Here is a 55,998-nt window from a genome sequence, read left to right on the forward strand (position 1 = left end):
CGCACCAGAAGTATTTCGCGCTGCTGGACAAGGCCGGCAAAATGGCCCCGCGCTTCGCCGTGGTCGCCAACACGCAGACGGCGGACGGCGGCAAGGCCATCGTCGCCGGCAACGAGCGCGTGCTGCGCGCCCGTCTGTCCGACGCCAAGTTCTTCTGGGACCAGGACCGCAAGACCAAGCTGGAGGACCGCGTTCCCCGGCTGGCCGCGATCACCTTCCACGCCAAGCTGGGCACGGTGGCCGAAAAGGTCACCCGCGTGCAGATCCTGGCGGCGGAGATCGCCCGCGCCATCGGCGCCGACGCCGACGCGGCGACCCGCGCGGCGCTGCTGTCCAAGGCGGACCTCGTGACCGAGGTGGTCGGCGAGTTCCCCGAGGTGCAGGGCATCATGGGCCGCTACTACGCGCTGGGCGAGGGCGAGAGCCCGGTGGTGGCCGAGGCCATCGCCGAGCACTACAAGCCGCTCGGCCCCTCCGACAGCTGCCCGAAGGCCCCCGTGTCCGTCTCCGTCGCGCTGGCCGACAAGCTGGACACGCTGGTCGGCTTCTTCGCCATCGACGAGAAGCCCACGGGCTCCAAGGACCCCTACGCGCTCCGCCGCGCTGCGCTGGGCATCATCCGCCTGATCCTGGAAAACGGCCTGCGGCTGAACCTGTCCCAGGTCTTCAAGGCCGCCCACGGCGCCTACAGCGTCGGCGGCTTCGCGGCGGCCGATGCCGTGTCGTCGGACCTCATGGCCTTCTTCGCGGATCGCCTGAAGGTCACGCTGCGCGACCAGGGCGTGCGGCATGACCTGATCGACGCGGTGTTCGCGCTGGGCGGGGAAGACGATCTCGTGCGCCTGCTGGCCCGTGTGACGGCGTTGCAGGCGTTCGTCGGCTCCGACGAGGGCGCGAACCTGCTGGCCGCCTACAAGCGCGCCAGCAACATCGTCCGCATCGAGGAGAAGAAGGACGGCAAGGCCTACGACCAGCCGGTCGATCCCGCCCTGCTGACCCTGACCGAGGAAAAGGACCTCTACGGCGCCCTGACCGACGCCGCGGAGACGGCCAAGCCGCTGCTCGCCAAGGAGGACTTCACCGGCACCATGGGCGCTCTCGCGCGCCTGCGCGGCCCGGTGGACGCCTTCTTCGACAAGGTGACGGTGAACGCCGAACAGGCCGACCTGCGCGCCAACCGCCTGCGCCTGCTCAGCCAGATCCGCAGCACCCTGAACGCGGTGGCGGACTTCTCGCGCATCGAGGGCTGATCCAGCGCCCGTGACGTCTCTCTCCCGCCGCCGGCGGGAGTACGGCAAAGAGTCTTGCTAGCGCAGTACATGGCTGATCTGGCGCTCAAAAGCCCCTCTCCCTTGAGGGGAGAGGGGGTGGGGTGAGGGTGGCGCCGGCCGAAGGGCGGCCGGAATTTCTATTCCCGCTCTTCGAGCGGTAACGACCCCTCATCCCAACCCTTCTCCCCGCTCTCGGCGGCCACAGGCCGCCTGTCACCGTCAGCGCAAACTTCGTTTGCGCGTGAGGCCAAGGGGAGAAGGGCTTTTGCATGTTCGGCCCCCTTTTTAGCACCGCAGCATGCGTTCAGGCCGTAATGGCGGAAGAGGGGAAACGGCCCCTTCGAAAAAAACATTCTTCAATCGATGCTTATTGGCGTTGCAGGGCGCGGACAAAGTCGTTATACACCCGCCCCACGGCGACGCCGGAACCGCACAGCGGTCGAGGCGACGACGACAGGACCGGAGAGTAGCTCAGCCTGGTAGAGCACTGCTTTCGGGAGGCAGGGGCCGGAGGTTCGAATCCTCTCTCTCCGACCAGTACGAAAAGGGCCGACACGGAAACGTGCCGGCCCTTTTCCTTTGCGCGCCATCTCAGGGTGTGCGCTTCCCCATAATATCAGCGCGCCGAACAATTCGTCGGCGTATGATCGGTGCCCATTGCGGGTCGCGGCCGTTCCGTGACCGTTGACCGACGATCTTTGACCGATGACCCTTCGGCATGTCCGGCCACGGCGGGCTCGCGAACCCTCGAACGAAAATTGTTCGGGAGGAACGGACATGACCATCCGGAACCCGGCGGAGTGGGGCGCCGCCAATTTCAAATTCTGGTCCCACACGGTGGCCGAGGCGAGCCACGCCGTCTCGCCCACCGCCGAGGACCGTGTCGCCCAGGAGCCGACCGTCCGCCGCATCCGCACCGCCGACCTGCGCGCGGTGCTGGCGAAGGGCCTCCAGGACTTCATGGCCTACCGCACCGACGTCTTCTTCCTGTGCCTGATCTACCCCGTCGTCGGGCTCGTCCTGGCTGAGGCGATGTTCCACGGCAGCATGCTGCACCTGCTGTTCCCGCTGGCCTCCGGCTTCGCACTGATCGGCCCCTTCGCGGCGGTCGGCCTCTACGAGATGAGCCGCCGGCGGGAGGAGGGCGAAACCGTCTCCTGGGCGGACGCCTTCGGGGTGACGCGCTCGCCGCGCTTCGGGGCGATCCTGGTGATGGGCCTGATCCTGGCCGCCATCTTCGTCGTCTGGATGCTGGTGGCCGAGGGCATCTATATGGTCACGCTGGCTCCGCAGGCGCCCGAAGGCCTCGGCGATTTCCTCCACGCCCTGTTCACCACCCGCGCCGGCTGGGCGATGATCGTGCTGGGCATCGGGGTGGGGTTCCTGTTCGCGGTGCTGGTGCTGGCGATCAGCGTCGTGTCCTTCCCGCTGCTGCTCGACCGCCCGGTCGGCGTGGCGACGGCGATCCGCACTTCCATCCGCGCGACGCTGAAGAACCCGGAGCCCATGGCGCTCTGGGGCCTGATCGTCGCCGCCGGCCTCGTGATCGGCTCGATCCCCGCCTTCGTCGGCCTCGCCATCGTCATGCCCGTGCTCGGCCACGGCACCTGGCACCTCTACCGCCGCCTCGTGCCGGATTGAGTGATTATTCCTAGGTGGCCCCCGATACCCCCGTAGGTTGGGTTAAGCGCCAGCGCAACCCAACACCGCCCGCACCGCAACCCCGTTGGGTTTCGGCTGCGCCTCAACCCAACCTACGCGTCTCCCCGCGCGAGTCCTTGCCAGTCCCGCAATCTCCGTGATAGGAAAATACACCCAAACCCTCCCGGCAAGGACCCGCCCGCATGAACAGCCCCTCCACCCCTCTCCCCGTCGAACTCGCCGAACCACCGATCCCGCCGAACGGGCAGCTCGTCCCCGGTTCACGCTATTCCGACGCCGACTGGGCGATGGCGGCGCACCGGATGGCCGCCGGCTGGCCGATGATGCAGGTGGCCCGCGCCATGGGCTGTCACCGCAACACGCTGTGGCGCGCCTACTACGTCTCGGCCGCCTTCCGCGAGCGGGTGGAGTGGGAGCGCGCCTGCCTGCGGCGCGAGGCGTCGGCCCGCGTGCGCTCCCTGTCGCACGTCGTCGCCAGCCAGATCGAGCAGGCGGTGACGCGCGGCGACATGCAGACGATCCGCTGGCTGGCCGACCGGCTGGGCCTCGCGGCGCTGCCCGCGCTCGACGGCGCCGCCCAGCCGCCCGGCCCCGACCTTGCTGACCGGGCCGAGCCGGTGCCGGAGGCGGAGCTTCCCGATTCGGTCCCCCTCGACTGGCAGGACGAGTTCGCCCCGGACCTGCCGGTCCCCCGCTGACCGCGTCCGAAAGGCCCCGCCATCACCGTCGCCCTGGGCTTCCGCCGTGGCAAACACTGCATTCCCCGCGACCGCACGCAGGGTCTGGCGGCCCTCGGCTTCCACAGTTCCGTCCTCGTCGATGCCTGGGACCGCTGCGACCCCGCAGCCCTGCGCAGCACGCTGGTCCGCTATGCGCAGGACGGCCGAGCCCCCACCGAAGGCCCCGACGCGCTGCCCGGCCCGCCGCCCCCGGAGTGCGAGGAGGGCCGCCTCGTCCCGCGATCCCCGCTGCCCGACGAGACCTGGGCCGCGCTGGCCCGTCTGATCGCCGCCGGCTACTCCCCGATCGAGGCCGGCGCGAAGCTCGGCGTCCACCGCACCACCATCTGGGGCGCCTGGCAGGAACACCGCGATTTCCGCATCCGCACCTATTGGGAATACAGCAGCCTGATCCGCGAGGCCCGCGCGAAGTTGAGGAAACTCAACGCCTTGCTCGCGCCTTCCTGGACTCTCCCGCCGGGGGACGAGGGGAGGGTGGATGGGGGAATTTTTCACAGTGTCAACGGTGGCCCCCTCCCTAACCCTCCCCCGCTCCGCGGTGGAGGGGACTTTGGCGAAGCGGCGGCAGTCCCCTCTCCCGCAAAGCGGGGGAGGGTTAGGGAGGGGGCTCCCGCCCCAACCCCTTCGCACGCAAACCCTTGTGCACCCGATGCACAACATACGCGCACCAACAAATCCACGCATCCCCCTGAAAAGGAACGCGAATCCACCCCAAACCCCCATTGTGCACCCGCACTCTCCCGCCCAATCCGCCCAACGCCGCCCAACCGATCACCGGGCGCTCCCCCCACCGGCCTGCCCCTTCCGTCAGCCCGTGACAGAAAAGGGGTCGCCACGGCCGCGTTCGAGCCCTGCGACAGATCGTCTTGTGTTCTCCTTCCGCGGGGGGCTATTACGGCGTTTATCGGAGACGGACGCTCGGTCAAAGCTTTTGACCACGACGCGGTCCGGCGCCGGACGACCATTGAAGTGAACGAGGATTTCACGATGGCCAGCCAGGGCGAGAGCAAGTGGGTCTACAGCTTCGGGGCCGGTGCCACCGAAGGCCGGGCGGATATGAAGAATCTGCTCGGCGGTAAGGGTGCCAATCTGGCCGAGATGGCCAACCTCGGACTTCCGGTTCCGCCGGGCTTTACCATCACGACCGAGCTTTGCACCTACTACTACGCCAACGGCCGCAACTATCCGGCGGAGCTGAAGGCCCAGGTGGAAACGGCCGTGAAGCGGCTGGAGCAGGCCATGGACGCCAGCTTCGGCGACCCGGCCAACCCGCTGCTGGTCTCCGTGCGCTCCGGCGCCCGCGCGTCGATGCCGGGCATGATGGACACGGTGCTGAACCTCGGCCTGAACGACGCCACGGCGGCCGGTCTCGCCAAGCGCTCGGGCGACGCCCGATTCGCCTACGACAGCTACCGCCGCTTCATCCAGATGTACTCGAACGTTGTGCTGGACGTTGACCACCACCACTTCGAGGAGATTCTGGACAACCACAAGCGCGACAAGAACCACAGCCTCGACACCGACCTGACCGCCGCCGACTGGCAGGCCGTCATCGAGGACTACAAGAAGGCCGTCGAGCATGAGCTCGGCAAGCCCTTCCCGCAGGACGTGCAGGAACAGCTGTGGGGCGCCATCGGCGCCGTGTTCGGCTCCTGGATGAACGCCCGCGCCATCACCTACCGCAAGCTGCACGACATCCCGGCCGACTGGGGCACCGCGGTCAACGTGCAGTGCATGGTGTTCGGCAACATGGGCAACGACTGCGCCACCGGCGTGGCCTTCACCCGCAACCCGTCCACCGGCGAGAACGCCTTCTACGGCGAATATCTCGTCAACGCCCAGGGCGAGGACGTGGTGGCCGGCATCCGCACGCCGCAGCACCTGACCATCGCGGGCAAGCTCGCCAACAAGTCCGACCTCCCCGCCATGGAAGAGGTCATGCCGGAGGTCTTCAACCAGCTGAACGAGGTCCGCCTCAAGCTGGAGAAGCACTACCGCGACATGCAGGACATCGAGTTCACGGTGCAGCAGAACAAGCTGTTCATGCTGCAGACCCGCAACGGCAAGCGCACCGCGCCGGCCGCGCTGAAGATCGCCGTGGATCTCGCCAACGAAGGCCTGATCGACAAGGCGGAGGCCGTGCGCCGCATCGACCCGGCCTCGCTCGACCAGCTCCTGCACCCGACGCTCGACCCGAAGGCCGACCGCAAGGTCATCGCCAAGGGCCTGCCGGCCTCCCCCGGCGCCGCTTCGGGCAAGGTCGTCTTCACCGCCGACGAGGCGGAGACCCAGGCCGGCCAGGGTGAAGCCGTCATCCTCTGCCGCGTGGAGACCTCGCCGGAGGACATCCACGGCATGCACGCCGCCCGCGGCATCCTGACCACCCGTGGCGGCATGACCAGCCACGCGGCCGTCGTGGCGCGCGGCATGGGCCGCGCCTGCGTGTCGGGGGCCGGCGACCTGCGCATCGACTACAAGACCAAGACCATGTCGGTGCGCGGCGTCACGGTGAACGAGGGCGACATCGTCACCATCGACGGTTCGACCGGCGAGGTGATGCTGGGCGCCGTCCCGACCATCCAGCCGGAGCTGTCGGGCGATTTCGCGACCCTGATGGGCTGGGCCGACTCGATCCGCCGCATGAAGATCCGCACCAACGCGGAAACCCCGCTGGACGCCCGCACCGCGCGGAAGTTCGGCGCGGAGGGCATCGGCCTGTCGCGCACCGAGCACATGTTCTTCGACCCGGACCGCATCCTGGCGGTGCGCGAGATGATCCTGGCGGAGAACGAGGCCGGCCGCCGCGCGGCGCTGGCCAAGCTGGAGCCGTACCAGAAGCAGGACTTCGTCGAGCTGTTCACGATCATGGCCGGCCTGCCGGTCACCATCCGCCTGCTCGACCCGCCGCTGCACGAGTTCCTGCCCAACACCGAGGCCGAGATGGCGGAGGTCGCCAAGGCCACCGGCACCGACCTGCTGCGGGTGAACCACCGCGTCGTGCAGCTGCACGAGGCGAACCCGATGCTTGGCCACCGTGGCTGCCGCCTCGGCATCACCTACCCGGAAATCTACGAGATGCAGGCCCGCGCCATCTTCAGCGCGGTGGCCGAGGTCTCCAAGACCACGGGCGAGACGGCGGTGCCGGAAGTGATGATCCCGCTCATCGGCACCAAGAAGGAGCTGGACATCCTCAAGGCCGTCGTCGACCGCGTCGCCAAGGAGGTCATGGAGTCCACGGGCGTCACCTTCGAATACATGGTCGGCACCATGATCGAGCTGCCGCGCGCCGCGCTGAAGGCCGGTGAGATCGCCGAGTCGGCGGAGTTCTTCTCCTACGGCACGAACGACCTGACCCAGACCACCTTCGGCCTGTCGCGCGACGACGCCGGCGCCTTCCTGCCGGAGTACCAGCGCCAGGGCATCCTGGAGCACGACCCGTTCCAGACCCTCGACCAGGACGGCGTGGGCGAGCTGATCGCCATCGCCACGGAGCGCGGCCGCAAGACCCGCCCGAACATCAAGCTCGGCATCTGCGGCGAGCATGGCGGCGACCCGGCCTCCATCTCCTTCTGCGAGAAGGTCGGTCTGGACTACGTGTCCTGCTCCCCCTACCGCGTGCCGATCGCCCGCCTGGCCGCCGCCCAGGCGGCCCTGGACGCCGACACGGTGAAGCGCGACTGATCCTGACGAAGACTGCGAAGGCCTCCCTCACGGGGGGCCTTCGTTTTTGAAAGCAAGGAGTTCCTATTCCGGCTGAAACAAATTGCATAGATAAGCCCCTCTCCCTTGAGGGGAGAGGGGTTGGGGTGAGGGTGGCAGCCGGCGAACGCCGGCCGGAAATTTTATTTTCCGCCCTGCCGGGCGTAACGACCCCTCATCCCAACCCTTCTCCCCCAAGGGGAGAAGGGCTTTTCCGTTACGGAACCTGCCATTTCTGAGGAACCACGGACCTGCCCGACGACGACCCGGCCTCCCGCATCGCCCGCCTCCTCGACGAGGGTTCCGGCCCCGCCGCCGCCCGCACCGCCGTGCTGGCCGTCTGTCTGGGCGACCGCCGCTGGACCGTCGGCCTTGCCCGCGACGGGCTGGACCCGCCGCCCGTCACCGCCCGCTTCCTGCTCTACAGCATCACCAAGACCCTGACCGCCGCCGCCCTGCTGCGGCTGGCCGGGCGGGGTGTCCTGGACCTCGACGCGCCGCTGACCCGCTGGCTGCCCGACTTCGGCCCTGCCTCCCGCATCACCCTGGCCCATCTGCTGAGCCACCGCGCCGGCCTCTACAACTACGGTGGCATGCCGAAGTACCACGCCGCCGTGCGGGCCGGCGAGGAGCCCTGGTCCGAGGACGAGTTCCTGTTCCGCTGCCGCGCCGCCGACCTCTTCGCCCCGCCGGGGTCCGAGTTCTCCTACTCCAACATCGGCTATCTGCTGGCAAAACGGGTGCTGGAACGTGCCTCCGGCCTTCCCTTCGCCGAAGCCCTGGACCGCGAGCTGTTCGGTCCCCTCGGCCTCACCGACCCGTCCGTCCCCACCACCCGCGCCGACCTCGCCGGCCTGTGGCTCGGCCCCAGCCCCTATCTGGGCGGGGAGGGCGCGCCGGTCCCCGTCGCCGGCCTCTACCACCCCGGCTGGGTCTCCCACGGCGTGGTGGCCGCGACCGCGCTGGACACCGCCCACCTGCTGCACGGCCTGTTCACCACCGACCTGCTGCCCGCCGGTCTGGCCGCCCGCATGCTGGACTCCTGGCCGGTGCCCGGCTCCATGCGCGGCCGCCCCTGGGTGGAGCCCGGCTACGGCCTCGGACTGATGGTGGAACGGGACGGGCAGTCCGGCCCCTGCTGGGGCCACACCGGCGGCGGCCCCGGCTGCACCCCGGTCGCCTATCACTTCCCCGGACAGGACCCGCTGACCATCGCCGTCATGACCGACGGCGAAGACGGCGACCAAGCCGAATGGATGGCCTGGGAGGCCGCCGATGCGCTGCGGCGATAAGTCTCTTCTGCCGACACCGCAGGTTTCTTCCGTCATCCCCGCGAAGGCGGGGATCCAGGGCATCCCGAAGCGTGCCCGAGTGGCCCTGGATCCCCGCCTTCGCGGGGATGACGATGAGTGCTCCTCACCGCCGGTCGAACAGTTCCACTTCGCCTTCCACGGGGGTGTGCTTCAGGATCTTCAGGTAATCCAGTTCCTGATAGACCGTCTCGCGCTCCGTCTCCGGCCGCAGCAGGCGGCGGAAGGCTTTGCCCGTCGTCGGGAAGAAATGGACCCGCCGCCCCACCGGGCCGCCCAGGTCCTGGCCGGCGACCGTCAACCCCTCGCGCCGCACATAGTCCAGCGCGAAGGCCGCGTTGGAGGCGCCGACGTCCATGCTGGTGTCGATGACGCGGGAGGCGCCGAACAGCTTGACCTCCATCCGCTCGCGCCGGGCGCCGCGGGCCAGCAGGTCGTTGATCAGCCGCTCCATCGCCACGCTGCCGTAACGGGTGGCGACGCCGAAGCCTTCGTGCGAGGGCGCGCCGGGCAGCAGGAAGTGGTTCATCCCGCCGACCCGCGCCACCGGGTCATGGATGCAGGCGGCCACGCAGGACCCCAGCGTCGTCACCAGCATGTCGTCGGCGCGGCTGGAGATGCGGTGATGCCCCAGCACCACCGGCACCACATAGGCCTGGAACTCCGGATCGAAATAGCTGCCGTCGGACCGCACGCCGTCCAATGCCGCGGCGCGGCGGTCGGCGCCGCCGGTCGGCTGGAAGGCGGTGATGCCGGAAAAGGGCATGGGCTGCGGCTCCGTCGGGGGCCCGTCAAGGGTGTGCGCGCTTCCGACTATACCCTAAAAAGTTTGCCGGAAATGCCCCTAAAAGTTTGTGGGCTTCAGATTAGCACGACCCAGGAGGCCTCACGCCCCTTCGGCGCCTCGCGCACCCGCATGTGCACCCGCTGGCCGGTTGTCAGTTCCAGCAGGTTGCAGCGGCGCAGCACGCTCTTGTGGACGAACACGTCCTTGGCGCCGTCGTCGGCGGTCACGAAGCCGAAGCCCTGGTCCGGCTTGAACCACTTCACGGTCCCGGTCAGCTCCGTCTCCGGCCCGCCCGGCTGGTCGTGGCGGGACGGCGCGCGCGACCCGGCGGGGGCGCCTTCGGTCAGCACCTCCAGGATCTCGGCGACCTGCGGCCCCTTGCCGCCGCCGACGATCAGGCACAGCAGCTCCGCCCCGTCGCCGACCTCGTGCAGGCCGATGCGGTTCAGCACGGAGATGTGGAGGAAGGCATCCGGCGACCCGTCCTCCGGCGCCACGAAGCCGAAGCCCTTGGAGGCGTTGAACCATTTGACCGTCGCCCGCAACCGGTTGCCCTGGGCCAGGGATGGCGCGGCAAAGGGTTGCGTGGAATGAGAATCGAAGCGGGACAAGGTTCCGTTCCCTCCAACCAAGGCGTCACGCGCGGTAATACCAGTTGGGCGCCGCCGAGCATTGCCGGCCGACTCGCCAACCAGGAGTTTAGCCACAGCAATAGTGTGGTCTCCAGTGTAATTTTTCCTTCAATCCTTGCCGCGACCCGGCCCGCCATGCTGCGCCGCAGCGCCCGAATGCCCCGGCGTCCGGCCTTGCCGTCGCGCAGGTCGCGGACCATTTCGCCAAAAAAGAGGGTACAATCGCCCCAAAACCGTCCGCTCTCGGGGGGACGGGACTCGCGCGATCCAAAGAATCGAAAGCGAAAAAATCAAGGGAGGACACCCATGGGCGAAGCGGCCCGCAGCATGCCGGACCACAGCTGGGACCGGGGCTATCCCCCCGACGTCGACTGGAACGCCTCTTTGCCCGTCCTGCCGGTGACGGCGCTGCTCGACGAATCGGCGGCGCGCTTCGCCAGGCACCCCTTCCTGGACTTCATGGGCAAGCGCACCACCTACGCCGAGGTCGCCGCCCTGGTGGACCGCGCCGCCAAGGGCTTCCAGGCGATCGGGGTGGGGAAGGGGGTGCGCGTCGGGCTGTTCCTGCCGAACACGCCCTATTACGTGGTCTGCTTCTACGCCATCCTGAAGGCCGGCGGCACGGTGGTGAACTTCAATCCGCTCTACGCGGAGCGCGAGCTGCAGCACCAGATCGCCGACAGCGGGATCGACCTGATGGTCACGCTGGACCTTGCGGTGCTGTACGACAAGATGGCCCGCATGCTGGCCGAATCGCGGCTGAAGCGGCTGGTCGTCTGCGCCATGGCCGACATCCTGCCCTTTCCGAAGAACTGGCTGTTCCCCATCGTGAAGCGGGCGGAGGTGGCGCGCGTCCCCGCCGACGACCGGCACCTGACCTTCCGCCAGCTCACCGCCAACGACGGCCGCCCGAAGCCTGTCGCCATCGACCCGAAGGAGGACGTGGCCGTCCTGCAATACACGGGCGGCACCACCGGCGTGCCCAAGGGCGCCATGCTGACCCACGCCAACCTCACCGCCAACGCGGAGCAGTGCCGGCTGTGGTTCGTCGGCGCCCGGCTGGGGGAGGAGCGGATGCTGGGCGTGCTGCCCTTCTTCCACGTCTTCGCCATGACGGTGGTGATGAACTTCAGCATCCGCATCGGGGCGGAGATCGTGATGCTGCCGCGCTTCGACCTCGACCAGGTGATGGAGACCATCCACAAGAAGCGGCCGACCCTGTTCCCGGCGGTCCCGACCATCTACACCGCCATCAACCACCACAAGCATCTGGAGCGCTTCGACCTGTCCTCCATCCGCTTCTGCATCTCCGGCGGCGCGCCCCTGCCGGTGGAGGTGAAGGAGGCGTTCGAGCGGGCGACCGGCTGCGTGCTGGTGGAGGGCTACGGCCTGTCGGAATGCTCCCCCGTCGCGACGGTCAACCCGATGACCGGGGCGAACAAGGTGGCGTCCATCGGCCTGCCGCTGCCCGGCACGGTGATCGAGATCCTCAGCCTGGAGGAGCCCCGCCGCGTCCTGCCCCCCGGCGAGAAGGGCGAGGTCTGCATCCGCGGCCCGCAGGTGATGAAGGGCTACTGGAAGAAGCCCGACGAGACCGCCATGACCCTGGTCGACGGCCGTCTGCACACCGGCGACGTGGGCCTGATGGACGAGGAGGGCTACACCTACGTCGTGGACCGCATCAAGGACATGATCCTGTGCAGCGGCTTCAACGTCTATCCCCGCAACGTGGAGGAGGCGATCTATCTGCACCCAGCCGTCGCCGAATGCGTGGTGGCCGGCGTCCCCGACGAATACCGGGGCCAGACCGTCAAGGCCTACATCCGCGTGGACGAGGGACAGACGCTGACCAGCGACGAACTGATCGACTTCCTCAAGGACAAGCTTTCCCCCATCGAAATGCCCAAGGTGATCGAATTCCGCGACACCCTGCCGAAGACCATGATCGGCAAGCTGTCCCGCAAGGCCCTGCTGGACGAGGAGGAGGCGCGCCGCAAGGGCGCGGCGGGCGCGGCGTGACCCAGCCCGACCGTTCCGCCGACACGCCCACCCCGCAGGATACCCCGGAGGATGCGGAAAAGCGCCGCCGCCTGCGGGCTTTCCTGAACCATCTGATCGCCTATTTCGCGGTCATGGTGGTGGTCGTCCCCGTCAACGCCTTGCTGGCTCCGGGCACGCCCTGGTTCCTCTTCCCCCTGGTCGCCTGGGGAGCCCCCCTGGCCGTGCACGCGGCCTATGTCATGGGGTGGTGGGGCCGCCAGACGAGCAGCAAGACAACGAACAGCAAGACGACGAACAGCGAGGCCGGGCATGGCTGAACAGGACAGGGCTGAACAGGACGGGGCTGGGCGGGACGAACGGAAGGCCGTCCTCGCCCGCATCCACGGGCGGGTGCAGGGCGTGTGGTACCGGGGCTGGACGGTGGACACGGCCACCGCCTTCGGCCTGAACGGCTGGGTGCGCAACCGCAGCGACGGCACGGTGGAGGCTTTGTTCGCCGGCCCCGCTGCCAGCGTGGACCGCATGCTGGAGGCCTGCCGCAAGGGCCCACCCGCCGCCATCGTCCGCGACATCGCCATCGAACCGGCCAAGGACCCCGGCCCCGCCCCCTTCGAACAGCGCTCCACCCAGTGACGAAGCGCCCGTTCATCCCTTCCCCGTCATCCCCGCTCTCTCCGTCATCCCCGCGAAGGCGGGGATCCAGGGCCTTTCGGAGCCTTCTCGCCATGGCCTGGATCCCTGCCTTCGCGGGGATGACGGTGGTGTTTATGGCGCATCCCACCCACGCCCAGAGCCCCCTGAACCGGACCGAGGAGCAGCACCTGTCCCCCGTGCCGCCCGGCGGCTACGACCTGCCGCTGGCGCCGCCGGTGGTGCGCTACCCGGTCCCGCCGCAGTGGGTCACCATCCGCTCCACTCAGGACTGGCGCCGCGTCGGCCGGTTCGAGAAGAAGCTCAGCGACGCCTGCGCCGAGCGGCGCTTCCGCGAACTGCTCCCCTTGCGCTACCGCGCCGTCTTCAAGGGGGAAATCCTGGGGGTGGCCTTCGGCCACGGGCTGAACCTCTACGATTCGAAGAAGCTGGCCGACCGCAAGCGGATCTACCTGTTCCGCAACGGTGACAGCACGGGCTGCACAGTCGTCTCCATCACCAACGAGGATCTCCGCGTCCTCAACGACGACCAGCAGCCCGCCCCGGCCGGAGCCAAGAAGAAATGACGGTGGGAAATGACGGTCAGTCCTCCAACTCCTTGTCCCCCATGTCTGCCGGCCCGCCGCCGAACACCTCCGCCCAGGTGGCGATCAGGGCCGAATCGACGTCCTCCATGGTGACCAGATGACCCAGCGCCACCATCGAGGTCACCCCATGCTCGCTGATCCCGCAGGGCACGATGCCGCCAAAGTGGGAGAGGTCCGGCTCCACGTTCAGGGCGATGCCGTGGAAGCTGACCCAGCGGCGCACGCGGACCCCGATGGCGGCGATCTTGTCCTCCTGGCCGGGGGCGCCGCCGTAGGGCTGCTTGTTGACCCAGATGCCGACGCGCCCCTCGCGCCGCTCTCCCCGGATGTTGAAGGCGGCCAGCGTGCGGATCAGCCATTCCTCCAAGTCGTGGACGAAGGCCCGGATGTCGGCGCCGCGCTTCTTCAGGTCCAGCATGACGTAGGCCACGCGCTGCCCCGGCCCGTGATAGGTGAACTGGCCGCCGCGCCCGGCCTTGTAGACGGGGAAGCGGTTGGGCTCCAGCAGGTCCTCCTCCCGCGCGCTGGTGCCGGCGGTGTAGAGGGGCGGGTGCTCCAGCAGCCACACCATTTCCGGCGCGGTGCCGGCGCGGATGGCCTCGACGCGCGCCTCCATCTCCGCCAGCGCCTCGGGGTAGGGAACGGGGCTGTCGCTGATCCGCCATTCGATCTCGGCGGGGCCAGGGACGGGGACGGCGGCGGGGGCTTCGTTCAGGTCGGTCATGGCAGGCTTCATGGCGGGCTGGGGCACTTTCTTACTGCGAAACGCGAGACGCCGCTTGATCGCGCGGTGGGGATCTGGTATTCCCCCGCTCCACCCGATGACAAGAGCAATCGACTCATCGGATGCTACCAGCCTCGTGCGGTCGTGGCGGAATTGGTAGACGCGCAGCGTTGAGGTCGCTGTGGCAGAGATGCCGTGGAAGTTCGAGTCTTCTCGACCGCACCACTCCCAAGCGATTGGGACTTACGAAAAGCCCGCAGGTCCCCGGACCGAGCGGGCTTTTTCGTGCCCGCGATCCGGCTTCAGCGGAACGTGACATACTGGTCCAGCGCGACGCGGCGCAGCGTCTGCACGATGTAGGGCTGCGCGTTGTGGACGACCACCTCCCGCTTGGCCTCGCGGCAGCGGTTGGCCAGGATGAACAGCATGCCGATGGCCGTGGAATCGACGAAGGTCAGGTAGCGCAGATCCAGATGCGTCTCCGGATGCGCCGCGACATCCCAGTCGGCCAGCATCTCGTGGAACTTCTGGCTGTCGTCGTAGGTGAGGCGCCCCGACATCAGGATCCCGTCCTGGCCGTTGACGTCGGTGTAGGCGTACTCCATCGATCGGTCCGCTGGTGAAGAAAGCATGGCGCCGTGCGGCCGATGGCCGCTGCGGCTATTATGGGTGCACGAACTTAAAGCGGATTTCAATCCGCTTAGGACCGCGACGGCGGTCCCGGACGCCCGTGCGTCCGAAGCCCGGCCTATCGCGGTAACTTCGTTACCGCTGGCGGCAGGCGGATGCCACAGGCATCCGCTGAGAGCCGGCAAGTGAGGCCATTTGAATCGAAAGCGAACGGAAGTTCGCTTTCGTGGCGGCGCAAGCGTTGCGCAAGCTCCGGCGCGGGGTGCCGGGCCATGCTGGACAAAGCATTCGGGCACCTATATTCGGTGGGCGCCCCGGCGGTTCGGCCGCGGGGGCTCCCCCCAACCCGCAGACGCCGGTGCGCCATGGCCGACCGATCCCTGGACCATGCCGTCACGCCGCGTCGCCATCGTTAAGGGAGGGTGTCCGCCATGCACGCCGACCCCCAGGAACCGAACCGCATCCCCGACGATGAGCCGAAGACGGCGGAACGCCCCCACCAGCTGCGGGAGGAGGGCGAGGAGGAACGCCGCTACGGCGTCGAGCCGGAGTTCGTGGAGACAATCGTCGCCCGCCTTCATGGGGACGGGCGTGAGGGGCTGCGCGCCGAGATCGAGACGCTGCACCCCGCCGATGTCGCGGACCTGATCGAACAGCTCGGCCACGACGAGCGCGAGGCGCTGATCGAGGTGCTGCGCCCCGACTTCGACGGCGAGGTGCTGAGCTACCTGAACGCCGACCTGCGCGAAGAGATCGTCGAGCTGTTCGAGCCGAAGGAACTGGCCGCCGCCGTCGCCGACCTGGACACCGACGACGCGGTCGACGTCATCGAGGATCTGGACGAGGAAACCCGGCGGGAGGTTCTGGAGAATCTGCCGGCGGAGGACCGCGCGCTCGTCCAGGAAAACCTGACCTACGACGAATACACCGCCGGCCGCCTGATGCAGCGCGACTTGGTGGCGGTGCCGCAGTTCTGGACGGTGGGCAAGACCATCGACTATGTCCGCGCCGCGTCGGAGGATCTGCCGGAGGACTTTTACGACATCTTCGTCGTCGATCCGATGCACCGGGTCGTCGGCTCGGTGCCGCTGTCCCGCCTGCTGCGGCAGAAGCGGTCCGTCCGCATCGCTGACATCGTGACGGAGGAGGTGGACACCATCCCCGCCACCATGGACCAGGAGGAGGTGGCGAACCTCTTCCGCCAGTACGCGCTGGTCTCCGCCCCCGTGGTGGACGCGGGCGGGCGGCTGATCGGCGTCATCACCGTGGACGACGTGGTCCACATCATCGACGAGGAGGCGGAGGACGACATCCGCAAGCTGGGCGGCGTCGGCGACACCGGCGTGTTCAGCGGTATCGGCGACATCGCCCGATCGCGGGTCTGGTGGCTGGCCGTCAATCTGTTCACCGCCTTCGTCGCGGCCGGCGTGATCTCCCTGTTCGAGGGTACGATCTCCCAGATCGTGGCGCTGGCCGTGCTGATGCCCATTGTCGCCTCCATGGGCGGCAACGCCGGAACGCAGACCCTGACCGTGGTGGTCCGGGCGCTGGCGACGCGCGAGCTGTCCTCCTCCAACGCGCTCCGCGTGGTGGGGAAGGAGGTGCTGGTCGGCCTCATCAACGGCATCGTCTTCGCCATGCTGGTCGGGCTGATCGCCTGGGTCTGGTACACGCCCATGATCGGGCTGGTGATCGCCTGCGCGATGATCATTAACCTGTTCGTTGCCGGCCTGTTTGGCGTGCTGATCCCGCTGGGGCTGGACAAGCTGGGGGTCGATCCGGCGGTGGCGAGCGTGGTGTTCCTGACCACCGTCACCGACGTGGTCGGCTTCTTCGCCTTTCTGGGGCTTGCGGCTGCGATGCTGCTGTAGGTTGCTTTTTGGGGTTGCCAAGAAGCGGGGCTTTGCGGATTATCCGGACATTGGCTGGGGTGCCGTGCGGGATGCGCTCGCGCGGCTGAGATCACACCCATCGAACCTGTCTGGATAATGCCAGCGAAGGGAGCCGCCGCATGGTCACTGCGCCCTCGTTCCGTCCTTCGTCTACCAATCCGTCCGTTGCCATCCTCGGCGCCGGGGTCATCGGCCTGTCCATCGCGTGGCGGCTCGCCGCCGCCGGCTGCCGGGTCGAGGTCTTCGACCGGGGCGCCGTCGGGCGCGGGGCCAGCCACGCCGCCGGCGGCATGCTCGCCGCCTGCGTGGAGACCGAACCGGGCGAGGAAAGCCTGCTGCCCCTGACCCGCGCTTCCCAGGCGCTGTGGCCCGCCTTCGCGGCGGAGCTGGAGGCCGCCTCGGGCCTTCCCGTCGACCTGCGCACCGAAGGCACCATGGTCATCGCCCTCAACGCCGATGACGCCGCCAAGGTGCGCGTCCTGCACCAGTTCCAGCATGGCCTCGGCCTGCCGGTGGAGTGGCTGACCGGGGCGGAGGTCCGCCGCCGCGAGCCCTATCTGCAGCCCGGCGTGGCCGGCGCCCTGTTCTGCGCGGGCGACCATCAGGTGGACAACCGCAAGCTCGCCAGCGCCCTGCACGCCGCCGTGCTGTGCGCGGGCGGCGTGGTGCACGAACACACCGAGGTCACCCGCATCGAGGTGCGGAATGGCCGCGTCGCCGGCCTTCGCGTCGGCGACCGGCTGGTCGAGGCCGACCGGGTCGTCCTGGCCGCCGGGGCCTGGGCCGGCGGCATCGAGGGGCTTCCCCCGGCCGCCCGACCGCCGGTCCGCCCGGTCAAGGGCCAGATGATCTGCGTCCGCATGGACGAACGCTTGCCGCTGCTGCGCCATGTGGTGTGGACGCCCGGCACCTATCTGATCCCGCGCCTGGATGGCCGCCTGCTGATCGGCGCGACGACGGAGGAACGCGGCTTCGACGACCGCCTGACGGCGGGCGGCCAGTTCGCCCTGCTGGAGGGCGCGTGGCGCGCCCTGCCGGGCATCGCCGAACTGCCCATCGAGGAAAGCTGGGCCGGCTTCCGTCCGGGCAGCCGCGACGACGCCCCGATCCTCGGCCTCTCGGCGGTCGAGGGGCTGATCCTGGCGACCGGCCACCACCGCAACGGCATTCTGCTGACCCCGGTGACCGCCGATTCGATCGCCCGCCTGATCCTGACCGGCGAAGCCGACCCGGTGATCCAGCCCTTCGCCATCGACCGCTTCCAGCCGAAGGGAGCCGCCGCATGAGCGCCTTCATCCGTGTAAACGGCCGGGACGAAGCGCTGGCCGCCGACACCGTCGCGGCTCTTATGGCGGGGCGTGGCATTGCTCCGGGCACGTCCGGCGTCGCCGTGGCCTTGAACGGCGCCGTCGTCCCCTCCCGCCGCTGGCCGGAAACCCCGCTCGCCCCCGGAGACACCGTCGAGATCATCCGCCCCGTCCAGGGCGGGTGAGCCCCATAGTCCTTCTCCCCAAGGGGGAGAGGGGACAGAGGACCCCCATGCAAGACGACACCCTGACCATTGCCGGCCGCAGCTTCCGCTCGCGGCTGTTCCTGGGCACCGCCGGCTATCCGAACCAGCAGGTCATGCTGGACGCGTTGGCCGCCAGCGGCACCGAACTCGCCACCGTCGCCATCCGGCGCATCAGCCTGGACGGCTATTCGGAAAGCCTCGTCGACGTCCTCGGCAACCGGGTCGGGCTGCTGCCCAACACGGCCGGCTGCCTGACCGCCAAGGAAGCGGTTCTGACCGCCCAACTGGCGCGCGAGGCGCTGGGTGTGGACTGGATCAAGCTGGAGGTCATCGGCGACCGCGAACTGCTCTACCCCGATGTGGAGGAACTGCTGCGCGCGACGGAGGAGCTGGTGGCCGACGGCTTCACCGTGCTGCCCTACTGCAACGACGATCCGGTCACCTGCCGCAAGCTGGCCGACCTGGGGGCGGCGGCGGTGATGCCGCTGGGGGCCTTCATCGGCTCCGGCCTCGGCATCCGCAACCCGCACGCCATCGAAACCATCTGTTCCCGCAGCCCGGTGCCGGTGGTGCTGGACGCCGGCATCGGCACGGCGTCCGACGCGGCGCTGGCGATGGAGCTGGGCTGTGCGGCCGTCCTGCTGAACACCGCCGTGTCGAAGGCGCTCGACCCGGTCCGCATGGCCTCCGCCATGCGCGACGCGGTGGCCGCCGGCCGCTCCGCCCGTCTGGCCGGGCGCATGCCGAAACGTGCTTACGCAGAGCCGTCCAGCCCACAGCTCGGCTTGATCGGAACGTAAGGCTGGCGCAGGGTAGGGTCTGCCCAAGCAGGTTTTCCGAACTCCGCCCACACATGGGCGGGCTCGGAAAACCTGTAAAACCATAGAGTCCGCAGGTTTCGCCAGGCCGGGCCTGTGGCCCGATCTGGAGAAACCTGCTTAGACGACCACAACCGGAAGGGTCCATCACCGTGACCAAGCGCTTCGAGCCCCGCGATCCCGATTGGGAGGCGCGCTGCCGCGCCAGCTTCGACCGCCAGCCGATCTGCCGCACGCTGGGGATCGAGCTGACCCGCCTGGAGCCCGGCTTCTGCGAAATGCGCTTGCCGTTCCGCCCTGAACTGACGCAGCAGCACGGCTTCTTCCACGCGGGCATGGTCTCCACGCTGGCCGACAACGCCGGGGGCTACGCCGGCTACACGCTGATGCCCGCGGGCAGCGAAGTGCTGGCCGTGGAGTTCAAGGTGAATTTCATGTCGCCCGCCAAGGGCGAGGTGATGATCGCCCGCGCCCGCGTGTTGAAGCCGGGTCGCAGCCTGAGCATCACCAGCGTCGAGATCTCCATGCTCGACGGCGGGGTGGAAAAGGACTGCGCCATCATGCAGCAGACCCTGTTCTGCCAGCCGGTCGCCTGACGATTTTCCCGTTAAGCATCAATCACGGAGGGGTTTGAATGTCGCTGTCCCGTCTTTGCGGCGTCGCACTGGTCGCCGGGCTCGCCACCGCCGCGCTGGTCTCGCCCGCCCACGCCCAGAAGAAGGAGCCGCCGTCCTGCGCCGCCATCTCCTTCCGCCCCATCGCGCCGGGCGCGCCGGACGGAGAGACGGACGCGGGTCTCTACAAGTCCCGATTCGGCAAGATCGAGATCAAGGCCGACGTGAAGGGCGGTCAGGCGACCAACTACTTCATGGTCCTGAACGGCAAGAAGATCGACGCCTCGGCCACCCCTCCCAAGGTGTCCGATTCCTGCCTGAAGTCCAAGCACGTCAAGCTGCCCTATCAGAAGCAGGCGGCGGGCGCATGCACCGGCAGCCGCTTCCGCGTGGTCATCGACCGCTCCGGCAAGCAGCCGGTGGCGCTGTTCTTCGGCCTGCAGGGTGAGGACTGGGCCTATTGCAGCGGCACCGCGGTGGACAAGGGCGCCTGATCCTCAGCCGGTTGAAGGCGGCGACGGTTGGCGTAAGCTGGGCGGGACCTTGGCAAAGGGGGATTCCGCATGACCGGCACCATCGCCCACGTCGCCGCCGCAGGGCTGTTCCTGCTGATCACCCATTTCGGCATCTCCAGCACGCCGTTGCGGGGCGCCCTGGTCGCCCGGATCGGGGAGAAGCCCTACCTCGGCCTCTACTCCCTGATCTCCGCGCTGGCCTTCTGGTGGCTGGTGGCCGCCTACAACGACGCCCCGTACGAGCCGCTGTGGCCGGCCGCCGGATGGCAGGCCTGGGTGCCGCTGCTGGTGGTGCCGGTGACCCTGGTCCTGCTCGTCGCCGGCTTCTCCACCCCCAACCCCACGGCCGTCGGGCAGGAAAAGCTGCTGACCGGGGCTGAGGAGCCGGCGCGCGGCATCCTGCGGGTGACGCGCAATCCCTTCCTGTGGGGCGTGGGCCTGTGGGCGCTGGCGCACCTCGTGCCGAATGGTGATCTCGCTGCGCTGGTCCTGTTCGGCAGCCTCGCCGTCTTGGCCCTGCTGGGCAGCCTGCTGATCGACGCGAAGATGGCGCGGCGGCTCGGCCCCGCCTGGGACCGTTTCGCCGCCCGCACCTCCAACATCCCCTTCGCCGCCATCGCCGCCGGCCGCCAGAGCTTTGTCTGGCGCGAGATCGGCTGGTGGCGGGGCGCCGTGGCCCTGGTCCTCTACGTCGGGTTCCTGCACCTGCACCGTCTGGTGTTTGGCGTGTCGCCGTTCCCGGTTTGAGGGCCGGCCGGTTTAAAAGTTGGTCAGAACCGCATCGTCCGCACCTGCTCCCGCAGCGCGGCGCGGGCGGCTTCGGCCTCCTTGCGGGCGGCGGTCAGGTCGCGGGACAGGCCGTCCAGCCGCGTTTCCTGTTCCCCCATCTTCGCGACCGTGCGCTTGTGCAGGTCGCTGTCGCGGGGCAGGGCGTTCAGGTTCTGGCGCAGCCGGTCCTGCTCCTTAGCGATGTCGGCCTGATCCCGCTCGATGTCGGCGACGCGGCGCTCCTTGTCGGCGAGCGTGGCGCGCAGCGCGGCCACCTTGCCCAGGGCCTCCCGCACCGGCGGCGGCAATTCGGCGGCGGCGGCGTAGGCCAACACCTGCTCCGGCGCCAGATCGGCGAGGCCGACCCGCTCCACCCGCGGCCGCTCCAGCACCACCGTGAGCGTCACCGTCTTCCCCGCCGGCACATCGACGGGCAAACGGTGAGCGTTCGCCGTGGTCTCCGAAGACGAGCCGGCCGGCTCCACGAGCGTCCAGCCGGAGCGGCGCGGGTGCTCGATGACCAGCTTGCGGTCCTCCCGCGCGTTGCCGGCGATGCTGTAGGTGGTGGTCTGCCGCTCCGTCACGGTCAGTTGCAGCACGCCGTCCGCCGCGCTGGCGCGGGACAGCGTGCGGCCCGGCTGTTCGGAGCGGTCGACGGTCACCCCTTGGTCCACGGCGAAGCTCAGCAGCCGGCTTTCGCCGGAGGGCAGGGGCGCCAGCCGCGCGTCCCCCACATAGGCGGGCGCGCCGCCGACCGTCTCGTAGAGCGTCAGTACGCCGGGGGGTAGGCCACCATCTCCCGCAATACCATTGCCTAGGGCGTTGGTCAGGCGCAACGCGGCCAGCGGGTGGCGGGGCTGGGTGCCGGGCTGGTACAGGTCCAGCCGCTCGGCGGGAACGGCGCGGGCGACGATGGGCATCATCAGCGTGGCGCCGTTGGCCAGCGTCACCGGCTGCGGGTAGCGGAACAGCACCTGCGCCGTCGCCTCCGCGCTTTCGGCGGCGGTCGTTTCGGCCGCGCGCTGCGGCGCCGGGGGGGCGGCCATCGGAGCGGGCATCGGCGTGGGAATCGGCGCCGGCGGGGCCGCCATGGCGACGGGCGGAGGCGCCTCGGCCGCAGCCCGCGCGCGGTTCGCGGCGCCGTCGGCTTTCGCCATGCGCTCGGCGGCGATGGCGCCCTCGTCTGGCTTGGGCAGGACGCGGCCCAGCACCTCCACCGGCACCTCCGGCCGGTTCACGAAATAGGCGGAATAGAGTGCCTGCCGGAAGGTCACCGGGTTGCCCGACGCCACGGACAGTTCCACGCCGTTCCAGTCGTCGCCGCTCAGGTTCTCCAGCACGGCCCAGCCTTGCAGGTCGCCAGTCTTCGCCCCAGTCTTCGCCCCAATCTCGGGCAGGGTCAGCCGGTAGGTGGCCTTCCACAGCGGGGCCGCGACCACGTAAGCGACGCGCACGGTCCGCTCCGCCCCGCCGCCGTCCTTCGGCGCGGTCGTGCGGATGGTCAGGCGCCGCCGCTCCTTGTCCGCCGAACCGGCCACGGCGGCCAATGCCTTGTCGAGCTGCGCCTGCACGCGCGGGTCGGCGAAGCGCAGGGCGTCGACCTCCTCCAGCACGACCTGGCGCAGTCCGTCCGCCGTCATCAGGCCGAGGCGGTGGCGGGTCGTGACACCGCCGCCGTTGGGGAGCTGCACCGTCTCCTCGGTCACGGACAGCAGGCGCCCACTGGCCTCCCGCGCGCCGGAAACCCGCAGTTCCGCCCCCTTCAGCGCGTTCAGCAGCGCGGTGGGAGAGGCGAGGTCGTCCGGCGCGAAGGGCAACTCGCGGAAGGCGGTCTCCAACGGCTCCTGCCCCGGCAGATCGACGGTGCCGACGCCGCCCCGGTCGTCGTAGACGACGATGCTCTTCAGCACGTCGTCCACCTGGTCGCGCCGCACCTCCAGCGTCAGCGTGGCGTCTCCGGTGACGCGCGCCTCGCGTTCGAAATACCCGACGCCGCCGGTGGACAGCAGCACCCGCTTCAGCGCCAGCCCGCCGGACGGTGGATCGGCGGCCAGGGCCGGGGCGGTCAGCGGCGTGACGGCGAGCGTGAAGGCGAGCGTTACGGGGGCGGCTTTCGTAATCCCGGGCATGCGGGGTCTCCCGTGAGTGGCGAGGACTCGTCGGCCCTGCTTACGCTTTCATTTGGGAGAGATTGGGGCAAAGCCGGCGCATAGCCCGAAAGCGACGGCAAAATGGGGATATTCTCCATCCCAACCTGTGTCATGCTGTGACTCCGGCAACCGAGTCGGCAACAGAGCCCTGGGGAGGAAGACACGCATGGCCCGCAAGCTGACGTCCTCCGATCCGGCCTTCACGATGGGCGGCTGCTCCCGTGCCCTGGTGAACGGCAAGTGGGTCTTCGTGCCGGGAACGACCGGTGTCGACCACGACCGCCGGACCCTGTCCTCCGACGTGGAGGAGCAGACGCGCCAGACCATGCGGAACATCCGCGCGATCCTGAGAGAGTCCGACGCCGACCTGGAGGACATCGTGCGGGTGCGCGTGTATCTGGCCGACGCCGCCGATTTCGCGCGCGTCGCGCCGATCCTCGTGGAACAGTTCCAGGACATCGGGCCGGCCAGCTCGACCATCGTGTGCCCGCTGCCCGACCCGCGCGCGAAAATCGAAATCGAGGTCACTGCTCGGCGTTGATGGGGCCGGCGTTGATGGTAGCCTGGGCCGACGGACTCACCGCGCGGGATCGCCCGGCAGCCAGCGGTTCATCATCTCGCTCCACAGGCTATGCACGGGGCTCGACGCGGCCGGGATCCGCGAACGGTCACACTCCACGAAGGCCGTCGCCCGGTGGAACTCCTCGCGCCGCGCTTGCGGGTGGGCATAGCGCTCCCGCACCGAACGGCGCGCGCCACGCGCGGGGCGGGCGGGCCGGTCGATCCGCCGATCGGCGTCGCAGGTAGGGCAGTGGGCCGTCAGCATGCGCGGGGTCGCTTTTCTTTCTCTGAAAACCGGGGAATGGCCGCTCAGGCCTCGCCGACCAGCATGCGAGCCGATTCGATGTGGCGGCGGGCTTCGCTCAGCAGGGCGCGGTGCTGGGCCAGCGCCTCGCGGATCGGCATGCGCGAGGTGTAGACGCGCATTTCGCTCAGAAGGTGATCGGCCTGATCGAGGTGGGCGATCCGTTCCAGGCACTGGTCGATCACGGACATGGTCATTTTCCCCGTTGTGTTCGCAGCGGCTGCCGCCGTCGTGACGGTGCGGAGTAAACCCTATGCATATGAACGCGTGATTTCAGGAATGAGGGTGTTTCGTTTCGGTTGTGGGGAGCGATGTTTCAACCGATTCACCCGCAGCCCGGTCGGCGGGCGCCTGTTACGGGGTTGTAACCGATTGCGCGTACCCTCTACAGTGAGCTAAGAAGAGGGCGGGAGGTAACGGGTATGCACATTCTCGCGGTCGACGATGACGAGCCGGTTCGGGAACTGCTGGCGTCGTACCTGACGTCGGAGGGCTATCGCGTCACGACCGCGCCGGACACGGCGACGGCGAAGAAGGCGCTTGAGGGCGATCCGGTCGATCTCGTCATCTGCGACCTGCGCTTGCCGGACGGCGACGGCCTTGGCCTCGTCCGCCAGATCCGCACCGAATCCCACCTGCCCGTCATCATCCTCTCGTCCAAGGACCAGGACGTGGACCGCATCGTCGGCCTGGAACTGGGCGCCGACGACTATCTGACCAAGCCGTTCAACCCGCGTGAGCTTCTGGCCCGCATGAAGGCGGTGCTGCGCCGCGTCTCCGGCGAGGGGCGTCCGCCCCGCAACCCGGACGAGCTGCGCGCCGTGGTGCAGTTCGCCAACTGGGAACTCGACCTGACCGCCCAGCGCCTGCGTGGACAGGACGGCCGCGAGGTGGAACTGACCAAGGCGGAGTTCGGCCTGCTCGCCGCCTTTGTGAAGCGGCCCCAGCGCGTGCTGACCCGCGACCAGCTTCTGGACCTCACCCGCGCCGACGGGGCGGAGGTGTTCGACCGCTCCATCGACGTGCTGATCCTGCGCCTGCGCCGCAAGATCGAGGCGAACCCCAAGGAACCCCGCATCATCAAGACCGAGCGCGGCGCCGGCTACGTCTTCGACGCGAAGGTGAAGACCGTCTAGGACCATACTCCGCAACCACCCTCTGACGACCCGCCGGGTGGACGGAACCGCCGCCGCGCGTTAGCCTTTCCGGAAAACCATATCCGGGAGGAACGGCGGATGAGCGACCCCATCGATTTCTATTTCGACTTCGCCTCGCCCTACGGCTATTTCGCGAGCCGCCGCATCGACGAGCTGGCTGCGACACACGGCCGCACCGTTACCTGGCGTCCGATCCTGCTCGGCGCCATCTTCAAGGTGACGGGAATGAAACCAAACCTGCAACAACCGTTGCGGGGCGAATATCTGGTCCATGACGTGGGCCGAATCGCGCGGTTGACCAAGGCTCCCTTCACCTATCCCGATTCGGCGCCGGTCAACGGCGTGGCGGCCTCGCGCGCCTTTTATTGGCTGACCGACCAGCATCCGGAACAGGCGAAGCTGCTGGCCCGCACCCTCTACCACGCCCATTGGGGCGAGGGCCGCGACATTGCCCCCGCCGAGACGGTGGTGGAAATCGCCGGTGGGATCGGGCTCGACCGGGCGGCGGTGGCCGCGGCGCTCCAGGACCAGGACGTGAAGGACCGCCTGCGCGCCGAGACCGAGGCGGCCATCGACCGGGGCGTTTTCGGCTCCCCCTTCGTCATCGTGGACGACGAGCCATTCTGGGGCTGGGACCGGCTGGACATGGTGGACCGGTGGCTGGCGACCGGCGGCTGGTAAAGGCCGGCGGCCACGCTTGTGATCATTGCCACCGCCGGCAGTTCGTCTGCGAAAACCCTGCCAAATCGAACCTCTGTGACGCTATAAGGAAGCAGCCACCCTCAGACGATTCGCCGTATGGACCAGATCGTACCCGACCGCCGCCCGAAGGCCGCCGGCCCGTCGCACGCACCGCGCGCCGCATCCCAACGCACGTCGTGGGTCAGCGGTGCCGTGCTCACCGCGCTGTTGCAGGGCATGATCGCTTTGTCGATTCGGTCGGTGTCGGGCGATCTGGCCTTCGTGCTGCTGGGCTCGGTCGGTCTGGTGGTCGGCGCGTTCCACTACATCTTCCCGGGCAGCCAGTTCTTCAGCCTCGCGCTGGCGAACTTCATCGGCGTGTACGCCTGCGTCTACGTCTTCTTTCTGGAAAGCAATTTCCACGACATAGGGCCGCTGATCCAGGCGGTGGCCTTCGTGATTCCGCTGGGCGCCTTCCTGGGCGGGGCGTGGTGGCGGGCGGCGGACATCCGCAGCATCGTCATGTCCAGGCGCCTGCGCGAAGGAGCTCATTTCGACCGGATCTTCCTGTGGATGGCCCCGGTCTGGGGCATTGGCGCGCTGACCTTCCTGCTTCCCGGCCGCAACATTTCGCCCGACACCCTGACGGTCATCTTCATCCTGTCGATGGCGGCCATCGGCATGATCGTCGCCTTCGTCGCCCGCGACATCGCGATTTTCCTGCTCGACGCCGGGCTTCTGTTCGAAGGCTTTTTCCAGCAGGCGGCGCGTCTGGTCCTCCCGGCCTTTGCGTTCCTGACCTTCTATTCGCTCTGCATCATCATGTTCGGCGCGCTCTACACGATCATGGACCGTTTCATGATCGAGCCGAACTTCGTGGTGGAGGGCGTGCGCCGCGACCTGACCTTCCCGGAGGGGCTGTATTTCTCGCTGGTCACCTTCGCGACCGTCGGCTACGGCGACATCCATCCGGTGACCGGGGCCGTGCGCCTGGTGTGCGGGATCGAGATCGTGACGGGCGTGCTCCTGCTGCTCTTCGGCTTCAGCGCGATCATCGGCCACGCCAACCCGCGCGACCGCCGCGACCGCAACGACCCGCTTTGAGAGGCTCAGCCTGGACGCGGATGGCCGCCCTCCGTGCGGGTCGGGGCTGAAAGGTTCTGTTAACCATAACCGCGTATCGTGCGATTCTCCGTCCTTTTCCGTACGAGAATCGACGCCATGTTGCCCAACATCCATCTGCGGGTCGATGACCTGACGCCGGACGAAGCCGCCACCGTCGCGCACGCGTATCTCGCGGCGCTGGACGAAGGCGATCACGACAGCGCCTTTGGCGTGGCACTGGACAGCCTGCGGGCTTTTCGGCCGGAACTGCCGGAGACGCTGGCGGCGGTGGAGCTGGAAGTGCTGCTGTCGGCGCTGCCGCCGTCGGCCCCATCCGCCGCCATGGCGCGGGACACCTTCGCCCTCGCGTAAAGAGCCGGGGCTGGGCTATCCCCGCCCCGGGCGCGCCGTTGCCAGGAAGCGGTCCAGGTCGGCCTGAGCGGCCGCCAGGGCTTCCGGGCTGCCGCCGACGGTGGCACCCCGACCCGTCGGACTGTTGCGGTTCAGCACGGTCCGCAAATAAGTGGCCGGACGGTCGAGATTGTCGAAGGAATGGGCGGCCTCCGGATACAGACGGAGTTCCATCGGCGCCGTCCCGCGATGCTTGGTGAGCAATTCCTCGCAGAAGCGGGCCGGGGTCCAGTCGTCCTCCGTTCCGATGCCGATGAAGACCGGTGCGCGGTATTCGGCGGTCTGGCGCGCCTTGTAAGCGCAGGCGGGGTACAAGGCCAGCGCCGCCCGGAAGCGCGGGGTGCCGTCCGGCCGGCCGTTCGGCTTGCCGTTCAGCCGGTGGGACGAGACGACGTCCAGCGCGATCCCCGCCCCGTGGGAAAAGCCCATCACCAGCACCGAGTCGGCTTGAATGAACGGCTGCTTCACCAAATGGTCGAGCGCGCCGAAGGCGTCCGCCGCGCGCATGCTCCAGGTCACCGCGCCGGCATTGCGGCAGATTTCCGCCACGCCGCGCGGGCCGAAGCTGTCGATGGCGAGGATGGCGTAGCCGCGCTCGGTGAAGAACCGACGCCAGACCGCCGTGTTGGGGCGCAGGCCTCCGCAGCCGTGCAGCAGAACCACGGCGGGAAACGGACCCGGCCCGTCCGGGCGGCTCAGATGACCCACCAGTTCCAGCCGCTCGCCGGATCCCATGTCCGACGCGCTGGCGAAGGTCACGCGCTGCATCTCCGCGAATAGGTCGGCGGCCCTGGCGGGCGAAGCGCCGACCAGCGCTCCGAGGAGCAGGGCGATGAAGAGGGCGGCGCGCCGTCGCGGCATGGGGGAATTCGCGTCCGATGGCAGGGAAGCGGCATCGTCGCATGGTCGCCGCCGGTCTCCTATGCCACCAAAGGACGCAGCCTCTCCGCCGCCCTTACAACCCCGTCTGCGGCTTGCCGGTGTCGGCCGTCTTGGTCACGCCCGGTTCGATCAGCGGCTGGAGCGCCGGGGCGATGCTCTTCAGCAGCTGGGCGGGCAGGGCGCTGGTGAAGTGGTAGTTGTCGGCCTCCGGCCCATGGACGAAGGCGGTCATGGTGCCGAAGAAGCGGTCGCCGATGAAGAAGGCGAAGGTCGCCGTCCGGTTCACCGCGCGGGATTCGATCAGGTGGCCGCCGGGTCCGTAGCGGTCCAGCCGGTGGTCGCCGGTGCCGGTCTTGCCGCCGATGGGGATGATCTGGCCGGAAGCGTCCTTGAAGGATCCCCAGACGCGCTTGGCGGTGCCGTTCTGCGCCACGTCGGTCAGCGCCTTGCGCAGGGTCGCGGCGACTTCCGGCTTCATCACGCGCTGGCCGCGCATCTCGCCCAGCCCCACCATGGCCTCGTAGGGTGTGCCGGCGGCGAAATGCAGCTTCTTCACGCGCACGGTCGGCTGGCGCACGCCGTCGTTCTGGATGATGCCCACCAGCTCGGCCAGCGCGGCCGGCCGGTCGGCGGAGCTGCCGATGGCGGTGGCGAAGGACGGGACCAGCGTTTCGAACGGGTAGCCCAGCTTGCGCCACTGCTCGGTGATGCGCTGGAAGGCTTCCTCCTCCAGCCCGATGCGGATGCGCGTGTTCTGGGCGGCCTGGCCCTTCTTGAACAGCCACTTGTAGCTTTCCTGGCGTTCCCGCGCGCTGGCCTCCAGCACCTCGTGCCGCTTGGCGTCGGGGTGCTTCTGGAGATAGGCGACCAGCCACAGCTCCAGCGGATGGACGCGCGCCAGATAGCCCAGGTCGTTCAGCGGGAACTTGTCCGGCCCGTACTTGGAATACAGCGAGGCGATGTCGCCGTCGTCCAGCTTCGCGTCGGGCAGGCGGGCGCGCAGGAAGGCGCCGAACTCCTTCACGCCGGCCTCCGGCCGCACGGTGCGGAAGATCACCGACAGGCGGTGCGGCATCGGGCGCGACCGCGCGGCCAGCATGGTCAGCGCCTCGTCCGGGCTGCGCTTGCGGTAGCTGGTGTAGAAGCGGTTCAGGAAGTCGCTGCCCTCCTTGTCCGCGAAGCGGGCGAGGTAGGCCTGCCGGGCCGGGTGGTCGGGGTTGTGCAGGATGTCGGCGGTGTCGTCGCCGCCCTCCGCCATGTAGAACTGCACGATGTCGCGCATCAGGCGGATGAAGGGCAGGTTGACGGAGTTCCGCAGCGCCTCGGTCAACGGCATGGTGCTGCCGTTGTCCTTGCTGTTGAAGTTCACGAAGGTGTGCACGCCGCCGCCGGTGAAGAAGGCCTCGCCGGGGTTGGCGGAGTAGCGGCGGTCCATGGCCGCATCCAGCATGGCGCCCAGCCCGCGGTTGTGGGTGGTGGCGAGCCAGTTCGCCGCCCAGCGCGTCAGGGTGTCGGACGCCTCCTCCTCCACGTCGGCGAGGAAGTCCTTGGGCAGGTGGCTGTAGCGGGTGTGCAACTCCGCGATGATCTCCAGATAGGTGGACAGCGTGCGCAGCTTGGCCGTCGAGCCGAGGTCGAGCTTGGCGCCCTCGTTGATGTCCATGGGCTGGTCCAGATTGTCGGCCTGGATGCGCAGGTAGTTGGCGTCCTCGCCCCGCTCGTAGATCGTGACGGAGTAGATGATCTTCGACAGGTCGCTGTTCTTGACGTCCAGCAGCCGTTCGCCGGTCAGGCCCATCTGGGCGGCGAAGGCCGGCTCGTTCAGCTTCGCCAGCACCTCCACCACGCGCTGCTGGGTGGGGGCGTCCAGGGTGGACTCCGCCGTCAGGTCGGTGCGGTCGAGCTGGTAGAGGCTGGGCACCCCCAGCATGGACAGAAGCCGCGCGCGGATGGCGTTGGTCGCCTTCTGCTCCACGAAGTTGGCGGCCTGCGGCTGCGGCGACTCGTCCCGGAACTTCAGCGTCAGGTTCAGCGCGGCGTCGCGCAGCGCCTCGTCGATCACGCCGGCCTGATGCAGCACGCGCAGGTGGCTGTTCGCCAGCCGCTCCAGCGCGCCGCGGTCCTGGATCAGGTAGAGGGAGGGGCGGCGCTGGGCCAGCAGAAGGCTCAGCACCTGCTTGTAGGCCAGCGCTTTCAATTGCAGCGCGCGGGCGTCGGCCGGCTCCTCCGACAGCACCTTCTGCGCGATGGCGAGGTCGGTGCCGTACCAGGCCCACAGCCCGTCGCCCAGCCCGTTCACCTCGCCGAAGCCGGGGCGGGCGGTCAGCGGGGTGGAGTTCAGGTAATCGACCAGGATGCGGCGGCGGTGCGCGCTGGTGTCCTCGCCGTCCAGATAGGCGCGGACACTGGCCGACGCCATCTGGCGCAGCTTCTCCGTGGCGCCGGTGGTCTGCCCGTCGGGGGAGTGGCGGTACTTCTCGATCTGCGTGGCGAGCGTGGACCCGCCCGGCGAGCGCGACCCCGGCTTCAGCCACTGCACCGGCAGCATCAGCACGGCGCCGGCGAAGCGGTCCCATTCCACCGCCGGGTTGCGGCGCGGCTCGTCGTCGTTCAGCAGTTCGCGGTTCTCGATGAACAGCAGCGTCTTGGCGACCAGCGCCGGCACGTCCTCGAAACTGGTGAACACCCGCTCCGGATAACGGGCGGAGAACATGGTCGTGCCGTTGCGGTCCAGCAGGGTCAGCCCGGCCCGCGTTTTCTCGTGGTAGATGGGAAAGCCGCCCGCCGCCATGAAGGCGCTGAGCTGCGGCGAGATCTGCGCCTGCATCTCGACCGCGTACATGTCGTCGGTCAGCGACTTCAGATAGCCCGGCAGCCCGATGTAGCCCAGCCGCTCGTTGTACGGCCCCTGGGTGGGGTAGCGCGCGGCGGTGTTCGGCCCCTCGCGCAGCGTGTAGGTCATGTCGTGGGCGTAGGTGGACAGCAGCCGGGCCTGAAGCCGGGATGTGCGCATCTCCTCCCGCGCGACGGTGCCCAGCCCGGCCACCGTCGCCGCGAAGGCGACACCCCAGATTGCACGACGCCACCACAACCGAGTCATGTCGGCTCCAGACATGTTCGCGCGATGATTCGGGAAAAGCGTCGCGCGTTGGTTAAAACGCCGGAGAAATTCGCCGGACGATCTGGCCGAAATGTAGGGGTTGGTTGGTTAACAACCGGTGTAGCGTCCTCCCGTCCGGTGGACGGAAGCCATTCCGAAATAGTCTTACCTCGATTTCGTGCGGCGCTGTGGTGTGACGGTCACGAATTCACCGAATGGCCGTGTGGTCAAAGCGCGGCGCGCCAACGGCGGCGCTTGTGAGGGGATGGAGCGTCCATTCCGGAGCCGCAAAGAATACTTTCCAAATCCTATGAAAATACCCGGAAACTGGTCTTCTTGCCGTTTGCGCGGTTGCCACGGGTTGGGTTGCGTCGGCGCGCAACCCAACCCGTGGCCTCACCGTCCTGGTGGCGCGGTTCAGACGGGCTTTTTGGGGGGGCACGCATGGCGCGCGATATCCTCCCGGTCACCATCCCCCGCTTCATCTCCGAGTTGGCCATCCTCGCCGCGATCACCGGAGCGGTGTGGGTGTGGAGTTGCCTTGCCGACGCGCGCCCCCGGACAACACGGCCTTCCGGACGCCGCGCTGCCCCAGAAGCATGCCGGACGGGGGCTCCGATCGGGTTATCAATATCAGGTAAGAAAACCTGCAACTTATTGGGACGCGATAAAACGGCTCACAATGGGAACGCACCTCCCAAGCTCCTGAAGACCGCCCTTGTACTGCATCTTGTCAGCATGAAACCGCGATGTGTATTCGCTGAACTGGCTTTCTGTGTACCCACGAGCAAGTAAAGTCCTTTTTACTTTTTCAAATCCATCAATAAACAACTGCTTTGCTGGTTCTATGTTGAATGCTATTTCCTGAGCGCTGAGCTTGCTCGCTTTTATCACATTTGCGATTTCAATCATGATGCTACTGACGCAATAGGTTACATCATCAATGTTATAATTTACATTCACTCCACTCCGGTAAAAACCGTATGCATAACTAAAATCCATTTCTGTGAATTGCACTTTCCCGCCTGTTGTGGACGACAATACGTTGTTTCCCGCGTTCATATCATTCACGCATTTCGATATGTCACTCCACCTTTTTACAACGATATAGATTCCCATTCTCCCTTCGATGCCTCCCGCGTCTTTCACGGACTGCCCTATAGTAGAGTCATCATAATAATTTTTGACAATATTAGAAAAGCCTGTTGCATTTAGCTTTTGCACCAATTCATTCAACTTGCCGAATGATGTGACTGCCGCTTTCTGCGCATCGTCACTGATTGGACGAAAGCTGTTTCCGGCGACTGTGTAGAACGAGCCGATGTAAGTGTGGCAGTAAAAAAGTCTTCTCAAGGCTGCGGCGTCAGCGTTTGATATCGGCCTTGCAGTATCATTGTTTCGGGGCATCGATAGCGCGCCGTTTCCGGACTTTTGCTGATCGTTCGGATTGGCGGCCGTTCCGGCGGGATTGTTCGAAAAGTCATCCAATCTTATCGAAACAACAACTTCGACCTGCCGCCCTTTCAAGCGTTCCGGTGCTTTCACATGTTTGCACTTACTAAATGTTCGAATTAGAGACTGCCCGACTGCGCGATAAACCGGATCGGACAAAACGGCGTTGCGATCAACGAGCGACATACCGACATAGTTGCCGCCTTCATCAAATGACAGGCGGGCGGGCATGGCCCCTCCTTGAAGTTTTTCGAGCTCCCCTGCGCTCCAACAGGCAGCGATTTGCCTTTTCAAATCTGCCGCCTCGGACAAAGTAAGATCTGAAATACCTTCTTGCGCCATCAAAGAGGTAGAGGACAGCGCCAGCATTATCGAAAAAGACCATAAGACCGCTTTCACGACTCTCTCCACACGTTATACCGCCGAGCGGACGTCCCGACACATCCCACATCGTCATGGCCGGGCTTGACGATGAAGTAAGAGCAGGTGGGTCAGCGCTTCAGCGCAACGGTATTACATGCGCTCAGCCCAGGCAAACCACCAGGACTCAACCTAGGGCGGCGGGAACGAGGGGCAGTCGCTGATTCGTCCATGCTTCTGGTGCCGAAGCAGCCTAACCACGTGCGCCCGGGCGCTCACGTTTCCCATGGAAAAGAATGCCGGGGTTGCGCCTGACCTGTCACCGGTTGCCGAAAAGCCGGTCATCGCCGACTTCGAACGCAACCGCCTGAAGCGGATTTTGATCCGCTTTGGACGGCGACGGCGCTTGGCCTCTCGCGGGTGCTTCGTTCCCGCTGGCGGCAGGCGGATGCCAGAGGCATTCGTTGAGAGCCGGCGAATGAGGCCGTATGAATCTAAAGCGAATGGCAATTCGCAATAAGCGTGCGCGGGAAAAAAAGTCTCGCCGAAGTTCGAGAACCACAAAACGCCTTTTTTGATTTCTTTCTCTGGTGTGGGCCCGCTTCCGCGTGCCAATCGTCTAAATCGTTTCGAAGAACAATACAGCCTGTAGAATGGGAAAAGGTTGGGTCGCGGTTTTGCGCAACCCAACCTGCGGCCTCACCGCCCCAGCAATTCTTTTGCCTTGACGGCGATCTCGGCCAGCGGGACCTCGACCTGCTCGCCCTTCACCAGATGCTTCAGGGTCGCCGTGCCGCGCGCCTTCTCGTCGGAGCCCATCAGGACCACCACGGGGATGCCGGCGCGGTCCGCGTACTTCATCTGCTTGGCGATCTTGCCGCCGTCGAGCTGGATTTCCGTGTTGATGCCGGCCGCCCGCAGTTCCGTCGCCAGACGGTAGTAGTCGGCGGACAGCGCCGGGTCCATCTGGGTCACCAGCACCTCGGCCGTGGCGCCGCCGTCCTTGATGATGCCGGCTTCCATCAGTTGGTAGAACAGCCGCGTGGCGCCAATGGAGATGCCCACGCCCGGCAGCTTCGACTTGGTGTAGTGGCTGGCCAGATTGTCGTAGCGCCCGCCGGAGCACACGCTGCCGATGCCCGGATGGTCGTTCAGGAAAGTCTCGTAGACCGTGCCGGTGTAGTAGTCGAGCCCGCGCGCGATGGCGAGGTTGATGCGCACCACCCCGTCCGGCACCTGGAAGGCCTTCAGCCCCTCTATGACGGTCGTCAGCTCCGACACGCCCTGGCGGAAGGTCTCGTTGTCGACGTTCAGCGCGTTGAGCGCGGCCAGCGTCTCCTCGTTGGTTCCCTTGGCGTCGATCAGCGACAGGATCTTCTCCGCCACCTCCGCCGGGGCGCCGAGATTGCCGGTCAGGCTGTCGCGCACCTTGTCGCGGCCGATCTTGTCCAGCTTGTCGATCTCGCGCAGGACCAGCACGCGCTTTTCGGCGTCGTCGATGCCCAGCCCGTCCAGCAGGCCCAGCAGGACCTTGCGGTTGTTCACGTTGATGGTGAAGCCGCCGAAGTCCAGCTCGCTGAAGACGTGGTAGATGACCGCCGGGATCTCCGCGTCATAGTGCGGCGACAGGCTGTCCTTGCCGATCACGTCGATATCGCACTGGTAGAACTCGCGGAAGCGCCCGCGCTGGGCGCGCTCGCCCCGGTAGACGCGCTGGATCTGGTAGCGGCGGAAGGGAAAGGCGAGGTCGCGCTCATGCTCCGCCACATAGCGGGCGAGCGGCACGGTCAGATCGAAGCGCAGCGCGATGTCCGGCTTGTGCCCCTGCTGGATGGCGCCGGTGGACTGCACGAAATAGACCTGCTTCTCCGTCTCGCCGCCGGACTTGGTCAGCAGGGTGTCCACCGTCTCGAACACCGGGGTTTCCACCGGCACGAAGCCGAAGCGCTCGTAGCCCCGGCGGATGGTGTCGAGAAGACGCTGGAAGGCCACCTGCTGGCGCGGCAGCAACTCCATCGTTCCGGGCGGGGTGCGGGGGGTGATCAGGCTCATCGGCGCACGTCTGGCTTCGAAAATCTTCGGGAAGGCCACGGTTTTACCGGCTTTCCGTGAAGGCCGGAAGGGGCTAGAACACCGGCGACCCCAGTTCTTTTCGCGCCGGAGCCGTCATGCCCACCGACCGTCTCGTCCTTCGCCGTCCCGACGACTGGCATGTGCACCTGCGCGACGGCGCCATGCTGAAGGCGGTGCTGCCCTTCACCGCGCGCCAGTTCGGCCGCGCCATCATCATGCCGAACCTGAAGCCGCCGGTGACCACCGCCGCCGACGCCGTGGCTTATCGGGAGCGCATCCTGGCGGCCCTGCCGGACGGGCTGTCCTTCACGCCGCTGATGACCGCCTACCTGACCGACGGCACCGACGCCGACGATCTGGCGCGCGGCTTCCAGGACGGCGTCTTCGCGGCAGCCAAGCTCTACCCGGCCAACGCCACCACCAACAGCGCCCACGGCGTGACCGACATCGCCAGGATCGCCCCGGTGCTGGAGCGCATGGCCGAGGTCGGCATGCCGCTGCTGATCCACGGCGAGGTCACCGACGGCGACGTGGACATCTTCGACCGCGAGGCCGTCTTCATCGACCGCGTCCTGGTCCCGCTGCTGGAGCGCCACAAGACCCTGCGCGTGGTGCTGGAGCACGCCACGACGGCGGAGGCCGTGGCCTTCGTGCGCGACCACGCCGCGTCAGGCCGCGTCGGGGCGACGATCACCGCGCACCACCTGCTGATCAACCGCAGCCACATCTTCCAGGGCGGCATCCGCCCGCACCTCTACTGCCTGCCCATCGCCAAGCGCGAGAAGCACCGCGTGGCCCTGGTCGAAGCCGCGATCTCCGGCGAGAGCCCTTTCTTCCTGGGCACCGACACAGCCCCGCACCCGGTCACCGCGAAGGAAAGCGCCTGCGGCTGCGCCGGCTGCTTCACCGCCGCCAACGCGATGGAACTCTACGCCGAGGCCTTCGAGCAGGCGGGCGCGCTGGACAAGCTGGAGGCCTTCGCCAGCCTGAACGGCCCGCGTTTCTACGGTCTGCCGGCAAGCGAGGAGCGGGTGGTGCTGGAGCGCACCGCCTCCACCACCCCGGACATCGTGCTGACCGCCGACGGCGACGCCGTGCTGCCCTTCCGCAGCGGCGAGACCATGCGCTGGAGCTTCGTCGGCCCGGCGTGATCCGCAAGGGCGCGTAAAAAGCCCTCTCCCGCCGGGGGCGGGAGAGGGGACTTATGGTCGCTTCTTCAGAACCCAACCGCCTGCTTGCGGATCCAGCCGCGGAAGGCCTGGAGCGGCGGGTAGGACTCGCGATTGGTGGGCCAGGCGAGGTAGTAGCGCCCGGCGCTCTCGACCGGCCCGTCGAGCGCTTCCACCAGATCGCCGCGCGCCAGTTCCGCTTCGAACAGGAAGCGGGGCAGCAGCGCCACCCCCATGCCGGAGGTCGCGGCCTGCGCCACCGTGGCGAACTGGTCGATCAGCATGCCGCGCACGCCGTCCGGCGTCACGCCCATGGCCTCGAACCAGCGTTCCCACGCGTCGGGCCGCGAAACCAGATGCAGGAGCGGGGCGGCCAGCAGGTCCCCCGGCTTTGCGAACCGGTGCCGGTCGCGCAGTTGGGGGCTGCAGGCGGGGACCACCGTCTCGCTCATCAGCGGGTCGAGTTCGGCGCCCGGCCAGTCCGGCATCCCGAAATGGATCGCCGCGTCGACCTGTTCGATCTGGAAGTCGAAGGGGGCCAGCCGGGTGGTCAGGTTGACGGTGATCCCCGGATGTTCGGCCACGAAGCCGGGCAGGCGGGGGGCCAGCCACCGCGTGCCGAAGGTCGGCAGGATCGCCAGATTGAGCGTGCCGCCGCGCGGGTTGGCGCGGAAGTTCAGCGTTGCCGTGGCGATGTGCTGCAAGGCCTCGCGCACCTGCTGCGCGTAGGTCTCGCCGGCCAGCGTCAGGCGCACGGTCTGCCGCTCGCGCACGAACAGCTCCGCCCCCAGCATGTCCTCCAGCGCCCGGATCTGGCGGCTGACGGCGCTCTGCGTCAGGTTAAGCTCGATCGCCGCGGCCGTGAAGCTCTGATGGCGGGCGGAGGCCTCGAACGCGCTCAGCAGCGACATGGAGGGCAGGAAACGGCGCACGATCGCCACGTTACGTCATCCTTGTGCCCATATCATTCCAATCCGTCATGAGGTTACACGGCAACATCGTTTGAAACAACCGGACCCGCGGGCGAGGATGATGCCAGAGGCGCATGATGTGCTCCTCCGCCGGGGCTCAACCAAAGCCGGGACCATCCTCGCCCAACCTGAAGAAGGCGCCGCATGAAGAACGATCAGCGCAGCCATGGCCTGTGGGAGCGGTCCGCTCCGCCGCCCCCGGCCACCACCGCCCTCCAGGGCGACATCGCCGTCGACGTGGCCGTGATCGGCGCGGGCTTCACCGGCCTGTCGGCGGCGCTCCACCTCGCGCAGGGCGGCGCGTCCGTCGCCGTGCTGGAGGGGGTGGAGATCGGCTTCGGCGGGTCCGGCCGCAACGTCGGCCTCGTCAACGCCGGGATGTGGGTCATGCCGGACGAGCTTCCCGCCGTGCTGGGGGCCGTGCATGGACAGCGGCTGCTCGACCTGCTCGGCAACGCGCCGGCCGCCGTCTTCGATCTGGTGGAACGGCACGGCATGGCCTGCGAGGCCGAGCATCGCGGCACCCTGCACTGCGCGGTGGGGCCGGGCGGCTTCAAGGAGCTTCAGGAGCGCTGCCGCCAGTGGCAGGAGCGCGGCGCCCCGGTCCACCTGCTGGGCGCGGAGGAGACGGCGCGCAAGGTCGGGACTACGGCCTACGCGGGCTCGCTGCTCGACCTGCGCGCCGGGACCATCCAGCCGCTCGCCTACGCCCGTGGGCTGGCGGCCGCGGCCATCGCCGCCGGTGCGGTCGTCCACACCGCCAGCCCGGTCGAGTCGGTGTCTGACGAGGGCACCGCGTGGCGCCTGCGGACGCCGGGCGGCACGGTGCGCGCGCGCTGGGTGATCGTCGCGACCAACGCCTACACCAGCGGGGTCTGGCCGGAGGTGCGCGCCGAACTCGTCCATCTGCCCTACTTCAACCTCGCCACGGAGCCGCTCTCCGACGATCTGCGCCGCTCCATCCTGCCGGAGCGGCAGGGGGCGTGGGACACCCGCGAGGTGCTGAGTTCCTTCCGCTTCGACCAGCAGGGCCGGCTCGTCTTCGGCAGCGTCGGCGCGCTGCGCGGGACGGGGCTGGCGATCCACCGCGACTGGGGCCGCCGGGCGCTCGCCAAGCTGTTCCCGCAGCTGCGGGGGGTGCGGTTCGAAACCGAATGGTACGGCCAGATCGGCATGACCGGGAACGCCCTGCCGCGCTTCCACCGCCTGGGCCGGCAGGTCGTCTCCTTCAGCGGCTACAACGGCCGGGGCATCGCGCCCGGCACGGTGTTCGGGCGGTGCCTCGCGCAGTTCGTGCTCGGCGCGGTCGCCGAGGCGGACCTCCCGCTGCCGGTCAGCGCGCCCGAGCCCGCCAAATACCGGGCCGCGAAGGAGGCCTATTACGAGATCGGCGCCCAATTGGCCCATCTGGCCGGCGCGCGTTTCTGAGGCGTGATGCGGGGGGTGGAAGGAGTAGAGCCTTCACCCCGCGCGGAACTTCGCGCTGCCCCCTTGATGCTGCCCCGCAGCAAGAAGCGCTACTTCATAAACCGGGATCACCTTCGGCCGCGCGCTGTGCGAGCATTCGCCTGCAAAGGTTTCCTTGCTCCCCGCGCAACGCCTGCCCGCGCAAAGCCTGGAGGGATCCATGGACGGCTCTGTCCGACAACAGCCGCTTGCCTGCGTGATGGGCAGCATGAACCTGCTGCGTCCCATCGGTCTGGCCGGCATCCGTTGCGCCGCCGTCGCCACCCCCGGCGCGCCGACGCACTACTCGCGCTTCACCGATCACGTCATCCCCTGGAACGACCTCGGGAAGGACCAGGACCGGCTGGTGGAGCGGCTGGTCGCCTTCGGGGCGAGCCAGCCCGAACGGCCGGTGCTGTATTTCGAGGACGACGTCCAGCTGCTGCTGGTGTCGCGCTATCGCGACCACCTGTCCAAGGCGTTCCGCTTCGTCCTCGCCGACGCGCAACTGGTCGAAGACCTCGTCGACAAGACCCGCTTCCAGCGTCTGGCCGAACGGCTCGACCTGCCGGTGCCGGCGACGCGCCGCCTGCGCCTGACCGCATCCGACGCGCCGCCGGACCTCGACCTGAACTTTCCGTTGATCGTCAAGCCCGCCACACGGGGCCGCGCCTGGGTGGCGATGGGGGAGGCCGCCAAAGCCCGCCAAATCGACAGCGCCGAGGAGTTGCGGGCGCTGTGGCCGCACTTCGCCGCGGCGGGCGAAGACCTGCTGGCGCAGGAACTCATCCCCGGCGCCGAAACCGGCATCGAGAGCTATCACGTCTACGTCGATCCCACGGGCGAGATCGTCGCCGAGTTCACCGGCCGCAAGATCCGCACCTACCCCCGGGAGTACGGCCACACCACGGCGGTGACTATCACCGACGAGGCGGACGTGCGCGCGCTCGGCCGCTCCCTGACGGCCAAGCTGGGCCTGACGGGTGTCGCCAAGTTCGACTTCAAGCGCGCCCCGAACGGCCGCCTGTACCTGCTGGAGGTCAACCCCCGCTTCAACCTGTGGCATTTCCCCGGCGCGCTCGCCGGGGCGAACTTGCCGGCGCTCGCCTACGCTGATTTGGTCGGCTATCCCCGGCCGGAGGTGCGACCGGTGCAGGTCGGCGTGCGCTGGGTCCACCCGCTGGTGGACGCGAAGGCGTCGCGCGTCTGGGGCGTGCCGCTGACCGAGTGGCTTCCCTGGATGCTGTCCTGCGAGGCCAAATCGACCCTCTTCCTGGACGACCCCATGCCCTTCATCGGCGGCGCCTGGCACCGCTGGGTGGCGCCTTCCCGCCCGGCCGACACCCCCTACACCGAAACCAAGATCAAGGCATAGGGAGCATCGAGGCCGCAAGCGCCACGCCCGGCGATCCGTTACCAGCGTGACGGCGACGGCTCGTGGGCGACCGGCTGGCCCATTTCGCGGAAGTGGAAAAGATGCAGTGCGTGCTGGCCGTTGTAGTCCAGCACGCGCAAGTCGTCCGTTTCCCGAAGGTCGTGGCACACCATGTCGAAGTGCCGGCCATAGCGTTCCTTCGCCAGGGACAGCGGGATGGAGTAGGCGACGAACTTGTCGATGCCTTTGGTGGCGAGTTTGCGAACCAACTCCTGGTCCTCGATCGAGCCGTAGGACGTCAGGATCACCAGCGGGCCGCTGCCGGTGAAGAGAAAGAACGCGTTCATGGCCGTCCTCCCCTTGTCTTGTCCTGCCGGATTGCCTTGCCCCGCCGGAACACCGGCGGGCTTTTGTGTTTTCAGGCTCTATTCCCTCGCGTTTCGTTCCTTCTCAATATGGATCGAGGCCCGGTCGTTCAGCATGACGCAGGTTGAGAACCGCGTTGGGAACAGGGGGTGACCGTACCCCTTTCGCCGCGCCTCACAGCGGCAAGGGGCTGTCGTTCTTCACCTCCTCCATCACCGCGTAGGTGCGGGTTTCGCGCACGCCCGGCAGGGAGAGCAGAACCTCCCCCAGGAAATGCCGGTAGGCCGCCATGTCGGCGACGCGGGTCTTCACCAGATAGTCGAATCCGCCGGCCACCATGTGGCACTCCAGCACCTCCGGCATGTTGCGCACCGCCTGGGCGAACTTGTCGAAGACGTCCGGCGTGGTCTTGTCGAGCAGCACCTCGACGAACACCAGCAATCCGAAGCCGAGCCGGTGCGGGTCCAGCCGGGCCGTGAAGCCCGTGACGTACCCCTCCTTCTGAAGCCGGCGCAGACGTTCCCCGGTGGTGGTCGGCGACAGGCCGACCCGATCCGCGAGGTCGACCGCCGATATGCGGCCATCGACCTGAAGAATCGAGAGGATCCGCCGGTCGATTTTGTCGATGTCCGTCATTTTCACGCTCCGGAAGCTTGCATTCCGTAGTTACAACGGAAAGACGGCGAAAGCAACACTGGAAGCACGGCGGGTTTGTGGCTAACCTTGTTTTCGTCGCACGGGGAAAGACGCCGGAAGGCATTTCGGCCAAACCACGGCCGCTCGCCAAAACGGGCGGTAGAGGAAATGGCCTTCTGTACTGAACCTGTGTTGAAGACACGCCGGCGGCGATTGCGCCGCTGACCGCCAAACCCCACTTGACGAAACACCACCCCGCCCGTCGCGGGCCTGCCGAACAGAGCGGACGACACCCATGACCAGCATGATGAAGCCTTTCGAGACCACGACGGCATCCGGGATCAAGGCGGCAACCGGGATCGAGGCGGGCACCCAGGTGGCGGCCCCGCACCCCTTCGCGGCCTTCGCGCCGCCCATCCGCCCGGCGAGCGCGCTGCGCGCCGCCATCACCGCCGCCTACCGCCGGTCCGAAACCGACATCCTGCCCGTCCTGCTGGAGCAGGCGACGCTGCCCCCCGCCGTCGCCAAGGCCGCCCAGGCGACCGCCCGCACGCTCATCACCGCGCTGCGCGCCAAGCCGCCGGGGCGCGGGGTGGAGGGGCTGATCCACGAATACAGCTTGTCCAGCCAGGAAGGCCTTGCCCTGATGTGCCTGGCCGAGGCGCTGCTGCGCATCCCCGACGCCGCCACCCGCGACGCGCTGATCCGCGACAAGCTGTCCGGCGGCGACTGGCAGGCGCATCTCGGCCACAGCCCGTCGCTGTTCGTCAACGCCGCCACCTGGGGCCTGCTCATCACCGGCAAGCTGACCGCCTCGGTCAGCGCGCAGGCGCTGTCCTCCGCCCTGACCCGCCTGATCGCGCGCGGGGGCGAGCCGCTGATCCGCAAGGCCGTCGATTTCGCCATCCGCATGATGGGCGAGCAGTTCGTCACCGGCCAGACCATCGCCGAGGCGCTGACCAACAGCCGCAAGATGGAGGCGGAGGGCTTCCGCTACTCCTACGACATGCTCGGCGAGGCCGCCATGACGGCGGAGGACGCCGCCCGCTACTACGCCGACTACGAGCGCGCCATCCACGCCATCGGCAAGGCCGCCGCCGGGCGCGGCATTTACGACGGCCCCGGCATCTCCATCAAGCTGTCGGCCATCCACCCCCGCTATGCGCGCGCCCAGGCCGACCGTGTGATGGTGGAACTGCTGCCGCGCGTGAAGGCGCTGGCGCTGCTGGCCAAGGGCTACGACATCGGCCTGAACATCGACGCGGAGGAGGCCGACCGGCTGGAACTCTCGCTCGATCTGATGGAATCGCTCTGCTTCGACGCGGATCTGGCGGGCTGGAACGGTCTCGGCTTCGTCGTGCAGGCCTATGGCAAGCGCTGCCCGGCCGTCATCGACTTCCTGATCGACCTCGCGCGGCGCAGCGGCCACCGGCTGATGGTCCGGCTGGTCAAGGGCGCCTATTGGGACGCCGAGATCAAGCGCGCCCAGCTCGACGGGCTGGACGACTTCCCGGTCTACACGCGCAAGGTCTACACCGACGTGTCCTACGTCGCCTGCGCGCGCAAGCTGCTGGGCGCCCCGGACGCGGTGTTCCCGCAGTTCGCCACCCACAACGCCCAGACGCTGGCGACCATCTACGAGCTGGCCGGCCCCGACTTCCACGTCGGCCAGTACGAATTCCAGTGCCTGCACGGCATGGGCGAGCCGCTGTACAAGGAGGTGGTCGGCCCGCTGAAGCGGCCCTGCCGCATCTACGCGCCGGTCGGCACGCACGAAACGCTGCTGGCCTATCTGGTGCGCCGCCTGCTGGAGAACGGGGCCAACAGCTCCTTCGTCAACCGGATCGCCGACACGTCCGTGCCCGTGGATGATCTGGTGGCCGACCCGGTGGCGGTGGCGCGGGCCATCCAGCCGCTCGGCGCGCCGCACGCGCTGATCGCCCGGCCGCGCGACCTCTACGCGCCGGAGCGGCCCAACTCCGCCGGCCTCGACTTGTCGAACGAACAGGAACTGGCCCGCCTGTCCGCCACCCTGGCGGCCAGCGCCGAGGTCGCCTGGACCGCCGCCCCCGTGCTCGCCGCCCCCGTGCTTGCGGACGGCGAGAAAAGCGGCGAAGCGCGCCCGGTGCTGAACCCCGCCGACCGCCGTGACGTGGTCGGCTCGGTGATCGAGGCCACGCCGGAGCTGGTCGAGGCCGCCGCCCGCCACGCCGCGTCCGCCGCTCCCGCCTGGGCCGCCACCGCGCCGGCGGAGCGCGCCGCCTGCCTGTTCCGCGCCGCCGACGCCATGCAGGCGCGCATGCCGACGCTGCTCGGCCTGATCGTGCGCGAGGCCGGCAAGTCGCTGCCCAACGCCATCGCCGAGGTGCGCGAGGCCATCGACTTCCTGCGCTACTACGGCGCCCAGGTCTGTGACCGCTTCGACCCCGCCACCCACGTCCCGGTCGGGCCGGTGGTGTGCATCAGCCCGTGGAACTTCCCGCTGGCCATCTTCATCGGGCAGGTCGCCGCCGCGCTGGCCGCCGGCAACCCGGTGCTCGCCAAGCCGGCGGAGGAAACCCCGCTGATCGCGGCAGAGGGCGTGCGCCTCCTGCACGCCGCCGGCGTCCCGACCGGTGCGCTCCAGCTCCTGCCCGGTGCCGGCGAAGTCGGGGCGGCGCTGGTCGGCAACCCGGAGACGCGGGCGGTGATGTTCACCGGCTCCACCGAGGTGGCGCGGCTGATTCAGAAGCAGCTGTCCGGCCGCCTGTCGCCGGCCAACCCTGCTCAGTCCGGCGCGCCCATTCCGCTGATCGCCGAGACCGGCGGGCAGAACGCCATGATCGTGGACAGCTCCGCGCTCGCCGAGCAGGTGGTCGGCGACGTGATCGCCTCGGCCTTCGACAGCGCCGGCCAGCGCTGCTCGGCCCTGCGCGTCCTGTGCCTGCAGGAGGACGTGGCCGACCGCATCCTCGCCATGCTGAAGGGCGCGATGCGGGAGCTGCGCGTCGGCAATCCCGACCGTCTGGCAACCGACGTCGGCCCGGTCATCACCGAGGAGGCCAAGGCCGGCATCGAGCGCCACATCGCCGCGCTGCGCGCCAAGGGCCGCCGGGTGGAGGCGCTGCCCCTGCCGGCGGAGACGCAGCACGGCACCTTCGTCCCGCCGACCCTGATCGAGATCGCCGGCATTGCGGAGCTGGAGCGCGAGGTGTTCGGCCCGGTGCTGCACGTCGTGCGCTTCCGCCGCGACGATCTGGACGGGCTGGTGGACGCCATCAACGCGACCGGCTACGGCCTGACCTTCGGCCTGCACACGCGCATCGACGCGACCATCGAGCGGGTGACGGAGCGGATCGCGGTGGGCAACGTCTACGTCAACCGCAACACCATCGGCGCGGTGGTCGGGGTGCAGCCCTTCGGCGGCCACGGCCTGTCCGGCACCGGCCCCAAGGCCGGCGGACCGTTCTACCTGACCCGTCTGCTGAGCCGCCGTCCGAAGAGCGTCCTCGACCTGCGCGGTGCAGCGGCGGAGCTTGCCCCCGCCCAGACCTACGCCGACTGGCTACGCAGCCAGGGCCACGCCGACACGGCGGCGCACATTGCCGACTACGCCGCCCGCAGCGCGCTCGGCGGCAGCGCGGATCTGGCCGGTCCGGTGGGCGAGCAGAACGTCTACGGCCTGCACCCGCGAGGCCGGGTCCTGTTGCTGCCGCAGACGGAACGTGGTCTCCTCCTCCAACTCGGCGCCGTCTTCGCGACGGGCAACGACGCGCTGATCGACGCTCCGTCCGAACTGGCCGACCTCCTGCGCAGCCTGCCGGCCGCCCTGGCCCGCCGCGTGGCGATGAGCCCGAACTGGCTGAGCGCCGGCCCGCTGGCCGCGGCGCTGGTGGAAGGCGACCGCGAACGCGTCCTCGACCTCAACCGCCGCATCGCTGACCTGCCGGGACCGATCCTCATCAATCAAGCCGCCTCCAGCGACGGCCTGCGCAGCGGGGCGGAGGACTACACGCTGGACTGGCTGCTGAACGAACGCTCCACCAGCATCAACACCGCCGCCGCCGGCGGCAATGCCTCCCTCGTCGCCATGAGCTGACAAAAGCCCTTCTCCCCTCCGGGGGAGAAGGGTTGGGATGAGGGGGAGCCCCGTTAGGGGCTGTAAACGGGGGCATCGCGGTAATTTTCCGGGCTGCCGCCCGTAACCACCCTCACCCCAACCCCTCTCCCCTCAAGGGAGAGGGGTCATGGGCCTCCCCACCGGGGCGATTCCCCGGTATGTCTTGACCACCCTGAACGCATCCGTCGAGACGAGACCCCGCCATGACCGCGTCCACCCTGTCCATGCTGACCGCCGACCAGACGGCCGAGCGGCTTCCCTTCGGCCCGCTGTGCGACGCGGTGGCGAGCGCCGCCCGCGATTACGCCGCCGGGCGCATCACCAGCCCGGAACGGCAGGTGCTGCCGCTGGCCGGGGACGGGGTGCTGCTGTCCATGCCGGCCACGGCGCAGGACATCGGGATCCACAAGCTGGTCAACGTCTGCCCGGCCAACGGCGCGCGGGGGCTGCCGACCATCCATGGCGTGGTCGCCGTCTACGACGCGCCGACCGGCGTGCCGCTGGCGATCCTCGACGGCCCGACCGTCACCGGCCGCCGCACCGCCGCCGTCTCCATGCTGGCCATCCGCACGCTCGCCCGCAAGGCGCCGCGCCACGTCGCGCTGATCGGCGCCGGCAAGCAGGCCTCCGACCACGCCAAGGCGCTGGCCGCGCTGCATCCCGGCATCCGTGTGGACGTCCACACCCGCCGGCTCGACGCGGCGGAGGCCTTCTGCCGCGCGCACGACGGCCTGGGGCTCGACCTGCATCCCGCGACGGGCGCCATCGATCCGGCGGTCACCGTCGTCATCACCCTGACCACCAGCCGGCAGCCGGTCTATGACGAGGCGCCCCGCCCGGACCGCCTGCTGATCGGCGTCGGCGCCTTCAAGCCGGAGATGGCCGAATACGGCCCGACCTCCATCCTTGGCAGCGAGGTGTTCCTGGACGACCCGGCCGGCGCGCGGCACGAGGCCGGCGACCTGATCCAGGCCGGCTTCGACTGGGCCAAGGGCCGGTCGCTGGCCGACGCGCTGGAGGGACGCGCGTCCCCGGACATGCCCCGCCTGTTCAAGAGCGTCGGCTGCGCGGCCTGGGACCTCGCCGCCGCCCGCTGCGCGGCCTGGGACCTCGCCGCCGCCCGCTGCGCGCTGGCGGCCTCCGCCTGACGCCTTTCTGACATCCCTCGCGCGGGCTTCACGGGCGCAGGGGGCAGGGCGACGTAGGGTTCTCGGTGCCGTCCACGATGCCGGTCAGTGCCCGACCGAACCCGGGGAAATACAAGCGGAAACGGGGCCGTTGGCAAACGGTCCTCACCCCAGCGCCCGCCGCAGCAGGTCGAGGCCGCTCAGCAGCACGAAGCCGAGCACGAGGATGCGGAAAGTCTCCATCCGCACGCGGTTGCGGATGGCTTGGCCGATGCGCATGCCGAGGTAGGTGGGGGCCATGGCGACGGCGGAAATGGCGAGGTCCGTCAGGCTTATGGCCCCGGACCCGCTGAAGGCGACCATCAGCGCCAGCGCCGCAACGACGAACAGGATGGACACCTGCTTGACGAAGTCCTGCCGGTCCAGCCCGACGCCCACGAGATAGAAGACCAGCGGCGGCCCGTAGAGTGCGGCGATCCCGCCCAGGATGCCGGACACCAGCCCGGCGAACGGCCCCGCCCAGCGCTGCGCGCGGGGGGAGAGCCGGTAGCTGGGCAGGGCGGCCAGCGCCGCCGCCAGCACGACGAGGCAGGCGCCGACCATCCCGTAGACCAGATGCCGGTCGGCGGAGACCAGCAGCTTCGCCCCGATGGCAACGCCCACGACCAGCGGCGCGATCACCGGCAGCAGGCCGCGGGCGGCGGGCAGGGTCTTCCCACCCTCCAGCGCCTGCCCGGCGTTGCTGGCGAACATGGGGACGGTCAGCAGGGCGACGGCCGTGGGCAGATCGACCACTTGGCTCAGCAGCGGGACGGCGGTCAGGGGCAGCCCGATGCCGAGCACCCCCTTCACGGTTCCCGTGCCCACCAGGATGGCGGCCACTTCGGCAAGGAGCATCGGCGTCGCGTGGGCGAAGGCGGCGTGCAGCAAAACGGGATTCTCACAAAACGGGATTCTCAGGCGAGTTGCATGTCCTGGATGTAGCTGGTCAGCGCGCAGCTGGCGTTCAGCATGTGCGCGCGCATGCAGCGGGCGGCCTCCTCGCCGTCGCCGCGCGCCATGGCCAGCAGGATCTGCCCGTGCTCCTCGTGCGACTTCACGAGCCGGTCGCCCTTGCGCAGCTGGGTGCGCCGGAAGGCGGACAGCCGGGCGCGGATGCCCACGGCCTGCTCCACCATGAACTGGTTGTGGGTGGCGCGGTAGATCGCCTCGTGGAATTCGCGGTTGAACGCGTCGTAGGCGTTGATGTCGCCGTTGCGCACCCACTCGGCGGAGGCGTCCTGCATGGTCTGCAACTGGCTGCGCTCGGCGGGGGAGATGCGGTAGGTCGCCAGCCGGACGCACATGGCCTCCACCTCGGCGGTCGTCTCGAACATGTCCATGATGCGTTCGGGCGACATGATCGCCACGGTGACGCCGCGCCGCGGCCGGATGTCCACCAGCCCGGTCACCGCGAGCTGCCGCAGGGCTTCGCGCACCGGCGTGCGCGACGCGCCGAAGCGCGTGGCGATCTGCTGCTCGTCCAGCGGCGTGCCGGGCTTCAGCTGGCCGGTCGCGATCTCGTCCGCCAGGGCCTGCCGGATCATGTCGGAGAGGAGGCTCCGGTCCTCGCCCTCGGCGTCGATCGGGATGAGGGGGTGATTGGCGCTCACTGCGTACATGATCCTTTGTTGTGGCGCATCCTGTATGCGCAGCGCCCCTGCTGCCGCGTTCATAGTATGCACAAACCGGCCTGCTGGTCAAAATTATGCTTCCACGCCCCGTGCACGCATGGTATGCATGCACAACAGTCTTGAGGGCCGACAATGGAATACGGAGCCGCTTGACTGAGGGGTGCGCGTATACAGAGCGACCATAAAGAGCCAACGCACGCCCCGGACTTTCCGAAAATGAGAATCGACGGTCGGTCGAAACCGCGACGGTGCGCCTCGCCACGGCCGAACCTTGTCCGGCGGCCGAACCGCGCCAACGAAAAAGGGGAAACGTTCATGACGAAAGAGTGCGTGAACCTGTCCACGCCCGACGCCACCCCCGACGCCGGCTCCGCCCGGCGGGGTGGTGCCGCATGGTGATCCTCGGCACGGCCCTGCTGGCCGCGTGCTACCTGCTCGGCATCATGCTCGGCGACGTTCTGGGCGCGCTGATCGGGGTGAAGGCCAACGTCGGCGGCGTCGGCATCGCCATGATGCTGCTGATCGCCTCGCAGCATTACCTGCGCCAGCGCGGCCTGCTGAAGGCCGAGACGGAGCGCGGCGTCACCTTCTGGGCGATGATGTACATCCCCGTGGTGGTCGCCATGGCCGCGACGCAGAACGTGATCGTCGCGGTGAAGAGCGGCCCGATCGCGCTGCTGGCCGCGGCCGGCTCCGTGGCGCTGTGCGCCTGCGTCATCTCCCTGATCAACCGCGCCATCCACCGGTCCCGGCCCGATGACGCCTGGCAGGCCGGCGCGGCCGCCGCCGACGCCGAATAAGGAGAGGCCGTCATGCTGGACGTGTTCGCACACGAAATCACCGACAACGGGCTGGTCGCGGCCTTCGCCTTCGTCGGCATCGTCATCTGGGTGTCCAACTTCCTGGGGAAGCACCTGACGGGCGGCCGGGTGGCCGGATCGGCCATCGCCGTCCTCGCGGGCCTGGCGCTCGCCTACTGGGGCGGCATGATGACCGGGAAGAGCAAGGGCATGGCCGATCTGGCCCTGTTCGGCGGGCTCGGCCTGATGGGCGGGGCCATGATGCGGGACTTCTGCATCGTCGCCACCGCCAGCGAGGTGCAGGTGGAAGAGGCGAAGAAGGCCGGCTGGCTGGGCTTCATCGCCCTGTTCCTCGGCACCGTCCTGCCCTTCATCGTCGGCGTCGCCGTCGCCATGGCCTTCGGCTACACCGACCCGGTGGCGCTGACCACCATCGGCGCGGGTGCGGTGACCTACATCGTCGGCCCGGTGACCGGTGCCGCCATCGGTGCCACCTCCGACGTGATGGCGCTCAGCATCGCCACGGGCGTGGTCAAGGCGATCCTGGTGATGGTCTTCACCCCCGTGCTGGCCGGCTTCATGCGCCTCGACAACCCGCAGGCGGCGATGGTGTTCGGCGGGCTGGCCGGCACGGTCAGCGGCGTCAGCGCGGGGCTCGCGGCGACCGACCGCCGCCTTGTGCCCTACGGCGCGCTGGTCGCGACCTTCCACACCGGCCTGGGCTGCCTGATGGGACCGTCGGTGCTCTTCCTGGCCGTCAAGGCGCTGCTCGCCTGAACCACATCCCCTGACAAGAGGACGCTGACGACATGCGCGACTGGAACATCCAGGCCCGGAACCGCGAGGCGCGGCTGGCGCGGGCCGCCCATCTCGCTCGCGGCAAGCGGGTGGAGGCCACCGACGCCCGCGCCCTGCTGGAGGCGGTGCTGGAACCCGGCGACCGCGTCTGCCTGGAAGGCAACAACCAGAAGCAGGCCGACTTCCTGGCCTCGACGCTCGCCTCCGTGGACCCGGCCCGTGTGCACGACCTTCACATGGTGCAGTCGGTGCTGGCCCTTCCCGACCATCTCGACGTGTTCGAGCGGGGGATCGCGTCGAAGCTGGACTTCTCCTTCTCCGGCCCGCAGGGGGCGCGGCTGGCCAAGCTGGTCGGGGCGGGGCGCATCTCCATCGGCGCCATCCACACCTACCTGGAGCTGTTCGGCCGCTACTTCGTGGACCTGACCCCGCGCGTCAGCCTCGTGGCGGCGCAGTCCGCGGACGCCGACGGCAACCTCTACACCGGCCCCAACACGGAGGACACGCCGGTCATCGTCGAGGCGACCGCCTTCAAGCGCGGCATCGTCATCGCCCAGGTGAACGAGCTGGTGGACCGCGTGCCGCGCGTGGACATCCCCGGCGGCTGGGTGGACTTCGTGATCCAGAGCCCGCGCCCGCATTACATCGAGCCGCTGTTCACCCGCGACCCGGCCCAGATCTCCGAGGTGCAGGTCCTGATGGCAATGATGGCCATCAAGGGCATCTACGCGGAGTACGAGGTCAACCGCCTGAACCACGGCATCGGCTTCGACACGGCGGCCATCGAGCTGCTGCTGCCGACCTACGCCGAGAGCCTGGGGCTGAAGGGGAAGATCTGCCGGCACTGGGCGCTGAACCCGCACCCGGCGCTGATCCCCGCCATCGAGGCCGGCTTCGTGGAGAGCGTGCATTCCTTCGGCTCCGAAATGGGCATGGAGGAGTACATCCGCGCCCGCCCGGACGTCTTCTTCACCGGCCCCGACGGCAGCATGCGGTCCAACCGCGCCATGTGCCAGGCGGCGGGGCACTACGCCTGCGACCTGTTCATCGGCTCGACCCTTCAGATCGACCTCGCCGGCAACAGCTCCACGGCCACGCTGGGGCGCATCGCCGGCTTCGGCGGCGCGCCGAACATGGGGGCCGACGCGCGCGGCCGCCGGCACGCCAGCCCCGCCTGGCTCAAGGCCGGCCGCGAGGCGCGCGAGGGGCGGGGCACCATCCCGCGCGGCCAGAAGCTGGTCGTGCAGATGGTCGAGACCTTCCGCGAGCACATGCAGCCCGCCTTCGTCGAGCGCCTGGACGCCTGGGAGCTGGGCGAGACCGCCGGCATGGACCTGCCGCCGGTGATGATCTACGGCGAGGACGTCAGCCACATCCTGACCGAGGAGGGCATCGCCAACCTGCTGCTCTGCCGCACCGACGAGGAGCGGGAGCAGGCGATCCGCGGCGTCGCCGGCTACACGCCGGTCGGCCTCGCGCGCGACAGGCGCATGGTGGAGAACCTGCGCGACCGCGGCGTCATCCGCCGGGCCGAGGATCTGGGCATCGACAAGCGGCTCGCCACCCGCGACCTGCTGGCCGCCCGCTCGGTCAAGGACCTGGTGCGCGCGTCCGGCGGCCTCTACGACCCGCCCAAGCGCTTCCGCAACTGGTAACCCCCGCGAGACGAGCCCCGAAAGATCGAATCCCCGAAAGATCAAATTATGGAATCCCTGACCTTCGAATACCGCGGCGGCCGTCCGCTGACATCCGCCCCGCCGGCCACGCTCCCGGCCACCATCGTGGGCGTCGTCGGCTCCGGCAACCTGGAGGTGATGGTGGAGCCCACCGACCTCGGCGGCGTCTGCCGCATCGAGGTGCTGACCGCCGCCGTCGGCTTCGGCCCGATCTGGCGGGCGGTGATGGACGACTTCTTCGACCGCCACCCCGTCGCCGATGTGCGCATTTCCATCAACGACGTCGGCGCCACGCCCGCCGTGGTCAGCCTGCGCCTCGACCAGGCGCTGGAAGCCTTCACCGGAGGCCAACCGTGACCAGCCACAAGCACAGCTATTACGAGGACAGCGCCCGCGAACGCCTCCTCGGCCTCCTCGACCAGGGCAGCTTCCGCGAGATCCTGCCGCCCACCGAACGGGTGGTCAGCCCGCATCTGCGCCAGCTCGACACCCCGGCGGCCTTCGACGACGGCATTGTCGTCGGCAAGGGCCGGCTGGGCGGGCGCCCGGTGCTGGTCGCCGCGCAGGAAGGCGGCTTCATGGGCGGTGCCGTCGGCGAGGTGCACGGCGCCAAGCTGACCGGCCTTCTGGAACGCGCGCTGGACGAGCGTCCGGAGGGCGTCCTGCTGCTGGTGGAATCCGGCGGCGTGCGCCTCCACGAGGCCAACGCCGGCCTGATCGCCGTGTCGGAGGTGATGCGCGCCGTGCTGGCCGTGCGCGCCGCGGGCATTCCGGTGATCGTGCTGGACGGCGGGCAGTTCGGCTGCTTCGGCGGCATGGGCATCGTTTCCCGCCTGTGCGACGCCGTGGTGATGAGCGAGGAGGGCCGCCTCGGCCTGTCCGGCCCGGAGGTGATCGAGACCACCATGGGCGTGGAGGAGTTCGACAGCCGCGACCGGGCGCTGGTCTGGCGCACCGTGGGCGGCAAGCACCGCTACCTGCTGGGCGAGGGCGCCATGCTGGTGGACGACGACGTGGCCGCCTTCCGCGCCGCCGCCCTGCAACTGCTCGACACCACCCCCGACCTGTCGCTGGAGGCGCTGGAGGCGGAGCATGCCGCCCTCGGCGCCCGTCTGGAGCGCTTCGGCGACTGCCGCGACGCGCTGGACATCTGGGCGCGGCTGGGCATCGCGGAGCCGGAACGGCTGCCGATCCTCGACACCGCGACCTTCCTCGCCACCGTCAGCGACAAGCGAGCCTGAGCCATGCCCACCGGATCTATGCCCACTGAATCTATGGACGCCAAGACCCTTCTCGACCGCCTGTTCCCGGACGGCCACGCGGTCGCCTTCGACGGCATCTACTTCTCCGGCACCGGCCGTTCCTACGGCGGCGCCGACGTGGCGGTGATCGGCACGGTGGACAACGCCCCCATCGGGATCGAGCTGGCCTACCGCATGGCCGGCGCGGTGCTGGACGTGGTGCGCAACCACCCCGGCCGGCCGATCCTGCTGCTGGTCGACACCCAGGGCCAGCGGCTCAGCCACCGCGACGAACTGCTGGGCATCAACGGCTACATGGCGCATCTCGCCAAGTGCCTGGACCTTGCCCGCCGCAACGGGCACCGCGTGATCGGGCTGGTCTATTCCCAGGCGGTCAGCGGCGGCTTCCTCGCCAGCAGCATGCTCGCCGACACCTGCTACGCCCTGCCGGAGGCGGAGATCCGCGTCATGAACCTGCCGGCCATGGCGCGCGTCACCAAGATCCCGCTGGAGCGCCTGACGGAGCTGAGCGCCACCTCGCCGGTCTTCGCGCCGGGGGTGGACAACTACCTGCGCATGGGCGCCATCGCGGCGCTGTGGACCGGCGATCTGGCGAGCCAGCTTGCCGAGGCGCTGGCCGCCCCGGTGAACGGCGACCGCCGCCGCGCGCTGGGCGAGGAACGGCACGGCCGCACGCTTGCCCGCAAGGTGGCCGACCGGGTCCGCCGCGATGCCGTCTGACGCGCCCGCGCGCCACGGCCCGGAACGCCACGGCTGGGTAAAGTTGGGGGAGGGATGGGAGGCCCACCTCCGCTCCCCCCTGAGCGTGGAGGAGCGCGCGGAGGTCGAGGATTGGCGTCAACGCGGGCTTCCGCTGGTCGTCGCCCGCCGCCAGCCGGCGGACGGCGCCGACGATCTCCGGCTCGGCCTCGCCACGCCGGACAAGCGGCGGATCGGCGTCCACGCCGCGACCGCCGCCGCGCTCGACCAAACCGGCCCACTGCCGCTCGCCGACAGCGTGCCCTCGGCGCCGGAGGCGTGGCGGGCGCGGCTGGGGGCGGTGGTGCGGCTGGCCGACATCGTGGGCACGCAGGCCCATGTGTTCGGCTCCCTCGCGTGGCAGCACCTCTCCGGCTTGTCCTACGTGCGCGCCGGCTCCGACGTGGACCTGCTGTTCGCGCCGCGCCGCTGGCCGGTGGTGGAAGGGCTGCTCGCCGTGCTGGCGGACCTGGACGGCTTCCACCCGCCTGAAGGCCCGCGCCTCGACGGCGAGATCCTGCTGCCGGACGGCGGCGCCGTCGCCTGGCGCGAACTGGCCGCCCGCCCCGCCAAACTGCTGGTCAAAGGCCCCGCCGACGTCACGCTCCGCAATTACGCGCAGATCACCGCCCTGTTCGACGAATGCCACCCGGAATGAAACCAAAGGCTATCGCATTTGGTGCTCCTAGCCCTCTCCCCTCCGGGGAGAGGGTGGCCCGGAGGGCCGGTGAGGGGGATGCGCTTTTGCCGAACGTTCCGCCACGCGCAACCCCCTCACCCCAACCCTCTCCCCGGAGGGGAGAGGGAGAAGCCTGCCGCAAAGCGAACACAGGATTTTCGACATGACCGTGCCCTCACCCTCCCACGCCTTCGGCGCGGGTCCCTCCCTCTCCCAGCGGGGCTGGGAGAGGGGGTTTGAGTCGGCCCCGATCGGGCGGGCGGCGGTTCGCGCGCTGTACGCCGAGCTGGCGCTGCACCCCAAGCCCGGTCTGGTCAGCCCGCTCGACAGCGGCAGCCACGACGACATGGACATGACCACCTTCATGCGCAGCCTGTTCGCGCTGCGCGGCTATTACCGGGACATCGCCGCCGCCGGGGCGCGCGGCGACCGCTTCGACAGCCTGCAGGCGCTGGGGATCGCTGCGGAGCGGCGCATGCTGGCGGCGACCGGCGGCATCAACACGCACCGGGGCGCGGTGTTCGGCCTGGGCCTGCTGGCCGCCGCCGCCGGCTGGCTGCGCCGGACCGGCGCGCCGGCGGACGGGCGGGCGCTGGGCAAGACGGTGGCGGCGCGGTGGGGGGCCGACATCCTCGCGGCGGCGCCGAAGGCGCCGGACAGCCACGGGGCCGAGGCGATCCGCCGCTACGGGGCGCGCGGCGCCCGGCAGGAGGCGGCGGAGGGCTTCCCGACCCTGTTCGCCGTCGCCATGCCCGTCCTGACCCGCACGCTCGACCTTCTGAACTGCCCGGAGCGGGCGATGGTGCAGACGCTGTTCGCCCTGATGGCGGAGCTGGACGACACCAACCTGCTGCACCGGGGCGGCCCCGCCGGGCTCGTCTTCGTCCAGGCCAAGGCGCGCGCGTTCCTCGAACAAGGCGGCGTCTTCCGGCCCGGCTGGCGCGCCGACGCGCTGGCCCTGCACGAGGCCTGCGTCGCCCGCCGCCTGTCGCCGGGCGGCAGCGCCGACATGCTGGCGGCGGCGTGGTTCGTGCACTCCCAACGGACCCTGTAGGGGGAACCATGGCGCTCGGCATCCTGTGCCCCGGCCAGGGCGGGCAGAACCCCGGCATGCTGGACATACTGGCGGGCGAGCCGGCCGCGCAGGCCGTGCTGGACGCCGCCGAGTGGGTGCTCGGCACCCACCCCCGCGCGCTGGTCGCCGGCCCGCCGGAGGCGATGCAGCGCAACGCCGTCGCGCAGCCGCTGCTCTGCGCCGTGCAGGCGGCGACCTGGGCGGCGCTGCGGCCCCGCCTGCCGCCGGTGCGGCTGTTCGCCGGCTACAGCCTGGGCGAGCTGTCGGCCTACGGCTGCGCCGACGCGCTGGGCACCGACGAACTCCTCGACCTCGCCCGCCGCCGCGCGGAGGCCATGGACCGCGCCTGTCCGGAGCCGAGCGGCCTGCTCGCCGTGCGCGGCCTCGACCGCTCGCAGATCGAGCCGCTGTGCCGCCACCACGGCCTGGAGACCGCCATCGTCAATGACCTGGACCGCCTTGTGGTCGGTGGCCGGCGCGACGCGCTGACCGCGTTCGAGCAGGCCGTCGCCGCGCTCGGCGCCGGGGTCACGCCGCTGGCGGTGACCGTCGCCTCCCACACCTCCCTGATGGCCCCGGCGGCCGAGGCGTTCGGGCGGGTGCTGGAGGGCAGCGGCCTGCGCGCCCCGCTGGTTCCCGTGCTGGCGGGGATCGACGGCGCCCCGGTGCGCGACCGCGACCGCGCCGTCGCCACGCTGACCCGGCAGATCGCGCATACGGTGAACTGGTCCGCCTGCATCGACGGTCTGGTGGAGATGGGCTGCACGGTCCTGCTGGAACTCGGCCCCTGCAACGGGCTGTCCCGCATGGTGCGCGACCGCTTCCCCGACCTGCCCGTGCGCTCCGTCGCCGACTTCCGGTCGCTGCGCGGCGTGGCGGACTGGGTGGAGCGTCAGGCGGGGTGACCCGAAATAAGCGGCCCGGCTGTGCGCCTTTGCCGTCACGAGTGCCCCGCTGAACTGTTTCCATAGTCCACGGGGACCTTCGACGGAGACCGCCATGCGCCGCGCCGACCTTGATGCTGAGCCCATCCAGTACGGTCGCGATGCGCCCCTGGAT

The 55,998-nt window shown here is 68.9% G+C and carries 52 protein-coding genes, 2 tRNA genes and 1 riboswitch (2 of these 55 running past the window's edge); of the genes, 38 read left to right on the forward strand and 16 right to left on the reverse strand.

The window, feature by feature from the left end:
* The 6 genes from glyS to ACSVC7_RS03765 all read left to right on the forward strand — a co-directional run.
* Nucleotides 1-1,250 carry the 3' portion of a glycine--tRNA ligase subunit beta gene (glyS, locus tag ACSVC7_RS03740; protein WP_448202513.1) on the forward strand. It extends 838 nt beyond the left edge of the window, so 1,250 of the gene's 2,088 nt are visible here — the last part of the coding sequence; its start codon lies off the left edge, out of view; its stop codon occupies nucleotides 1,248-1,250.
* 481 nt (nucleotides 1,251-1,731) lie between these two features.
* Nucleotides 1,732-1,808, forward strand: a tRNA-Pro gene (locus tag ACSVC7_RS03745).
* Nucleotides 1,809-2,048: 240 nt separating this feature from the next.
* Complete coding sequence (locus tag ACSVC7_RS03750; RefSeq protein ID WP_448202512.1) at nucleotides 2,049-2,912, forward strand: DUF2189 domain-containing protein; 864 nt, start codon at nucleotides 2,049-2,051, stop codon at nucleotides 2,910-2,912.
* A gap of 203 nt (nucleotides 2,913-3,115) precedes the next feature.
* Nucleotides 3,116-3,631, forward strand: a complete 516-nt coding sequence (locus ACSVC7_RS03755; RefSeq protein WP_448202511.1) for a helix-turn-helix domain-containing protein — start codon at nucleotides 3,116-3,118, stop codon at nucleotides 3,629-3,631.
* A 1,029-nt stretch (nucleotides 3,632-4,660) separates the two neighbouring features.
* On the forward strand, nucleotides 4,661-7,354 hold the full coding sequence (gene ppdK, locus ACSVC7_RS03760; protein ID WP_448202827.1) for a pyruvate, phosphate dikinase: 2,694 nt from the start codon (nucleotides 4,661-4,663) through the stop codon (nucleotides 7,352-7,354).
* A gap of 296 nt (nucleotides 7,355-7,650) precedes the next feature.
* Complete coding sequence (locus ACSVC7_RS03765) at nucleotides 7,651-8,664, forward strand: serine hydrolase domain-containing protein (protein ID WP_483507990.1); 1,014 nt, start codon at nucleotides 7,651-7,653, stop codon at nucleotides 8,662-8,664.
* A gap of 124 nt (nucleotides 8,665-8,788) precedes the next feature.
* Here ACSVC7_RS03765 and ACSVC7_RS03770 read toward each other — a convergent pair whose 3' ends face one another.
* Together ACSVC7_RS03770 and ACSVC7_RS03775 are read right to left on the reverse strand one after the other, a co-directional pair.
* A complete protein-coding gene (locus ACSVC7_RS03770; RefSeq protein WP_448202510.1) occupies nucleotides 8,789-9,448 on the reverse strand; it encodes a chemotaxis protein in 660 nt (219 codons plus the stop codon).
* A gap of 95 nt (nucleotides 9,449-9,543) precedes the next feature.
* Complete coding sequence (locus ACSVC7_RS03775) at nucleotides 9,544-10,080, reverse strand: cold-shock protein (protein WP_448202509.1); 537 nt, start codon at nucleotides 10,078-10,080, stop codon at nucleotides 9,544-9,546.
* A 327-nt stretch (nucleotides 10,081-10,407) separates the two neighbouring features.
* On the opposite strand from ACSVC7_RS03775, the gene ACSVC7_RS03780 reads away from it, so the two are divergent.
* The 4 genes from ACSVC7_RS03780 (at nucleotide 10,408) to ACSVC7_RS03795 (ending at nucleotide 13,319) form a co-directional block, all read left to right on the forward strand.
* Complete coding sequence (locus ACSVC7_RS03780) at nucleotides 10,408-12,120, forward strand: long-chain-fatty-acid--CoA ligase (RefSeq protein ID WP_448202508.1); 1,713 nt, start codon at nucleotides 10,408-10,410, stop codon at nucleotides 12,118-12,120.
* A complete protein-coding gene (locus ACSVC7_RS03785; protein WP_448202507.1) occupies nucleotides 12,117-12,419 on the forward strand; it encodes a 2TM domain-containing protein in 303 nt (100 codons plus the stop codon). The genes ACSVC7_RS03780 and ACSVC7_RS03785 overlap by 4 nt, the downstream gene beginning before the upstream one ends.
* A complete protein-coding gene (locus tag ACSVC7_RS03790) occupies nucleotides 12,412-12,735 on the forward strand; it encodes an acylphosphatase (RefSeq protein WP_448202506.1) in 324 nt (107 codons plus the stop codon). The genes ACSVC7_RS03785 and ACSVC7_RS03790 overlap by 8 nt, the downstream gene beginning before the upstream one ends.
* 92 nt (nucleotides 12,736-12,827) lie before the next feature.
* A complete protein-coding gene (locus tag ACSVC7_RS03795; protein WP_448202505.1) occupies nucleotides 12,828-13,319 on the forward strand; it encodes a DUF8265 family protein in 492 nt (163 codons plus the stop codon).
* A gap of 16 nt (nucleotides 13,320-13,335) precedes the next feature.
* On the opposite strand, the gene lipB is transcribed toward ACSVC7_RS03795, so the two are convergent.
* Nucleotides 13,336-14,010, reverse strand: a complete 675-nt coding sequence (gene lipB / locus ACSVC7_RS03800) for a lipoyl(octanoyl) transferase LipB (protein WP_448202825.1) — start codon at nucleotides 14,008-14,010, stop codon at nucleotides 13,336-13,338.
* 192 nt (nucleotides 14,011-14,202) lie between these two features.
* Between lipB and ACSVC7_RS03805 the strand changes: the two genes are divergently transcribed.
* Nucleotides 14,203-14,289 (forward strand) — tRNA-Leu (locus ACSVC7_RS03805).
* A 77-nt stretch (nucleotides 14,290-14,366) separates the two neighbouring features.
* Here the strand turns inward: ACSVC7_RS03805 and ACSVC7_RS03810 are convergent.
* Nucleotides 14,367-14,669 (reverse strand): STAS domain-containing protein, encoded by a 303-nt coding sequence (locus ACSVC7_RS03810; protein WP_448202504.1) that lies wholly within the window; start codon nucleotides 14,667-14,669, stop codon nucleotides 14,367-14,369.
* Between the two features lie 456 nt (nucleotides 14,670-15,125).
* Between ACSVC7_RS03810 and mgtE the strand changes: the two genes are divergently transcribed.
* The 7 genes from mgtE to ACSVC7_RS03845 all read left to right on the forward strand — a co-directional run bounded on the left by mgtE (nucleotide 15,126) and on the right by ACSVC7_RS03845 (nucleotide 20,793).
* A complete protein-coding gene (gene mgtE / locus ACSVC7_RS03815; RefSeq protein WP_448202503.1) occupies nucleotides 15,126-16,565 on the forward strand; it encodes a magnesium transporter in 1,440 nt (479 codons plus the stop codon).
* A gap of 45 nt (nucleotides 16,566-16,610) precedes the next feature.
* Nucleotides 16,611-16,714: riboswitch (TPP riboswitch) on the forward strand.
* Complete coding sequence (gene thiO, locus ACSVC7_RS03820; protein ID WP_448202502.1) at nucleotides 16,706-17,872, forward strand: glycine oxidase ThiO; 1,167 nt, start codon at nucleotides 16,706-16,708, stop codon at nucleotides 17,870-17,872. Its footprint overlaps the riboswitch before it by 9 nt.
* Nucleotides 17,869-18,078, forward strand: a complete 210-nt coding sequence (gene thiS / locus ACSVC7_RS03825) for a sulfur carrier protein ThiS (protein ID WP_448202501.1) — start codon at nucleotides 17,869-17,871, stop codon at nucleotides 18,076-18,078. Before thiO ends, thiS begins: the two co-directional genes overlap by 4 nt.
* Nucleotides 18,079-18,125: 47 nt before the next feature.
* Entirely contained in the window at nucleotides 18,126-18,899 is a 774-nt protein-coding gene (locus tag ACSVC7_RS03830) for a thiazole synthase (RefSeq protein WP_448202500.1), read from the forward strand.
* Nucleotides 18,900-19,069: 170 nt separating this feature from the next.
* Nucleotides 19,070-19,513 (forward strand): PaaI family thioesterase, encoded by a 444-nt coding sequence (locus ACSVC7_RS03835; RefSeq protein ID WP_448202499.1) that lies wholly within the window; start codon nucleotides 19,070-19,072, stop codon nucleotides 19,511-19,513.
* Between the two features lie 38 nt (nucleotides 19,514-19,551).
* Nucleotides 19,552-20,025, forward strand: a complete 474-nt coding sequence (locus ACSVC7_RS03840) for a hypothetical protein (protein WP_448202498.1) — start codon at nucleotides 19,552-19,554, stop codon at nucleotides 20,023-20,025.
* A 69-nt stretch (nucleotides 20,026-20,094) separates the two neighbouring features.
* Nucleotides 20,095-20,793: an NnrU family protein gene (locus tag ACSVC7_RS03845; protein WP_448202497.1), complete on the forward strand. Its 699-nt coding sequence runs from the start codon at nucleotides 20,095-20,097 to the stop codon at nucleotides 20,791-20,793.
* 23 nt (nucleotides 20,794-20,816) lie between these two features.
* Here the strand turns inward: ACSVC7_RS03845 and ACSVC7_RS03850 are convergent, their stop codons facing one another.
* A complete protein-coding gene (locus tag ACSVC7_RS03850; RefSeq protein WP_448202496.1) occupies nucleotides 20,817-22,943 on the reverse strand; it encodes a hypothetical protein in 2,127 nt (708 codons plus the stop codon).
* 187 nt (nucleotides 22,944-23,130) lie between these two features.
* On the opposite strand from ACSVC7_RS03850, the gene ACSVC7_RS03855 reads away from it, so the two are divergent.
* Entirely contained in the window at nucleotides 23,131-23,505 is a 375-nt protein-coding gene (locus ACSVC7_RS03855) for a Rid family hydrolase (RefSeq protein ID WP_448202495.1), read from the forward strand.
* A gap of 36 nt (nucleotides 23,506-23,541) precedes the next feature.
* Here the strand turns inward: ACSVC7_RS03855 and ACSVC7_RS03860 are convergent, their stop codons facing one another.
* Together ACSVC7_RS03860 and ACSVC7_RS03865 are read right to left on the reverse strand one after the other, a co-directional pair.
* A complete protein-coding gene (locus tag ACSVC7_RS03860; protein WP_448202494.1) occupies nucleotides 23,542-23,790 on the reverse strand; it encodes a hypothetical protein in 249 nt (82 codons plus the stop codon).
* Nucleotides 23,791-23,834: 44 nt separating this feature from the next.
* Nucleotides 23,835-24,020, reverse strand: a complete 186-nt coding sequence (locus ACSVC7_RS03865; protein WP_448202493.1) for a hypothetical protein — start codon at nucleotides 24,018-24,020, stop codon at nucleotides 23,835-23,837.
* Between the two features lie 231 nt (nucleotides 24,021-24,251).
* Here ACSVC7_RS03865 and ACSVC7_RS03870 point away from each other — a divergent pair, with 231 nt between their 5' ends.
* The 4 genes from ACSVC7_RS03870 (at nucleotide 24,252) to ACSVC7_RS03885 (ending at nucleotide 27,143) form a co-directional block, all read left to right on the forward strand.
* Entirely contained in the window at nucleotides 24,252-24,965 is a 714-nt protein-coding gene (locus ACSVC7_RS03870; protein ID WP_448202492.1) for a response regulator, read from the forward strand.
* Nucleotides 24,966-25,064: 99 nt separating this feature from the next.
* Complete coding sequence (locus ACSVC7_RS03875) at nucleotides 25,065-25,667, forward strand: 2-hydroxychromene-2-carboxylate isomerase (protein ID WP_448202491.1); 603 nt, start codon at nucleotides 25,065-25,067, stop codon at nucleotides 25,665-25,667.
* A 117-nt stretch (nucleotides 25,668-25,784) separates the two neighbouring features.
* On the forward strand, nucleotides 25,785-26,771 hold the full coding sequence (locus tag ACSVC7_RS03880; RefSeq protein ID WP_448202490.1) for a potassium channel family protein: 987 nt from the start codon (nucleotides 25,785-25,787) through the stop codon (nucleotides 26,769-26,771).
* Between the two features lie 117 nt (nucleotides 26,772-26,888).
* Nucleotides 26,889-27,143, forward strand: a complete 255-nt coding sequence (locus ACSVC7_RS03885) for a hypothetical protein (RefSeq protein WP_448202489.1) — start codon at nucleotides 26,889-26,891, stop codon at nucleotides 27,141-27,143.
* Between the two features lie 15 nt (nucleotides 27,144-27,158).
* On the opposite strand, the gene ACSVC7_RS03890 is transcribed toward ACSVC7_RS03885, so the two are convergent.
* The 4 genes from ACSVC7_RS03890 to hisS form a co-directional block, all read right to left on the reverse strand.
* Nucleotides 27,159-28,043 carry a dienelactone hydrolase family protein gene (locus tag ACSVC7_RS03890; RefSeq protein WP_448202488.1) on the reverse strand — a complete coding sequence of 295 codons (885 nt, stop codon included), beginning with the start codon at nucleotides 28,041-28,043 and terminating at the stop codon, nucleotides 27,159-27,161.
* A 94-nt stretch (nucleotides 28,044-28,137) separates the two neighbouring features.
* On the reverse strand, nucleotides 28,138-31,164 hold the full coding sequence (locus tag ACSVC7_RS03895; protein ID WP_448202487.1) for a transglycosylase domain-containing protein: 3,027 nt from the start codon (nucleotides 31,162-31,164) through the stop codon (nucleotides 28,138-28,140).
* Nucleotides 31,165-31,818: 654 nt separating this feature from the next.
* A complete protein-coding gene (locus ACSVC7_RS03900) occupies nucleotides 31,819-33,015 on the reverse strand; it encodes a hypothetical protein (RefSeq protein ID WP_448202486.1) in 1,197 nt (398 codons plus the stop codon).
* Between the two features lie 660 nt (nucleotides 33,016-33,675).
* Entirely contained in the window at nucleotides 33,676-35,028 is a 1,353-nt protein-coding gene (hisS, locus tag ACSVC7_RS03905) for a histidine--tRNA ligase (protein WP_448202485.1), read from the reverse strand.
* A gap of 116 nt (nucleotides 35,029-35,144) precedes the next feature.
* Here hisS and pyrC point away from each other — a divergent pair, with 116 nt between their 5' ends.
* Nucleotides 35,145-36,200, forward strand: coding sequence for a dihydroorotase (gene pyrC, locus ACSVC7_RS03910; protein ID WP_448202484.1), 1,056 nt, complete (start codon nucleotides 35,145-35,147; stop codon nucleotides 36,198-36,200).
* 65 nt (nucleotides 36,201-36,265) lie between these two features.
* Here pyrC and ACSVC7_RS03915 read toward each other — a convergent pair whose 3' ends face one another.
* Complete coding sequence (locus ACSVC7_RS03915) at nucleotides 36,266-37,159, reverse strand: LysR family transcriptional regulator (RefSeq protein WP_448202483.1); 894 nt, start codon at nucleotides 37,157-37,159, stop codon at nucleotides 36,266-36,268.
* 174 nt (nucleotides 37,160-37,333) lie between these two features.
* Between ACSVC7_RS03915 and ACSVC7_RS03920 the strand changes: the two genes are divergently transcribed.
* Nucleotides 37,334-38,617, forward strand: coding sequence for an NAD(P)/FAD-dependent oxidoreductase (locus ACSVC7_RS03920; protein WP_448202482.1), 1,284 nt, complete (start codon nucleotides 37,334-37,336; stop codon nucleotides 38,615-38,617).
* Between the two features lie 199 nt (nucleotides 38,618-38,816).
* Entirely contained in the window at nucleotides 38,817-40,010 is a 1,194-nt protein-coding gene (locus ACSVC7_RS03925) for a carboxylate--amine ligase (protein WP_448202481.1), read from the forward strand.
* 38 nt (nucleotides 40,011-40,048) lie between these two features.
* Here ACSVC7_RS03925 and ACSVC7_RS03930 read toward each other — a convergent pair whose 3' ends face one another.
* Both ACSVC7_RS03930 and ACSVC7_RS03935 read right to left on the reverse strand, forming a co-directional pair.
* Nucleotides 40,049-40,357, reverse strand: a complete 309-nt coding sequence (locus ACSVC7_RS03930; RefSeq protein ID WP_448202480.1) for a hypothetical protein — start codon at nucleotides 40,355-40,357, stop codon at nucleotides 40,049-40,051.
* 193 nt (nucleotides 40,358-40,550) lie between these two features.
* Nucleotides 40,551-41,012 carry an Lrp/AsnC ligand binding domain-containing protein gene (locus ACSVC7_RS03935; protein ID WP_448202479.1) on the reverse strand — a complete coding sequence of 154 codons (462 nt, stop codon included), beginning with the start codon at nucleotides 41,010-41,012 and terminating at the stop codon, nucleotides 40,551-40,553.
* A gap of 295 nt (nucleotides 41,013-41,307) precedes the next feature.
* Here ACSVC7_RS03935 and putA point away from each other — a divergent pair, with 295 nt between their 5' ends.
* Nucleotides 41,308-45,090: a trifunctional transcriptional regulator/proline dehydrogenase/L-glutamate gamma-semialdehyde dehydrogenase gene (gene putA / locus ACSVC7_RS03940; RefSeq protein WP_448202478.1), complete on the forward strand. Its 3,783-nt coding sequence runs from the start codon at nucleotides 41,308-41,310 to the stop codon at nucleotides 45,088-45,090.
* A gap of 224 nt (nucleotides 45,091-45,314) precedes the next feature.
* Entirely contained in the window at nucleotides 45,315-46,259 is a 945-nt protein-coding gene (gene lhpI, locus ACSVC7_RS03945) for a bifunctional Delta(1)-pyrroline-2-carboxylate/Delta(1)-piperideine-2-carboxylate reductase (RefSeq protein WP_448202477.1), read from the forward strand.
* Between the two features lie 144 nt (nucleotides 46,260-46,403).
* Here the strand turns inward: lhpI and ACSVC7_RS03950 are convergent, their stop codons facing one another.
* Nucleotides 46,404-47,168: a sulfite exporter TauE/SafE family protein gene (locus tag ACSVC7_RS03950; RefSeq protein WP_448202476.1), complete on the reverse strand. Its 765-nt coding sequence runs from the start codon at nucleotides 47,166-47,168 to the stop codon at nucleotides 46,404-46,406.
* Nucleotides 47,169-47,194: 26 nt separating this feature from the next.
* A complete protein-coding gene (locus ACSVC7_RS03955) occupies nucleotides 47,195-47,890 on the reverse strand; it encodes a GntR family transcriptional regulator (RefSeq protein ID WP_448202475.1) in 696 nt (231 codons plus the stop codon).
* A gap of 413 nt (nucleotides 47,891-48,303) precedes the next feature.
* Between ACSVC7_RS03955 and madL the strand changes: the two genes are divergently transcribed.
* The 10 genes from madL to ACSVC7_RS04005 all read left to right on the forward strand — a co-directional run.
* Nucleotides 48,304-48,711: a malonate transporter subunit MadL gene (madL, locus tag ACSVC7_RS03960; RefSeq protein ID WP_448202474.1), complete on the forward strand. Its 408-nt coding sequence runs from the start codon at nucleotides 48,304-48,306 to the stop codon at nucleotides 48,709-48,711.
* Between the two features lie 12 nt (nucleotides 48,712-48,723).
* On the forward strand, nucleotides 48,724-49,488 hold the full coding sequence (madM, locus tag ACSVC7_RS03965) for a malonate transporter subunit MadM (RefSeq protein ID WP_448202473.1): 765 nt from the start codon (nucleotides 48,724-48,726) through the stop codon (nucleotides 49,486-49,488).
* A 32-nt stretch (nucleotides 49,489-49,520) separates the two neighbouring features.
* Nucleotides 49,521-51,164 (forward strand): malonate decarboxylase subunit alpha, encoded by a 1,644-nt coding sequence (mdcA, locus tag ACSVC7_RS03970; RefSeq protein ID WP_448202472.1) that lies wholly within the window; start codon nucleotides 49,521-49,523, stop codon nucleotides 51,162-51,164.
* A gap of 48 nt (nucleotides 51,165-51,212) precedes the next feature.
* Nucleotides 51,213-51,542 carry a malonate decarboxylase acyl carrier protein gene (gene mdcC, locus ACSVC7_RS03975; protein ID WP_448202471.1) on the forward strand — a complete coding sequence of 110 codons (330 nt, stop codon included), beginning with the start codon at nucleotides 51,213-51,215 and terminating at the stop codon, nucleotides 51,540-51,542.
* Nucleotides 51,539-52,426 (forward strand): biotin-independent malonate decarboxylase subunit beta, encoded by an 888-nt coding sequence (locus ACSVC7_RS03980; RefSeq protein WP_448202470.1) that lies wholly within the window; start codon nucleotides 51,539-51,541, stop codon nucleotides 52,424-52,426. The genes mdcC and ACSVC7_RS03980 overlap by 4 nt, the downstream gene beginning before the upstream one ends.
* A gap of 3 nt (nucleotides 52,427-52,429) precedes the next feature.
* Nucleotides 52,430-53,167 (forward strand): biotin-independent malonate decarboxylase subunit gamma, encoded by a 738-nt coding sequence (gene mdcE, locus ACSVC7_RS03985; protein ID WP_448202469.1) that lies wholly within the window; start codon nucleotides 52,430-52,432, stop codon nucleotides 53,165-53,167.
* Nucleotides 53,157-53,843, forward strand: a complete 687-nt coding sequence (gene mdcG, locus ACSVC7_RS03990; RefSeq protein WP_448202468.1) for a malonate decarboxylase holo-[acyl-carrier-protein] synthase — start codon at nucleotides 53,157-53,159, stop codon at nucleotides 53,841-53,843. Before mdcE ends, mdcG begins: the two co-directional genes overlap by 11 nt.
* Nucleotides 53,844-54,027: 184 nt before the next feature.
* A complete protein-coding gene (gene mdcB, locus ACSVC7_RS03995) occupies nucleotides 54,028-54,918 on the forward strand; it encodes a triphosphoribosyl-dephospho-CoA synthase MdcB (protein WP_448202467.1) in 891 nt (296 codons plus the stop codon).
* A gap of 8 nt (nucleotides 54,919-54,926) precedes the next feature.
* Nucleotides 54,927-55,844: an ACP S-malonyltransferase gene (locus ACSVC7_RS04000; protein ID WP_448202466.1), complete on the forward strand. Its 918-nt coding sequence runs from the start codon at nucleotides 54,927-54,929 to the stop codon at nucleotides 55,842-55,844.
* Between the two features lie 94 nt (nucleotides 55,845-55,938).
* Nucleotides 55,939-55,998, forward strand: the start of a protein-coding gene (locus ACSVC7_RS04005) for a hypothetical protein (protein WP_448202465.1). 258 nt of this gene lie beyond the right edge of the window; 60 of the gene's 318 nt are visible here — the first part of the coding sequence; the start codon lies at nucleotides 55,939-55,941; its stop codon lies beyond the right edge, outside the window.

This window comes from Azospirillum mesophilum (genome assembly GCF_053470405.2).

What these genes read in the sequence shown, in the direction of transcription:
- ACSVC7_RS03770 (WP_448202510.1), bottom strand. Translation starts at nt 9,448, where the DNA reads ATGCCCTTTTCCGGCATCACCGCCTTCCAGCCGACCGGCGGCGCCGAC.
- ACSVC7_RS03930 (WP_448202480.1), bottom strand. Translation starts at nt 40,357, where the DNA reads ATGAACGCGTTCTTTCTCTTCACCGGCAGCGGCCCGCTGGTGATCCTG.
- ppdK (WP_448202827.1), top strand. Translation starts at nt 4,661, where the DNA reads ATGGCCAGCCAGGGCGAGAGCAAGTGGGTCTACAGCTTCGGGGCCGGT.
- ACSVC7_RS03880 (WP_448202490.1), top strand. Translation starts at nt 25,785, where the DNA reads ATGGACCAGATCGTACCCGACCGCCGCCCGAAGGCCGCCGGCCCGTCG.
- ACSVC7_RS03875 (WP_448202491.1), top strand. Translation starts at nt 25,065, where the DNA reads ATGAGCGACCCCATCGATTTCTATTTCGACTTCGCCTCGCCCTACGGC.
- ACSVC7_RS03750 (WP_448202512.1), top strand. Translation starts at nt 2,049, where the DNA reads ATGACCATCCGGAACCCGGCGGAGTGGGGCGCCGCCAATTTCAAATTC.
- madL (WP_448202474.1), top strand. Translation starts at nt 48,304, where the DNA reads ATGGTGATCCTCGGCACGGCCCTGCTGGCCGCGTGCTACCTGCTCGGC.
- thiO (WP_448202502.1), top strand. Translation starts at nt 16,706, where the DNA reads ATGGTCACTGCGCCCTCGTTCCGTCCTTCGTCTACCAATCCGTCCGTT.
- thiS (WP_448202501.1), top strand. Translation starts at nt 17,869, where the DNA reads ATGAGCGCCTTCATCCGTGTAAACGGCCGGGACGAAGCGCTGGCCGCC.
- ACSVC7_RS03890 (WP_448202488.1), bottom strand. Translation starts at nt 28,043, where the DNA reads ATGCCGCGACGGCGCGCCGCCCTCTTCATCGCCCTGCTCCTCGGAGCG.
- putA (WP_448202478.1), top strand. Translation starts at nt 41,308, where the DNA reads ATGACCAGCATGATGAAGCCTTTCGAGACCACGACGGCATCCGGGATC.
- ACSVC7_RS03935 (WP_448202479.1), bottom strand. Translation starts at nt 41,012, where the DNA reads ATGACGGACATCGACAAAATCGACCGGCGGATCCTCTCGATTCTTCAG.
- ACSVC7_RS03865 (WP_448202493.1), bottom strand. Translation starts at nt 24,020, where the DNA reads ATGTCCGTGATCGACCAGTGCCTGGAACGGATCGCCCACCTCGATCAG.
- mdcB (WP_448202467.1), top strand. Translation starts at nt 54,028, where the DNA reads ATGACCGTGCCCTCACCCTCCCACGCCTTCGGCGCGGGTCCCTCCCTC.
- mdcC (WP_448202471.1), top strand. Translation starts at nt 51,213, where the DNA reads ATGGAATCCCTGACCTTCGAATACCGCGGCGGCCGTCCGCTGACATCC.
- ACSVC7_RS03855 (WP_448202495.1), top strand. Translation starts at nt 23,131, where the DNA reads ATGGCCCGCAAGCTGACGTCCTCCGATCCGGCCTTCACGATGGGCGGC.
- ACSVC7_RS03780 (WP_448202508.1), top strand. Translation starts at nt 10,408, where the DNA reads ATGGGCGAAGCGGCCCGCAGCATGCCGGACCACAGCTGGGACCGGGGC.
- mdcA (WP_448202472.1), top strand. Translation starts at nt 49,521, where the DNA reads ATGCGCGACTGGAACATCCAGGCCCGGAACCGCGAGGCGCGGCTGGCG.
- ACSVC7_RS03920 (WP_448202482.1), top strand. Translation starts at nt 37,334, where the DNA reads ATGAAGAACGATCAGCGCAGCCATGGCCTGTGGGAGCGGTCCGCTCCG.
- madM (WP_448202473.1), top strand. Translation starts at nt 48,724, where the DNA reads ATGCTGGACGTGTTCGCACACGAAATCACCGACAACGGGCTGGTCGCG.
- mgtE (WP_448202503.1), top strand. Translation starts at nt 15,126, where the DNA reads ATGCACGCCGACCCCCAGGAACCGAACCGCATCCCCGACGATGAGCCG.
- mdcG (WP_448202468.1), top strand. Translation starts at nt 53,157, where the DNA reads ATGCCGTCTGACGCGCCCGCGCGCCACGGCCCGGAACGCCACGGCTGG.
- ACSVC7_RS03790 (WP_448202506.1), top strand. Translation starts at nt 12,412, where the DNA reads ATGGCTGAACAGGACAGGGCTGAACAGGACGGGGCTGGGCGGGACGAA.
- ACSVC7_RS03885 (WP_448202489.1), top strand. Translation starts at nt 26,889, where the DNA reads ATGTTGCCCAACATCCATCTGCGGGTCGATGACCTGACGCCGGACGAA.
- ACSVC7_RS03795 (WP_448202505.1), top strand. Translation starts at nt 12,828, where the DNA reads ATGGCCTGGATCCCTGCCTTCGCGGGGATGACGGTGGTGTTTATGGCG.
- ACSVC7_RS03925 (WP_448202481.1), top strand. Translation starts at nt 38,817, where the DNA reads ATGGACGGCTCTGTCCGACAACAGCCGCTTGCCTGCGTGATGGGCAGC.
- ACSVC7_RS03840 (WP_448202498.1), top strand. Translation starts at nt 19,552, where the DNA reads ATGTCGCTGTCCCGTCTTTGCGGCGTCGCACTGGTCGCCGGGCTCGCC.
- ACSVC7_RS03895 (WP_448202487.1), bottom strand. Translation starts at nt 31,164, where the DNA reads ATGACTCGGTTGTGGTGGCGTCGTGCAATCTGGGGTGTCGCCTTCGCG.
- ACSVC7_RS04000 (WP_448202466.1), top strand. Translation starts at nt 54,927, where the DNA reads ATGGCGCTCGGCATCCTGTGCCCCGGCCAGGGCGGGCAGAACCCCGGC.
- ACSVC7_RS03870 (WP_448202492.1), top strand. Translation starts at nt 24,252, where the DNA reads ATGCACATTCTCGCGGTCGACGATGACGAGCCGGTTCGGGAACTGCTG.
- pyrC (WP_448202484.1), top strand. Translation starts at nt 35,145, where the DNA reads ATGCCCACCGACCGTCTCGTCCTTCGCCGTCCCGACGACTGGCATGTG.
- ACSVC7_RS03810 (WP_448202504.1), bottom strand. Translation starts at nt 14,669, where the DNA reads ATGGAGTACGCCTACACCGACGTCAACGGCCAGGACGGGATCCTGATG.
- ACSVC7_RS03845 (WP_448202497.1), top strand. Translation starts at nt 20,095, where the DNA reads ATGACCGGCACCATCGCCCACGTCGCCGCCGCAGGGCTGTTCCTGCTG.
- mdcE (WP_448202469.1), top strand. Translation starts at nt 52,430, where the DNA reads ATGCCCACCGGATCTATGCCCACTGAATCTATGGACGCCAAGACCCTT.
- ACSVC7_RS03850 (WP_448202496.1), bottom strand. Translation starts at nt 22,943, where the DNA reads ATGCCCGGGATTACGAAAGCCGCCCCCGTAACGCTCGCCTTCACGCTC.
- lhpI (WP_448202477.1), top strand. Translation starts at nt 45,315, where the DNA reads ATGACCGCGTCCACCCTGTCCATGCTGACCGCCGACCAGACGGCCGAG.
- ACSVC7_RS03830 (WP_448202500.1), top strand. Translation starts at nt 18,126, where the DNA reads ATGCAAGACGACACCCTGACCATTGCCGGCCGCAGCTTCCGCTCGCGG.
- hisS (WP_448202485.1), bottom strand. Translation starts at nt 35,028, where the DNA reads ATGAGCCTGATCACCCCCCGCACCCCGCCCGGAACGATGGAGTTGCTG.
- ACSVC7_RS03755 (WP_448202511.1), top strand. Translation starts at nt 3,116, where the DNA reads ATGAACAGCCCCTCCACCCCTCTCCCCGTCGAACTCGCCGAACCACCG.
- ACSVC7_RS03860 (WP_448202494.1), bottom strand. Translation starts at nt 23,790, where the DNA reads ATGCTGACGGCCCACTGCCCTACCTGCGACGCCGATCGGCGGATCGAC.